This is a genomic window from Cupriavidus sp. Met-2 (genome assembly GCF_049843575.1).
Lineage (GTDB): Bacteria > Pseudomonadota > Gammaproteobacteria > Burkholderiales > Burkholderiaceae > Cupriavidus > Cupriavidus metallidurans.
This window is the reverse complement of sequence record NZ_JBBHZL010000010.1, coordinates 226,734-274,401: the sequence shown is the minus strand read 5'-3', so window position 1 is coordinate 274,401 and position 47,668 is coordinate 226,734. Positions and strand designations below refer to the sequence as shown.

General features: G+C 64.3%; 40 protein-coding genes (1 of these 40 running past the window's edge). 32 read left to right on the top strand and 8 right to left on the bottom strand.

What is annotated here, in order from left to right:
* Positions 1 to 216: 216 nt before the first annotated feature.
* Positions 217 to 1,137, top strand: coding sequence for a DUF3047 domain-containing protein (locus WD006_RS21495; RefSeq protein ID WP_011517644.1), 921 nt, complete (start codon positions 217 to 219; stop codon positions 1,135 to 1,137).
* Between the two features lie 6 nt (positions 1,138 to 1,143).
* Here the strand turns inward: WD006_RS21495 and WD006_RS21490 are convergent, their stop codons facing one another.
* Both WD006_RS21490 and WD006_RS21485 read right to left on the bottom strand, forming a co-directional pair.
* Complete coding sequence (locus WD006_RS21490; RefSeq protein WP_011517643.1) at positions 1,144 to 2,169, bottom strand: DUF2891 domain-containing protein; 1,026 nt, start codon at positions 2,167 to 2,169, stop codon at positions 1,144 to 1,146.
* 40 nt (positions 2,170 to 2,209) lie between these two features.
* Positions 2,210 to 3,403, bottom strand: coding sequence for a M20 aminoacylase family protein (locus tag WD006_RS21485; RefSeq protein ID WP_011517642.1), 1,194 nt, complete (start codon positions 3,401 to 3,403; stop codon positions 2,210 to 2,212).
* 409 nt (positions 3,404 to 3,812) lie between these two features.
* Here WD006_RS21485 and WD006_RS21480 point away from each other — a divergent pair, with 409 nt between their 5' ends.
* The 5 genes from WD006_RS21480 to WD006_RS21460 all read left to right on the top strand — a co-directional run bounded on the left by WD006_RS21480 (position 3,813) and on the right by WD006_RS21460 (position 9,561).
* Positions 3,813 to 5,420 carry an ABC transporter substrate-binding protein gene (locus WD006_RS21480; protein ID WP_011517641.1) on the top strand — a complete coding sequence of 536 codons (1,608 nt, stop codon included), beginning with the start codon at positions 3,813 to 3,815 and terminating at the stop codon, positions 5,418 to 5,420.
* Between the two features lie 154 nt (positions 5,421 to 5,574).
* Positions 5,575 to 6,552: an ABC transporter permease gene (locus tag WD006_RS21475; RefSeq protein ID WP_017513675.1), complete on the top strand. Its 978-nt coding sequence runs from the start codon at positions 5,575 to 5,577 to the stop codon at positions 6,550 to 6,552.
* Positions 6,553 to 6,555: 3 nt separating this feature from the next.
* Entirely contained in the window at positions 6,556 to 7,485 is a 930-nt protein-coding gene (locus WD006_RS21470; RefSeq protein WP_011517639.1) for an ABC transporter permease, read from the top strand.
* Positions 7,486 to 7,501: 16 nt separating this feature from the next.
* Entirely contained in the window at positions 7,502 to 8,500 is a 999-nt protein-coding gene (locus WD006_RS21465; protein WP_011517638.1) for an ABC transporter ATP-binding protein, read from the top strand.
* Positions 8,497 to 9,561 (top strand): ABC transporter ATP-binding protein, encoded by a 1,065-nt coding sequence (locus WD006_RS21460; RefSeq protein WP_011517637.1) that lies wholly within the window; start codon positions 8,497 to 8,499, stop codon positions 9,559 to 9,561. The genes WD006_RS21465 and WD006_RS21460 overlap by 4 nt, the downstream gene beginning before the upstream one ends.
* Positions 9,562 to 9,619: 58 nt before the next feature.
* On the opposite strand, the gene WD006_RS21455 is transcribed toward WD006_RS21460, so the two are convergent.
* Positions 9,620 to 10,816, bottom strand: a complete 1,197-nt coding sequence (locus WD006_RS21455; RefSeq protein ID WP_011517636.1) for an ABC transporter substrate-binding protein — start codon at positions 10,814 to 10,816, stop codon at positions 9,620 to 9,622.
* A gap of 320 nt (positions 10,817 to 11,136) precedes the next feature.
* Between WD006_RS21455 and WD006_RS21450 the strand changes: the two genes are divergently transcribed.
* The 4 genes from WD006_RS21450 to WD006_RS21435 all read left to right on the top strand — a co-directional run bounded on the left by WD006_RS21450 (position 11,137) and on the right by WD006_RS21435 (position 16,991).
* Positions 11,137 to 13,242, top strand: a complete 2,106-nt coding sequence (locus tag WD006_RS21450; RefSeq protein ID WP_011517633.1) for a molybdopterin-containing oxidoreductase family protein — start codon at positions 11,137 to 11,139, stop codon at positions 13,240 to 13,242.
* Positions 13,239 to 14,396: an aminopeptidase gene (locus tag WD006_RS21445; protein ID WP_029307151.1), complete on the top strand. Its 1,158-nt coding sequence runs from the start codon at positions 13,239 to 13,241 to the stop codon at positions 14,394 to 14,396. The genes WD006_RS21450 and WD006_RS21445 overlap by 4 nt, the downstream gene beginning before the upstream one ends.
* 65 nt (positions 14,397 to 14,461) lie before the next feature.
* Positions 14,462 to 15,127 carry a TetR/AcrR family transcriptional regulator gene (locus WD006_RS21440; protein ID WP_186401023.1) on the top strand — a complete coding sequence of 222 codons (666 nt, stop codon included), beginning with the start codon at positions 14,462 to 14,464 and terminating at the stop codon, positions 15,125 to 15,127.
* A 181-nt stretch (positions 15,128 to 15,308) separates the two neighbouring features.
* On the top strand, positions 15,309 to 16,991 hold the full coding sequence (locus tag WD006_RS21435) for a long-chain fatty acid--CoA ligase (protein WP_029307152.1): 1,683 nt from the start codon (positions 15,309 to 15,311) through the stop codon (positions 16,989 to 16,991).
* A 16-nt stretch (positions 16,992 to 17,007) separates the two neighbouring features.
* On the opposite strand, the gene WD006_RS21430 is transcribed toward WD006_RS21435, so the two are convergent.
* The 4 genes from WD006_RS21430 to WD006_RS21415 form a co-directional block, all read right to left on the bottom strand.
* Entirely contained in the window at positions 17,008 to 17,469 is a 462-nt protein-coding gene (locus tag WD006_RS21430; RefSeq protein ID WP_011517629.1) for a hypothetical protein, read from the bottom strand.
* On the bottom strand, positions 17,466 to 17,972 hold the full coding sequence (locus tag WD006_RS21425) for a MarR family winged helix-turn-helix transcriptional regulator (protein WP_011517628.1): 507 nt from the start codon (positions 17,970 to 17,972) through the stop codon (positions 17,466 to 17,468). Before WD006_RS21425 ends, WD006_RS21430 begins: the two co-directional genes overlap by 4 nt.
* Positions 17,973 to 18,039: 67 nt before the next feature.
* Positions 18,040 to 19,041 (bottom strand): tripartite tricarboxylate transporter substrate binding protein, encoded by a 1,002-nt coding sequence (locus WD006_RS21420; protein ID WP_011517627.1) that lies wholly within the window; start codon positions 19,039 to 19,041, stop codon positions 18,040 to 18,042.
* 171 nt (positions 19,042 to 19,212) lie between these two features.
* A complete protein-coding gene (locus tag WD006_RS21415; RefSeq protein ID WP_029307153.1) occupies positions 19,213 to 20,400 on the bottom strand; it encodes a porin in 1,188 nt (395 codons plus the stop codon).
* Positions 20,401 to 20,750: 350 nt separating this feature from the next.
* Here WD006_RS21415 and coq7 point away from each other — a divergent pair, with 350 nt between their 5' ends.
* The 18 genes from coq7 to lpxC all read left to right on the top strand — a co-directional run bounded on the left by coq7 (position 20,751) and on the right by lpxC (position 41,344).
* The gene (coq7, locus tag WD006_RS21410; protein WP_008650278.1) at positions 20,751 to 21,374 is read left to right on the top strand and encodes a 2-polyprenyl-3-methyl-6-methoxy-1,4-benzoquinone monooxygenase; all 624 of its coding nucleotides are present in this window, start codon (positions 20,751 to 20,753) and stop codon (positions 21,372 to 21,374) included.
* Between the two features lie 498 nt (positions 21,375 to 21,872).
* Complete coding sequence (gene mraZ, locus WD006_RS21405; protein WP_008650293.1) at positions 21,873 to 22,301, top strand: division/cell wall cluster transcriptional repressor MraZ; 429 nt, start codon at positions 21,873 to 21,875, stop codon at positions 22,299 to 22,301.
* Between the two features lie 7 nt (positions 22,302 to 22,308).
* Positions 22,309 to 23,286, top strand: a complete 978-nt coding sequence (rsmH, locus tag WD006_RS21400) for a 16S rRNA (cytosine(1402)-N(4))-methyltransferase RsmH (protein WP_011517625.1) — start codon at positions 22,309 to 22,311, stop codon at positions 23,284 to 23,286.
* Entirely contained in the window at positions 23,283 to 23,600 is a 318-nt protein-coding gene (gene ftsL / locus WD006_RS21395; RefSeq protein ID WP_008650296.1) for a cell division protein FtsL, read from the top strand. Before rsmH ends, ftsL begins: the two co-directional genes overlap by 4 nt.
* Positions 23,597 to 25,414 carry a peptidoglycan D,D-transpeptidase FtsI family protein gene (locus tag WD006_RS21390; protein WP_011517624.1) on the top strand — a complete coding sequence of 606 codons (1,818 nt, stop codon included), beginning with the start codon at positions 23,597 to 23,599 and terminating at the stop codon, positions 25,412 to 25,414. Before ftsL ends, WD006_RS21390 begins: the two co-directional genes overlap by 4 nt.
* Positions 25,411 to 26,958, top strand: a complete 1,548-nt coding sequence (locus WD006_RS21385; RefSeq protein ID WP_011517623.1) for a UDP-N-acetylmuramoyl-L-alanyl-D-glutamate--2,6-diaminopimelate ligase — start codon at positions 25,411 to 25,413, stop codon at positions 26,956 to 26,958. Before WD006_RS21390 ends, WD006_RS21385 begins: the two co-directional genes overlap by 4 nt.
* Positions 26,955 to 28,355, top strand: a complete 1,401-nt coding sequence (locus WD006_RS21380) for a UDP-N-acetylmuramoyl-tripeptide--D-alanyl-D-alanine ligase (protein ID WP_011517622.1) — start codon at positions 26,955 to 26,957, stop codon at positions 28,353 to 28,355. Before WD006_RS21385 ends, WD006_RS21380 begins: the two co-directional genes overlap by 4 nt.
* Before the next feature lie 15 nt (positions 28,356 to 28,370).
* Positions 28,371 to 29,540, top strand: coding sequence for a phospho-N-acetylmuramoyl-pentapeptide-transferase (gene mraY, locus WD006_RS21375; protein WP_008650301.1), 1,170 nt, complete (start codon positions 28,371 to 28,373; stop codon positions 29,538 to 29,540).
* Between the two features lie 50 nt (positions 29,541 to 29,590).
* Complete coding sequence (murD, locus tag WD006_RS21370) at positions 29,591 to 31,105, top strand: UDP-N-acetylmuramoyl-L-alanine--D-glutamate ligase (RefSeq protein ID WP_011517621.1); 1,515 nt, start codon at positions 29,591 to 29,593, stop codon at positions 31,103 to 31,105.
* Entirely contained in the window at positions 31,102 to 32,343 is a 1,242-nt protein-coding gene (gene ftsW / locus WD006_RS21365) for a putative lipid II flippase FtsW (protein ID WP_008650307.1), read from the top strand. The genes murD and ftsW overlap by 4 nt, the downstream gene beginning before the upstream one ends.
* Entirely contained in the window at positions 32,340 to 33,410 is a 1,071-nt protein-coding gene (gene murG, locus WD006_RS21360; protein WP_011517620.1) for an undecaprenyldiphospho-muramoylpentapeptide beta-N-acetylglucosaminyltransferase, read from the top strand. Before ftsW ends, murG begins: the two co-directional genes overlap by 4 nt.
* A gap of 10 nt (positions 33,411 to 33,420) precedes the next feature.
* A complete protein-coding gene (gene murC, locus WD006_RS21355) occupies positions 33,421 to 34,836 on the top strand; it encodes a UDP-N-acetylmuramate--L-alanine ligase (RefSeq protein WP_011517619.1) in 1,416 nt (471 codons plus the stop codon).
* Positions 34,833 to 35,816, top strand: coding sequence for a D-alanine--D-alanine ligase (locus WD006_RS21350; protein WP_011517618.1), 984 nt, complete (start codon positions 34,833 to 34,835; stop codon positions 35,814 to 35,816). The genes murC and WD006_RS21350 overlap by 4 nt, the downstream gene beginning before the upstream one ends.
* A gap of 30 nt (positions 35,817 to 35,846) precedes the next feature.
* Complete coding sequence (locus WD006_RS21345) at positions 35,847 to 36,749, top strand: cell division protein FtsQ/DivIB (protein ID WP_011517617.1); 903 nt, start codon at positions 35,847 to 35,849, stop codon at positions 36,747 to 36,749.
* Complete coding sequence (gene ftsA / locus WD006_RS21340; protein ID WP_008650315.1) at positions 36,746 to 37,978, top strand: cell division protein FtsA; 1,233 nt, start codon at positions 36,746 to 36,748, stop codon at positions 37,976 to 37,978. Before WD006_RS21345 ends, ftsA begins: the two co-directional genes overlap by 4 nt.
* Positions 37,979 to 38,165: 187 nt before the next feature.
* Positions 38,166 to 39,356, top strand: a complete 1,191-nt coding sequence (gene ftsZ / locus WD006_RS21335) for a cell division protein FtsZ (RefSeq protein WP_008650317.1) — start codon at positions 38,166 to 38,168, stop codon at positions 39,354 to 39,356.
* 410 nt (positions 39,357 to 39,766) lie between these two features.
* A complete protein-coding gene (locus WD006_RS21330; protein WP_011517616.1) occupies positions 39,767 to 40,273 on the top strand; it encodes a peroxiredoxin in 507 nt (168 codons plus the stop codon).
* 153 nt (positions 40,274 to 40,426) lie between these two features.
* Entirely contained in the window at positions 40,427 to 41,344 is a 918-nt protein-coding gene (gene lpxC, locus WD006_RS21325; protein WP_008650320.1) for a UDP-3-O-acyl-N-acetylglucosamine deacetylase, read from the top strand.
* Between the two features lie 147 nt (positions 41,345 to 41,491).
* Here lpxC and WD006_RS21320 read toward each other — a convergent pair whose 3' ends face one another.
* Positions 41,492 to 41,995 (bottom strand): DciA family protein, encoded by a 504-nt coding sequence (locus WD006_RS21320; protein WP_029307155.1) that lies wholly within the window; start codon positions 41,993 to 41,995, stop codon positions 41,492 to 41,494.
* 108 nt (positions 41,996 to 42,103) lie between these two features.
* On the opposite strand from WD006_RS21320, the gene WD006_RS21315 reads away from it, so the two are divergent.
* From WD006_RS21315 to WD006_RS21300, 4 genes are all read left to right on the top strand, one after another.
* On the top strand, positions 42,104 to 43,036 hold the full coding sequence (locus WD006_RS21315) for a M23 family metallopeptidase (RefSeq protein ID WP_011517614.1): 933 nt from the start codon (positions 42,104 to 42,106) through the stop codon (positions 43,034 to 43,036).
* A gap of 247 nt (positions 43,037 to 43,283) precedes the next feature.
* Positions 43,284 to 46,076: a preprotein translocase subunit SecA gene (gene secA, locus WD006_RS21310; protein ID WP_011517613.1), complete on the top strand. Its 2,793-nt coding sequence runs from the start codon at positions 43,284 to 43,286 to the stop codon at positions 46,074 to 46,076.
* Positions 46,077 to 46,206: 130 nt separating this feature from the next.
* The gene (argJ, locus tag WD006_RS21305) at positions 46,207 to 47,433 is read left to right on the top strand and encodes a bifunctional glutamate N-acetyltransferase/amino-acid acetyltransferase ArgJ (protein ID WP_011517611.1); all 1,227 of its coding nucleotides are present in this window, start codon (positions 46,207 to 46,209) and stop codon (positions 47,431 to 47,433) included.
* A gap of 26 nt (positions 47,434 to 47,459) precedes the next feature.
* On the top strand, positions 47,460 to 47,668 hold the beginning of the coding sequence (locus WD006_RS21300; RefSeq protein WP_008650326.1) for an ATP-binding protein. Its footprint extends 703 nt past the window's final position; only the first 209 of its 912 coding nucleotides appear in the window; the start codon lies at positions 47,460 to 47,462; its stop codon lies beyond the right edge, outside the window.

Below are 47,668 nucleotides of genomic sequence, written 5' to 3'. Positions count from 1 at the left end.
GGCCGGCGCGGTTTTGTTACGCGCATGTCTTTACCCGTCGTATTCAGGGTACCGGAGGATTCCTCCGGCAAAACGCATCTGATATGTTTCTCCCCATGCGTTAGCAATCTGCTGACGCGAAGTAGTCCGCAACAGTAAAGCCGCGATCGACAGTGCCCATGTTTCACAAATTGGGCTCCTGAAGCGCCGGCAAGCAATACGGGTACAGGGGGTTACATGGCCAAGAAGTTTGGGCCAGCGCTCACGATGATCGTGGGTGCATTGATGCTGACAGGCTGCGCATCAACATCAAGACAGACAATCGATCCATCGAAACTGGCTGCCGTCTCTGACGGCAATTGCAAGGCGTTCGCCGCAAAAAGCCGTCCGATGGATGCAAATTCAGGCGTAGTTCCGGATTCGCTCGAATTGGCAAATCTTGCCAGCGAGAGTGCTGCAGATGCCGAAGGCGGGGCTGACGTCGATTCCGAGCCTACGCCGCCGCCGGCGCTCTCCCAACTTCCACCGTTCTCGGCCTCCAATATGGCCAGCCCGATGCCCGTCGGGTGGCGTCCCTGGAAGATCAACCGCAACAAGACACCAACACGCTATGCGCTGACGGAAGTCGATCACCGTCTGGTGCTTCATGCAGAGGCTGACAGTTCCGCATCGGGGCTCTACGTGCCGCTGGTCGAGCGTGAGGCCGGCGCCTTGCGCTGGATGTGGAAAACGCGCGACGTCATCCGCACCGCCGATAATGGCGTCAGCCATCGGGAAGATTCGCCGCTGCGCATCTTCGTCGCCTTCGATGGCGATCGCTCCACGCTGCCGCTTCGTGATCAGTTGATGTACGAAATGGCTCGTATCACCACCGGTCGGGAAATGCCGTACGCCACGCTGATGTATATCTGGGGCGGGCGGCTGCCGCCAGGTGCGGTCGTGAATAATCCCCACACCGATCGCGTACGCATGATCATCGTCGACTCAGGTACGCGCCATACCGGCGAGTGGCGCTGCCATGAACGGGATCTGCGCGCAGATTATCGCAAGGCCTTCGGCGCCGATCCGGGGAAGGTGATCGCCGTCGGTCTCATGACCGACACCGACAATACCAAGACCAGCGCGGAGTCTTGGTATGGCGATATCACCATCGAATAACCAAAGTCAGCCGACAGCCGAATCCGTAAGGGCCAGAAGGGCGAACGTAGCCAGCCAATGGGTGGCTACGTAATGCCCTTCGACGGCTTGGGGCAGCGATGCCTCGAGATGATCCGACCATGCGCGAATCGCAAGGGGCTGGAGCACCGGCGGCAGGCCGGGGCCCAGCACCCGCCAACACCAGGCACGGGACAGATTCAGGCCATCGAGGTGGGACATCTTCGGATCGGTCCGATCCGCGACGGTCACTGGCGTGAGCCACATCGCGAGTTCGGCCTCTCCAGGCGAGAACATCTCCCACCAGTCTCCGAACGAGCAGTCGTCCAGAACGTGGCGCATCAGCACGGCCTCGACCAACCCCCCCGATAGAAACTCGTCGCCACCGGGTTCATAGCGTGCCGGATAACGCTGGTCATGTCCAAACCAGCGATGCGCCTGTCGCACGATCGCCTTGCGTAATGCAAGATGTTGATCGGACTTGGCATAGAACAGCGCCATGATGAGTGCAAATGCGCTATTGAGATGCGTGCCGGTGCGAACGGGAAAGTCGGCGATGTCGATGTAGTCGATGAGCCGCTGCGCGAGATGATCGGCCAGTGGCGCGCAGGCGGTGGCCCAACGGGCTGCCTGAGCATCGCGCGCACCAAGCGTGCGCAATTCGGCCTGCAGTCTCAGGAACCAGCCCCAACCGTAAGGCCGTTCAAACGTTCGCGATGCCGGCCGTTCGAAATACGCCAGCTCAGCCGCAATTGCTTCAGGGAGCAACTGCCTGTCCAGGGCCGCACGGATCCGATCGGCGACTGGCAGCGCAGGCCGCAGCGACAGCACGCGCACGAGCAGCCAGTGCATGTGCACCGATGAGTGCCAATCGTAGCTCCCGTAAAACACAGGGTGCATGACGACTGGCGCCGACAGATCGTCGGCGCCCACCATCAGATGGTCGACCTTATAGGGATATTGACGCGCGATGTTCTCAAGCGCCACGTGGGCAAACTGCTCCGCCGTGGCGTCATCCAGGTGCGTGTGCGTCATCGTGCGTCCGTTGTGTCTATACGGAAGGAAAAGCCGGGAATCAGGCCGGCGCCAGCCACTTCTCCACCAGCTTCACGAAGAACGACGAGCCGATTGGCAGCAGTTCATCGTTGAAGTCATAGCTCGGGTTGTGCAACATGCACGGGCCCATGCCGTGGCCAGCTTCGCGGTGCGATCCTTCGCCATTGCCGATAAACAGGTAGCAGCCGGGCTTTGCCTGCAGCATGAACGAGAAATCCTCGGCGCCCATGGTCGGCTCGACGCTGCCATCGACATTCGATGCGCCCACCAGCTCGGTGGCCACCCCCACGGCGAACTCGGCTTCGGCTGCACTGTTGATGGTCGGCGGATAGTTGCGGCTGAATTCGAACTCTATCGTGCAATCGAACGCCTGTGCCACGGCCCGCGCGACTTCCTCCATGCGGCGCTCGATCAGGTCAAGCACCGGGATCGTGAACGTTCTCACGGTGCCGCCGATCCATGCCGAGTCCGGCACGATATTGGTGGCGTCGCCTGCGTGGAACTGCGTGACGGAGATCACCGCAGCGTCGATCGGGCGCTTGTTGCGCGTGATGATGCCCTGCAGCGCGGACACGATCTGCGCGCCCGTGAACACCGGGTCGCAGCCGTTGTTCGGCATGGCCGCGTGCGCGCCCTTACCACGCACCGTGATCTTGAATTCGTTGCTCGATGCCATCAGCGGGCCCGCTGTGGTGCCGAACGTGCCTACTGGCATGCCGGGCCAGTTGTGCATGCCGAATACGGCATCACACGGGAAGCGGTCGAACAGTCCGTCCTTGATCATCTCGCGCGCGCCGCCGCCGCCTTCCTCGGCGGGCTGGAAAATCACGTGAACCGTGCCGTCGAAGTTGCGATGTTCAGCCAGGTGGCGGGCCGCGCCCAGCAGCATCGCGGTATGGCCGTCGTGGCCGCACGCGTGCATCTTGCCTTCGTGTTGGGAGCGATGGCCGAACGTGTTGGCCTCCTGCAGCGGCAGCGCATCCATGTCCGCGCGCAGGCCGATGGTGCGGCCGCTATTGCCGTTGCGAATCACGCCGACCAGGCCCGTCGTGCCCAGTCCGCGATGGACTTCGATCCCCCAGGACTCGAGGCTCTTTGCCACCAGATCGGACGTGCGCTGCTCCTGGAAGCAGAGTTCGGGATGGGCGTGGATGTCGCGTCGGAGGGTTCGGATTTCGGCTTGCGCCTGCAGGATTTCGGGGATGAGCTTCATGATGCCAGTCCAGGCGGATGGGGCGATTGGATACCCCCGATCATACGATGCCTGTACACAAAGCGCCAAAACGCGGCGGCGCCGCGGCTTGTCATGGGTCGCCTGATTCCAGCGTGATCCCTGTCTGATCTCACATGGTGCCGGCCACCAGCCATTGCCGACGCATCTGTTATGCCCCGATCGTGGCGCGGCGCAGCATTGCGGGGCAGCGCGTCCAACCGGGTGGGTTTCCCCGCATGGCGGACCCATTGCAGTGCTGGAACAGTTCATGCTTGAAGTGCCTGGCCGGCCGCGTGGCATCTTGCCTTGCAGAATCGTCGCACCAAAATGCGGCCTTCCTCACGGGCAATCGACCGACGTGGCTGATCCTAACCGTCATTTCAAGACTTCCCCCTGGGAGAATCGCGCGATGTCCCTTCGTCACATCAGGAAGGCCATCGGCAAGACGATCAACACCGTCCTGCTGACCAGCGCCCTCGGCCTCGGTTTGGCCGCGCCAGTTCACGCCGTGGATCTGAAGATCGCCATGAGTTCGCCACCGACCTCGATGGATCCACATTTCTACAACCTTTTCTCGAACATCAACGTGTCGGAGCACGTGTTCGAGACCCTGATCAAGCTTGATCCGGACAGCCGCGTCATTCCTGGACTTGCCGAGTCGTGGAAGCTCGTCAACAACCTGACCTGGGAATTCAAGATCCGCAAGGGCGTCAAGTGGCATGACGGCACGGAGCTGACCACCGAGGACATCGCCTGGTCACTGGACCGGCCTGCCACGATCCTCAACAGCCCGGGCAAGTTCGATGTGTACACCAAGGCGATCATCAACAAGAAGATCATCGACAAGTACACGATCCAGCTGACCACCAACCAGCCGTATCCGTTGATGCTCAACGACCTGACGGCGGTGTTCATGGTGCAGAAGAAGGCCACGCAGGGCCTGTCTTCCGACGACTTCGCGCAGGGCAAGGGCATGATCGGCACCGGGCCGTTCAAGTTCGTCAGCTACGCGCGCGACGATCGCGTCGAGCTGGTCAGGAACCCCGACTACTGGGGGCCGAAGCCGGCCTGGGATAAGGTGACGCTGCGCTTCATCCCGAACCCGGCCACGCGTCTGGCGGCGCTGCTGTCGGGCGATGTGCAGGCGATCGAGAACGTGCCGACGCCGGACCTGCCCAAAGTCCGCAACGATCCCAAGCTTTCGTTCTTCTCGAAGATCTCGCATCGCGTGATCTATCTGTACTTCGACGCCAAACGGGACAAGTCACCGTTCGTGACCACGAAGGACGGCCAGGCGATGGACAAGAATCCGCTCAAGGACCCGCGCGTGCGTCTTGCCATCAGCACGGCCATCAATCGCCAGGGCATCAAGGATCGTCTGATGGAGGGGCTGGCGGAGCCAACCAATAACCTCGTGCCGCCGACGATGTTCGGCTACAACCCGGCGCTGAAGACGATCAAGTACGACCCCGAGGCGGCGAAGAAGATGCTAGCCGAGGCGGGCTACCCCAATGGCTTCGGGTTGACGTTGCATACGCCGAACAACCGGTATGTCAACGACGAGAAGATCGCGCAGACCATCGCGCAGAACCTGACGCGCATTGGCATCAACACCAAGGTGGAAGGGATGCCGATGGCCACCTACTCGGCGAAGGGGATCAAGCACGAATGGTCGTTCGGCCTGCTGGGCTGGGGCGCCCAGACCGGTGAGGTCAGCTCGCCGCTGCGCGCGCTGCTAGCCTGCGAGGACTCCAAGAAGGGCTTCGGTACCACCAACTGGGGCGAGTACTGCAATCCGAAGATGGATGTGGTGCTGGAGAAGGCACTGGCCACCGTGGATGACAATGAGCGCTCGAAGCTTCTGCAGGAAGCCACGGCTATCGCCATCCTTGATGGTGGCATCATTCCGATCCATCACCAGGTGACCACGTGGGCCACGCAGAAGGGCATCGTGTACATCCCCCGTACCGACGAACGGACATACGCGCACAACTTCAAGCCGGCCGGCGCGCAATGATTCTGCCTGCACGCGGGCCTTTGATGGCTCCGGTATGATCGCGGCCCCGACTGCGTCCATGCAGCCGGGGCAATCCGCCCACGCCTTCCCCCGTGGGCCGCGAACACGCTGACGCGCCGCATGCGGTCGCCAGCGAAAGGATAGTGGTAAGAACATGCTGGTCTTCATCATCCGGCGGCTGATGCAGAGCGTGGTTGTGCTCCTCGTCATGTCGCTGCTCGTGTTTCTTGGCGTCTTCGCGATCGGGAATCCGGTCGATATCCTGATCAGTCCGCAGGCGGACCAGGAAGACATCAAACGTACGATCGCCGCGCTCGGTCTCGACAAGCCGCTTTGGGAGCAATACTGGATCTTCCTGCAGAACGCGCTGCACGGTAACCTCGGCACCTCGTTCGCGCACGGCACGCCTGCGCTCAAGCTGATCTTCGAGCGGATGCCCGCCACGCTGGAGCTGGCCGTGTGCGCGATCCTGCTGGCGATCGTGCTCGGCATTCCGCTGGGCTTGTGGGCCGGGCTCCGGCCGAATGGCATCGCCGGCAAGTCGATCATGACCGTGTCGATCCTCGGCTTTTCCCTGCCCACGTTCTGGGTGGGCCTGATGCTGATCATGGTCTTCGCGGTACAGCTTGGTTGGCTGCCATCCAACGGCCGGGGAGAAACGGTGCGCGTGCTGGGTGTGCCGCTGAGCTTTCTGACCGTGGACGGTATCCGCCACCTGATCCTGCCGGCCGTCACGCTGTCGCTGCTGAATATCGCGATGGTGATCCGCCTGACACGCGCCGGCACGCAGGAGGCGATGCTGCAGGACTACGTGAAGTTCGCGCGCGCCAAGGGCCTGTCGAACACCCGCATCGTCGGGGTGCACGTGCTGAAGAACATCATGATTCCGATCGTGACCGTGATCGCGCTGCAGTTCGGGTCGATCATCGCCTTCGCGATCGTCACGGAGTCCATTTTTGCCTGGCCCGGCATGGGCAAGCTCATCATCGACTCGATCCAGTTGCTGGACCGCCCGGTGATCGTTGCCTACCTGATGGTGATCGTGACGTTGTTCATCCTGATCAACCTGCTGGTCGACATCATCTACAGCATGCTCGATCCGCGCGTGCGGATTGCCGACAACAAGGGCTGAGCCATGAGTACTTCGACCGTACCGCAAAACGCGGCCAAGGCGGCCGGTACCGCCAAAGAGCAGACGCCGTTCCGCCGCTTCGCCAGGCAGTTCATGGAAAGCAAGCTCGCGATGATGGGGCTGGTCATCCTTGGGCTGATCATCCTGATCGCGATATTCGCGCCGTGGCTCGCGCCACAGAATCCCTATGACCTCGCGACCCTGGACGTGCTCGACGCCCGCCTGGCCCCCGGCGAGCAGGCGGGCAGTGGCATGACGTTCCTGCTGGGCTCCGACGAACAGGGCCGCGACATGCTTTCCGCGGTGATGTACGGCCTGCGCATCAGCGTGGGCGTCGGGGTGGTCAGCACCGTGATCGCGTTGCTGCTGGGCGCCACGCTCGGCCTGCTGGCGGGCTTCATCGGCGGCCGCACCGAGGCTTTCATCATGCGCGTGGCCGACCTGCAGCTTTCGTTTCCGCCGATCCTGCTGGCGCTGATCCTGCTGGCGTTCCTGCGTCCCGGCATCGGCAACATCGTCATCGCGCTGGTGGCCGTGCAGTGGGCCTACTACGCGCGCACCACGCGTAGCGCGGCGCTGGTCGAGCGGCGCAAGGAATATATCGAGGCGGCCACCTGCCTGGGCCTGCCGCCGGGGCGCATCATGTTCCGCCACCTGCTGCCGAACTGCCTGCCGCCGCTGATCGTCATCGCCGCGCTGCAAGTGGCGTCGGCCATCACGCTGGAAGCCACGCTGTCGTTCCTGGGGCTCGGTGTGCCGGTTACCGAGCCGTCGCTTGGGATGCTGATTGCCAATGGCCAGCAGTACATGCTGTCCGGCAAGTACTGGATCAGCTTCTTCCCGGGCATCGCCCTCGTGATCACGATCGTGGCGATGAACCTCGTGGCCGACCAGTTGCGCGATGTGCTCAATCCGCGCCTGCAAACGCAATAACGGACCAGGAGCCGACATGACGCAACCAACCCTGGTCGTCGAACATCTGAAAACGCAGTTCTTTACCCGAGCCGGCGTGGCGCGCGCCGTGGACGACGTGTCGTTCACGGTTGGCCGTGGCGAGATCATGGGCCTGGTCGGTGAATCGGGCTCGGGCAAGTCGATGACCGGCTATTCGATCATGGGGCTGATCGATCCGCCGGGCAAAGTGGTGGAAGGCCGCATCGCGCTGACCAGCCGGGACGGCGTGACTCGCGACCTGCGCGCGCTGACGCCCGCGCAGCAACGCGACGTGCGCGGCAACCGGATCGCGATGATCTTTCAGGACCCGATGATGACGCTGAACCCGGTCCTGCGCATCGACACCCAGATGATCGAAGCCGTGCGCGCGCACGACGATGTCAGCAAGGCCGCCGCGCGTGAGCGCGCGCGCAATGCGCTGGCACGCGTCGGCATCCCGTCGCCAGACGAGCGGCTGCAGGCCTATCCGCATCAGTTTTCCGGCGGCATGCGCCAGCGCGTGGCGATTGCGATCGCCCTGCTCAACAAGCCCGACCTGATCATCGCCGATGAGCCGACGACCGCGCTCGACGTCACGATCCAGGGGCAGATCCTGTATGAAATGCAGACGCTGTGCCGCGAATCCGGCACCGCGCTAATCTGGATCACTCATGACCTTTCCGTTGTGGCGGGGCTGGCCGACAAGGTCTGCGTGATGTACGCGGGCAAGATCGTTGAATCGGGCGACGTGCGGCAGGTGCTAGAAGCTCCCCGGCATCCTTATACCCATGGGCTGATCGACTCGGCGCCGTCGCGCAATCCGCGTGGTGTGCCGCTGCGGCAGATTCCGGGCATGACGCCATCGCTGCTGAATCTTCCGAGCGGCTGCGCGTTTCGCGAGCGCTGCCCCTATGCCACGGAGATCTGTGCCACCGAGCCGCCGCTTGAACTGTCGCCAGATGGGAGGCAGTTGCGCTGCTTCCATCCGGTACACGCCCAGCAGGAGGCCGCATGAGCGCGAATGTGATGGATACCCCGGGCGCATTGGCCTCCGGCGTGGCGGCGGAGACGGCCATGCCGCCGGCACCGCTGCTGGAACTGCGAGGCGTCTCCAAGCGCTTCGTCAAGTCGCTCGACATCGCGGCGAAAGTCGCCAATGTATTCGGCGCGAAGCAGCGCGTGGAGATCGTTCATGCGGTGGATCGTGTCGACCTCTCTATCCGCGCTGGCGAGGTTGTTGGTCTCGTGGGGGAATCGGGCTGCGGCAAGTCCACGCTGGGCCGCATGGCCGTGGGCCTGCACACGCTGACTGAAGGGGAGCGATTCTGGCGCGGTACGGATCTCGACCGGCTGCCGCCAGACCGGAAACGCGAGAAGCAGCTTGCGATCCAGATGATCTTCCAGGACCCGTACGCGTCGCTGAATCCTCGGATGCGCGTGCTCGACATCGTCGGCGAGGCGCCTGTCGTTCACGGCATGGTGGAGAAGGGCGCGCAGAAGGCGTATGTGGAAGACATGCTCGTGCGCGTGGGGATGGATCCGACCGTGCTGCGCCGCTTCCCGCATCAGTTCTCGGGCGGTCAGCGCGCGCGGATCGGCATTGCGCGCGCGTTGGCGGTCAAGCCGGAATTCCTGGTCTGCGATGAATCGGTGGCGGCGCTCGACGTATCGATCCAGGCCCAGGTGCTGAACCTGTTCATGCGCCTGCGCGAAGAACTGAACCTCACGTACCTGTTTATCAGCCATGATCTGGGCGTGGTCAAGCACATTAGCGACCGCGTGGTGATCATGTATCTGGGACGTGTGGTGGAGTCCGCGCCGACCGAGGAGGTGTTCGCCGCGCCGAATCATCCCTATACGCAGGCGTTGCTGGCCGAGGCGCCGAAGCTTGAGGTCGGCAAGAAGACTTACGTGGCGATCCGGGGCGAGATTCCGTCGCCGCTGAATCCGCCCACCGGCTGCCACTTTCATCCGCGCTGCCCGCATGCGATGCCACGTTGCAAGACCGAGCAGCCGGTACTGAAGGAGATCGCGCCGCTGAGGTTTTCAGCTTGCCATCTGAACGATCAGACCTGACTGGGTGAGTGTTTTCTCCCCTCTCACGCAGTGCGGGAGAGGGGAGCAAGAAACGCCGTCAGCGAATCACCACGCCCCGCGAGTTGATGATCGTCATCTCGACGAACTTCGAGCCCACATGGCTCTCGGGTGAGAACTGGACGATATAGCCGCCGAGGTCGACGTTACGCATGGTTTCCAGCGCCGTCACCAGGCGCTCGCGCGTCAGGTCCTTGCCCGCGCGCCGCAGGCCCTCGACGAACGACTTGGCGGCGATGAAGCCCTCGATGCTGGCGTAGTCGAAATCGTTCTGCTTGCCAGCCGCCTGCAGCAGCCGCAGGTACTCGCGCACCACCGGCAGCGTGGCATTGCCGGGGTGCGGCATTACCTGCGAGATGATCACGCCGCTGCCCTGCGGCCCCACTTCCTTGGCCAGCGCCTGGGTGCCGACGAACGACACGTTGTAGAACTGCCCACTGTAGCCGCGTCGCAGCGCTTCCTTCACGAAGGCGCCGACCGTGCGGTAGGCGCTGATCAGCACCACCGCGTCCGGCTTGGCCTTCATCGCCGTCTGCATGGCATCGCCGATTTCCACCGTGTTCCGGATCACGCTTTCCTGGGCCACCAGTTGCACGCCGCTGTCGGCCGGCAGGGCCTTGATGGCGTGCTCGACGCCGGAGAGGCCGGCACGGCCGTAAGCGTCGTCATTAAACACCACGACGATGCGCTTGAGGCCGGTGGTACGGATCTGGCGCACGATCGCGGCGGTTTCTTCCTCATAGCCTGCGCGCACATGGAATACGTAGCGGCTCTGCGGGTCGCGCAGCGACTGCGCCCCCGTGAACGGCGCGAAGAACGGGATGCGTGCCTGGTTGACCAGCGGCATCACGGCCTGGCTGGTCGGCGTGCCCACGTAGCCGAACAGGGCGAAGACCCGGTCTTCCTCGATCAGCTTCTTCGTATTCTTGACGGCCTCTTCCGGCTCGTACATGTCGTCGAGCGCCTTGAGCTCGATCTTGCGGCCGAACACGCCGCCCTGCTTGTTGATGTAGTCGAAGTAGAGGCGGGCGCCGGCGTTCATCTGCTTGCCGAGCACGGCCGTGGGGCCGGATAGCGCGGCCGACTGGCCCAGCAGGATGCTGTCGGCTGTGACCCCCGTTTCGCCAGCCGTGGTGTTGGCGGCAAAGGCGGCGCCAGTCACGCCGCAGCTACCGATGGCGCATGCCATCAGCAGGCCGGCAAATGTCCGGCGATTGACCCTAGATTGCAAAACCATGTGAATCCCCGTCAAAAAATCCGTCAACCATTCTTGTTACTGCTGTGTTGCTTCTCGGATCCGCGTCCCCTCGCGATCTGGCGTCGCTGCGGGTTCTTTCCGACCCAGGGGGCGGAACGCGCCGGCACATCATAATCGAATACAATCGGAGCCAAACAATTTCTCCCGGTTGGGAATGTTCGGACGAGGCCGTTGCGCCACAGTCACATGGCGAAACATGGAAGAGGCGAAGTTCGATTCGCCCTGACGCTGGCCCGTTCGCCGTACTTCATTGCCCACACCGGGCGCCCCACTGAAGTTATCTGCCTGCCGATACCGCCATGGCCACCCGCATCGTCCGCGCCGCCTGCCCCCACGATTGCCCCGATACCTGTGCACTGCTCGTCACCGTCGAAGACGGCCGGGCGATCAAGGTCGCCGGAGACCCCGAGCATCCGGGCACCCAGGGTGTGCTCTGCACCAAGGTTTCGCGCTATACCGAACGCACCTATCACCCGGACCGGCTGTTGACCCCGCTGCGGCGAGTGGGCAAGAAGGGCGAGGGCAGGTTCGAGCCAATTTCGTGGGACGAGGCGCTCGACGAAATTGCCGAGCGGCTGTCATCGATCGCCGCCCGGAATCCCGAGGCGATCGTTCCCTACAGCTACGCCGGCACGATGGGCCTGGTACAGGGCGAGAGCATGGCCGCGCGCTTCTTCCACAAGCTCGGCGCCTCGCTGCTCGATCGCACGATCTGCGCCAGTGCGGGCGCCACGGCCCTGCGCCATACCTACGGCGCTAGCGTCGGCATGGACATGGAGCAGGTGGTCGACGCGAAGCTGATCATTATCTGGGGCAGCAATCCGATTACGTCGAACCTGCATTTCTGGACGCGCGCCCAGGAAGCCAAGCGCCGTGGCGCGACGCTGGTGGCGATCGACCCGTACCGCTCGCTGACGGCGGAGAAATGCCATCGTCATATCGCGCCGATGCCGGGCACCGACGCCGCGCTGGCGCTGGCGATGATGCACGTGCTGATTCGCGACGACCTGATCGACCACGACTACGTCGCCCGCAATACCGTTGGCTTCGACGCGCTGCGCGAACGGGCGATGCAGTTTTCGCCGGAAACGGCGGCGCGGATCTGCGGGATTCCGGTCGATGACATCGAGTGGCTCGCCGGGCTGTACGGCAAACTCGCCGTGCGCGAGCGCCAGCCGGTGGCGATCCGCCTGAATTACGGGATGCAGCGCGTGCACGGTGGCGGCCAGGCAGTGCGTGCCGTGGCGTGCCTGCCTTCGCTGGTCGGTGCATGGCGCGAGGCCGCAGGCGGCCTGCTGTTGTCGACGTCGGGCTTCTTCCCGGTCGACAACGCGGCGCTGCAACGACCCGACCTGCTGCCTGGCTGGCCGAACTTGCCGCGCACGATCAACATGAGCACGATCGGCGACGCGCTGCTGGACGACGGCACCACCGGCAACGGCCCGAAGATCGAAGCCGTGGTGGTCTACAACAGCAACCCCGTGGCAGTGGCGCCGGAATCGGGGAAGGTGGCAGCCGGGTTTGGACGCGACGACCTGTTCACGGTTGTACTGGAACACTTCCGGACCGATACGGCCGATTACGCCGATATCGTGCTGCCGGCCACGACGCAGCTCGAGCACATTGATGTGCACAAGGCCTACGGCCACACTTACTTCCTGGCGAACAACCAGGCGGTGGAGCCGCTCGGGCAGGCGCTGCCGAACACCGAGATCTTCCGCCGGCTGGCCGCGCGCATGGGATTCACGGAGTCCTGCTTTGCCGACAGCGACGAGGCGATCGCATCGCAGGCCGTCCTGCGTGAAGACAAGCGCGCGGCGGGTATTAGCTGGGATTCCCTCAAGGCCCGGGGCTGGCAGAAACTGAATATCGCCAAAGCGCCGTTCGCCGAAGGCGGCTTCCCGTCGGCATCGGGCAAGTGCGAGTTCTATTCGGAGACAATGGCGCGAGAGGGGCTTGATCCCGTTCCCGCCTACGTGCCGCCTTACGAAGCGCCTTCCTCGGCCCCCGAACTGTTCGCGCGTTACCCGCTGGCGATGATCTCGCCGCCGGCACGTAACTTCCTCAACAGCACGTTCGTCAATGTCGACAGCCTGCGCGCCACCGAAGGCGAGCCGCATCTCGACATCCATCCGCTCGACGCCGCGGCGCGTGGCATTGCCAATGGTGTGCAGGTCCGCGCCTTCAACGATCGCGGCAGCATGCTGGCGCGCGCCCGCGTGACCGACCGCGCCCGGCAGGGCCTGGTCGTCGGCCTGTCGATCTGGTGGAAGAAGCTCGCGCCGGATGGCAAGAACGCCAACGAACTGACCAGCCAGCGATTGACGGACCTGGGGCGCGCGCCGGTGTTCTACGATTGCCTGGTCGAAGTGGAGCCGGTGCCCGCGGAGGCGCTGGCATCATGATCCGCTGGCCGGCCCGCCGGCGCCTGGCGAGTGCCCTGGCGGTGCTCGGCGCGGCGTTGCTGGTGGCCGGCTGCGACACACTCGGCTATTACTATCAGTCGATCGGCGGCCATCTTGGCGTGATGGCGCAGGCACAACCGATCGACGATGCCATTGCCACGGCCAATGGCGCCCACGATGCGCGCCTGGCCCAGCGTCTGACGCTGGCCCGCGAGATCCGTGACTACGCCTCGCGCGAGTTGAAGCTGCCTGACAACGGCAGCTATCGCCGCTACGCCAACCTGCATCGTCCCTATGTGGTGTGGAGCGTGTTCGCCACGCCCGAGCTGTCGATGGATCTGCGCAAGTGGTGCTTTCCGATCGTCGGTTGCATCACCTATCGGGGCTACTACGACCAGAAAGCTGCCGACCACTACGCGCTGGGGTTGCGCCGTGACGGGCTGGAGGCCTATGTGACCGGCATCCCCGCGTATTCCACGCTTGGCTACTTCGACGACCCGCTGCTCAACACCTTCGTCTACCTGCCCGAAGGCGAACTGGCGCGGCTGATCTTCCACGAACTGGCGCATCAGGTGGTTTACGTGCGCAACGACACGGCGTTCAACGAGTCGTTTGCCACGGCGGTGGAGACGGCCGGCGTCGAGCGCTGGCTCGCGCAGGAAGGATCGCCCGAGGTGCGCGCCAGCTATCAGATCTACGACAAGCGGCGGCGCCAGTTCCGCACCATGCTGTTGGGCGCGCGCGACCAACTGGTCGAGCTTTACCATTCGCCGCTCGACGACGACGCCAAGCGGCAAGGCAAAGCGCGTATCTTTGACGAACTGCGCCAGACGTATGCGAACCTCAAGAAGGACGAGTGGGGCGGCTACAGCGGCTACGACCGATGGTTCGAGCAGCCGCTGACCAATGCCCATCTGGCCGCTGTCGCCACGTATCAGCAATGGGTGCCGGCTTTTACCGCGTTGCTGGCGCAATGCGATGGTGACTGGGACCGCTTCTACGCAGCCGCGCGCAAGATCGGCGATCTCCCGCCGGCAGAGCGCGACGCGGCCTTGCGCAAGCTGGCGCCGCCCGCCACCGAGGTGAAGCCACTGACCGCCTTGCGTGCGACGGACGCCGGCAGTCAGACATCCGCTACCAGTCAGGGGCAGTAGCCACCGAGGTCAATCGCGGGAGTTTCCCAATGGTGGTGCGCGCGGGCCGTGCGAGAATGGCCGTCATGCCTCGCGCCCTCAAAAGAACCGGCCATACGCCTCGTGCCGCCGAAGCCACCACGCTGGCAGAAAGCGGCCCTGCACGCGCGCACGTTGCCGAACGACAGGAAGCGCGTCGTCGCCAGATTCTCGACGCGGCGGGCCAGCTCTTCTACACGAAGGGCTACCCAGGCATGACGATGAACGATCTGTGCCGGGCGCTCGGCGTGACCAAGCCCGCCGTCTATTACTACTTCGCTGACAAGTACGAGATCTTCGACATCCTGTGTCGCGAGTCGGCACAGACCTGTCTGACGGTGATCCGCGAGACCGCCGACCCGGCACTGCCGGTTCGCGAGCGGCTGAGCGCCTGCCTGCTGGAAATGGCGCGACGCTGCGTCCGCTGCCATGTGGCCGCCGCCCTGAGCTTTCGCGACAACCAGTACCTGAGGCCGGACACGGTGGAATGGCTCAACACCATGGCGCGTGATTTCTATCGCGACCTGTACGCGCTTCTGGAAGAAGGACGTGAGGCGGGCGTGTTCGAGTTCGGCGATGCGCGCGTGACCGCGCATTCCATGGGCGGCGTGATTGGATTCATGTACACGTGGCACGAGCCGGGACGCATGGACCCGGAGACGCTGGCGCAGGAGTTGGCCAGGAACATGATGAAACTGGTCCTGCCGAATTGATCGCAGTCAAAGCCAGCTGAGGCCGTCAGGGTATTCCCTTGGTCACCTTAATGGGTGACGCATAATCCATGATTTCACGGTCGTATTCGTGGAGGACTTCGTCTAACGTGTTGTCTCGATAGCATCGCGCGTTTAGCATTGCGAAAAAATCGAACGACCATTCAGAAATTCAGGAGACGGTATGGAAAAGCTGTGGCTGAAAAACTATCCGGCAGGCGTGCCAGCAGAGATCGACGCCAGCCAGTTCCGTTCACTGGCCCAGTTGCTCGAGGAATCGTTCCGTACCTATGCCGATCGCCGGGCATTCATCTGCATGGACCATGCGATAACCTACGGCGAACTCGATCAGCTTTCCCACGCCTTTGCCGCGTGGCTGCAGTCGCGGGGCCTGCGCCCCGGCGCGCGCGTTGCGATCATGATGCCGAACGTGCTGCAGTATCCGGTGGTGCTGGCGGCTGTGTTGCGTGCCGGCTACGTGGTGGTCAACGTCAATCCGCTCTACACGCCGCGTGAACTCGAGCACCAGCTCAAGGACAGCGGCGCCGAGGCGATCGTTATCCTCGAGAACTTTGCATCGACACTGCAGGCCGTGCTGTCAGCCACACCGGTCAAGCACGTCGTGGTGGCCAGCATGGGCGATCTGCTCGGTACGGTGAAGGGCGCAATCGTCAATTTCGTGGTCCGTAACGTCAAGAAGATGGTGCCGGCCTGGGAACTGCCCCACTGCGTGCGCTTCAAGGACGTGCTGGCCGAAGGCCGGAAGATGACGCTGAAGCCGGTCAATACCGGTCCGGATGACGTGGCGTTCCTGCAGTACACGGGCGGGACCACCGGCGTGTCGAAGGGCGCCACGCTGCTGCATCGGAACATCGTGGCCAACGTGCTGCAGTCCGAAGCGTGGATGCAGCCGGCGCTGGCCAAGGGTGCGCCTATCGACCAGGTGGTCACCATCACCGCGCTGCCGCTGTACCACATCTTCGCGCTGACCGTCTGCTGCCTGCTGGGTATGCGCAGCGGTGGCCTGAGCATCCTGATCCCGAATCCGCGCGATATCCCGGGCTTCATCAAGGAACTGCAGAAGTACAAGTTCCACATGTTCCCGGCCGTGAACACGCTCTACAACGCGCTGCTGAATCATCCAGACTTCGCCAAGATCGATTTCTCGGGCCTGCGCGTGGCCAATGGCGGCGGCATGGCCGTGCAGGAAGCCGTGGCCAAGAACTGGCTGGCGAAGACGGGCTGCCCGATCATCGAAGGTTACGGCCTGTCCGAAACCTCGCCGTCGGCCACCTGCAATCCGACCGATACCGATGCGTTCTCCGGCACGATTGGTCTGCCGTTGCCGTCGACCGACGTGTCGATCCGCGACGACGACGGCAACGAACTGCCTCTCGGCCAGCCGGGCGAAATCTGCCTGCGCGGGCCGCAGGTGATGGCCGGCTACTGGAATCGCCCCGACGAGACCGCCAAGGTCATGACCGCGGACGGCTTCTTCAAGACGGGCGACATCGGCGTGATGGACGAGCGCGGCTATACCAAGATCGTCGATCGCAAGAAGGACATGATCCTGGTGTCGGGCTTCAATGTGTATCCGAACGAAGTGGAAGGCGTGGTCGCGGAATGCCCGGGCGTGCTGGAGGTCGCCGCCGTGGGCGTGCCGGACCAGCATTCGGGCGAGGTGGTGAAGCTGTTCGTGGTCAAGAAGGACCCGGCGTTGTCCGAGGCCGACGTGATCGCGTTCTGCAAGGATCGCCTGACCGGCTACAAGCGCCCCAAGTACGTCGAGTTCCGTACCGAACTGCCGAAGACCAACGTCGGCAAGATCCTGCGCCGCGAACTGCGCGACAGCCGCAAGGCAGCCTGACGCAGGATCTGGCGCCTCAACACTCGTTTGACGGCGCCATCTGCGGTTGTGTCGACCCATCCGGATAGATCAGCCGCACACACGCGCCGGGCTCCAGTCCCGGCGCCGCCGGCGCGTTCACCTGCGCCACGGTGCCATCGGCCGCCCTTATCTTGTACTGGTAGAGGTCCATCTGCTGAGGTGGCGGCCGGTTGAACAGGCGCGTCAGATCCATCGAGAATCCCACGCCTACGCCGCCACCGCCACCACCGCCGCCAACACCGGCGGCTCCCACACCGACGCCATAGCCGCTGTCGTTCGGGTTCGCGACGTCGATTCGCGTCAGGAACGTCTTTTCGGTGACGCGTCCGAGCTTGACCGTCGCGTTCACCGGGGTGATCTGCGGGCCCGAAGGCGCCGAGGAGGCACACGCCGCCATGACGCATGCCGTGGACAAGATTCCTATGAGTTGCAGCGGACGAGACAGTAACTGGGTCATGACGTGGGCAGGCTGGTTTTGAGGCGTCCGAGCAGCCGGAACAGCGCGCGGCGATCGGTTTCGGCCAGGCCGGAGAACAATTGCTCGATCCACCCCTCGTGCGCGCGCGCCATGCTGGAGAAGGCTGCCCGGCCGGCGGGTGTCAGGCGGATCAGATAGGCGCGGCGATCGGTGGGCAGCGCCTCGCGCGTGACCAGGCCTTCCTGCTGCAACTGGTCGGTGATGCCGGTGACGTTGCCGCCGGTCACCATCATGCGGCGCGACAACTCGCCCATCTTGAGGCCTTCAGGATGCCGATCGAGCTGCGACATCAGATCGAAGCGGGGCAGAGTGACCGCGAAATCCTGACGCAGCCGCGAACGGATGTCGCCCTCGATCAGGTTCGTGCAGGTCAACAGGCGCAGCCAGAGTCGCAGCGCCTCATGCTCCGAGTCGCCGGCGCTGGTCTCCAGATCGACCGGCGCCGGCTCGTCGGTATTGCTGGCGGAGGAAGGATTGGGCATCGTGGTTAGGGCAGGCAAAAACTTGATATTTCAAGTATATGCCTTGCCCGGCCACGATCGGTTGTCGTCAGTCGACCTTTGCGCCGGAATCCTTGACCACCTTGGCCCATTTGATGTGTTCTGCGCGGATGAGCGCGGCGAACTGGTCGGGTGTGTTGCCGATCGGATCGGCGCCCTGGGCCATCATCCGTTCGCGCACGGCGGGGGTGCTCAGGCTCTTGGCGACTTCCTGCTGGATGCGATGGATGATCTCCGGCGACGTGCCAGCCGGTGCCAGCAGCCCGAACCACGAACTGGCCTCATAGTTCGGCAGGTTCGCCGCGGCCGCCACGGTGGGCACGCCGGGCAGCGCCGGCGACGGCTTGGCGCTGGTCACGGCCAGCGCCTTGAGCTTGCCGGCCTTGATCAGCGCCATGGAGGAAGGCAGGTTGTCGAACATCACCTGCATCGTCCCGCCCGTCATGTCGGTCAGCGCGGGGCCGCTGCCACGGTACGGGAAGTGGACCATGTAGGTCTTGGTCTGGGTCTTGAACAGTTCGCCGGCCAGGTGGATCGACGTGCCGTTGCCGCTCGACGCCATGTTCAGCTTGCCCGGATTGGCCCGTGCGTAGGCAATGAGATCGTTGACGGTATTGATCTTGTTCTGCTGCGCGAAGGCGGGATTCACCTCCAGCACATTGGGGACCGAAGCCACCTCGGTGATCGGCGCGAAGTCCTTGATCGGGTCGTACGGCAGCTTGCCGTACAGCGACTGGTTGATGCCGTGCGTCCCTACGGTGCCCATCAGCAGCGTGTAGCCATCTGGCGCCGACTTCGCGACGATATCCGAGCCGATATTGCCGCCAGCGCCGGGTTTGTTGTCGACCACCACGTTCCAGCCGGGCAGCTTCGACAATTCGGCAGAGACCGCGCGCGCCAAGATGTCAGTGGTGCCACCGGCCGGGAATGGCACGACCAGGCGGATTGGCTTGGTGGGATAAGCGTCGGCGGCGTGGGCCGATGCGGCCGCCAGCGGGCTCAGGGCAATCGAAAGCAGCAGCGCGACAGCGCGCCGGCGTGGGTGTGACATGGCAAAGTCTCCGTATAAGGGCCGGCCAAGGGCCGGTTGTCCCAGTATCGGAGCCATTCTAGTCTGGTGTTCGCCACCTGGCGGATGGGGTGAAGCCCTTATGCGTGTCTCGCTTGTGGCAAGAAAAAAGGCGCCCGTGGGCGCCTTGAAAGGAACGATGAATCGGTTCGATCAGAACTTGTGGCGAATACCCAGGGCCACGCCGACCTGGCTGTTGGCGCCTTGCTGCAGGAAGTAGCCGTTGGCGAAGCTGACCGCCGACGTGTCGAAGTTCAGGCCCGAGTTCTTCGCGTAGGCCATCGTCAGGTAGACGTCGGTGCGCTTCGAGAAGTTGTAGTCGGCCACGAAGCTGATCTGCCACGGGTTGGCGGGATTGTTCGACGGCAGGGCGGCTTGGCCAACCCCGGCAGGGGCGCGCAGCTGCGTCACGTCGTCGTAGAAGTAGGCAAGCGTCAGACCCAGCGGAGCGCTTACCTGATAGTTCAAGCCGATCCAGTAGTAGTTGTCGCGGATCAGTTCGTTGCCGCTGCTGTCCGTGGTACGGCCATAGCGGTAACCAGCCATCAGCTTGGCCGGGCCATACGTGTAGCTACCGGCTGCGCCGATCTTGCGCGACCGGCCAGGCGAGCCAATGTTGACCGCCGGACGCCATTCGTCATAGGCAACCGTCAGGCCAAGGGGGCCGCTCATGTACAGCACGCCAGCGCCACCGCCTGCGTTGTTGTTGAAGTTGCCCGGCACTTCGCCAGCGCCGCCGCCGGCCAGCGGGGTCGTGCCGATCGCGCCGACGCCCGTGCCGAAGCTCCAGTGCGCCTCGGCGGTGACCGGGCCGATCACGGCGGTGTACTTGGCCGTGTTGTCCGAGCGGAAGTTCGTACCCAGCTGGGCCACCACCGGTTCATACAGCGTCGCGTAGCCGGTCGGCGAGAAGTTCGCGAACATGTCGAACATCGTGGTGTACTGGCGACCGAAGGTCACACGACCCAGCGTATCGCTTTGCAGACCCAGGAATGCCTGACGACCGAAGAGGCGGCCGCCTTGTTGCGACTTGCCATCGTCAAGGCCAAAGCCGCTTTCCAGCACGAACAGTGCCTTCAGGCCGCCGCCCAGATCTTCGGTGCCACGCAGACCCCAACGCGAGCCGGACAGGCCGCCGCCGCCAGACAGACCAACACGGCTGCCGCCGCCCGGTGCCGATTGAGGAACGCCGCTGGCGTTGGGGGCGCCCAGGCCCGGTGCCAGGTGGTTCGTGTATTCAATCGGCAAGTCCACGACACCATAAAGGGTCACGCTCGATTGCGCATTTGCAGCTGTGGCAAACGCGCTCATCGCGGCAAGCGCGAGAAGCGACTTTTTCATGCTGGGTGATCTCCACTTAAGAATTATTAGATAAAGCTCGGAAGGGACCTCCATAAGTCAGCCCTCTATACCCTTCCGCACTTGACTTCCTTGGAAGCTGCCGATCACTCTAACAAAAGAGCACTTCTTTTGACCCTGTGGTAAACGTCTTGTCTGGTTTTCACAACTCAGGGTTTTTAAGTACCTGTAAGCGACAGATGCCAGCACAGACGCGGCGTTGCGGGCGATGTTGCGGGCCTCGCGAGGGTCGCGCGGGTACAATGGGGGAATTCCCGAAGGCGCGTTTGGTGCGACCTACCTCTTCAGTGGGGCGAAGGTTCGATATGCGCGCAGACCATCCCTAGACAGACATGGATACGTTGATCCGAGAATTCGATGTCGCGTTGCGCGCGATTGCCGGTGCGACCCGCGCGGAGCGCGCCAACCCTGCAGACAGGCTGGCTCCGGAAACGGAGCAGATGAACCCCGAGGAGCGTCGCCACGTATCCGGCCTCATGCGCATCAACCATGTTGGAGAGGTTTGCGCCCAGGCCCTCTACCAGGCGCAGAAGCTGACCGCGCGAACGCCGGCCGTGCGCGCGCAGATGGATGCTGCCGCTAAAGAGGAAGAGGATCATCTGGCCTGGTGCGCGGACCGCCTGCGTGAACTGGGCTCGCGTCCGAGCCTGCTGAATCCCGTCTGGTATGCCGGCGCGTTCGCGATCGGCGTTTTGGCGGGACGCGCCGGCGACAAGGTCAGCCTTGGCTTCGTGGCCGAGACCGAGCGTCAGGTCGAGCATCATCTGACCAGCCACCTCGACCGCTTGCCCACCACGGACAGCCGCTCGCGCGCAATCCTTGAACAGATGCGCGACGACGAGGTCCGCCACGGCGATGCCGCGAGGAACGCAGGGGGTATCCCACTGCCGGGACCAGTTCGCGCATTGATGCAAGTCGCATCGCGCGTCATGACCACCACCGCCTATCGCATCTGATCGATAAGGATCGGCGCGTCTCGAAGCGCTTCCTCGCGATCCATTTCGCGATGGATCGTGGACCTGCCTGTGGTGGTTGTGGAAAAGTCCCCTGAGCCCTTGCCTGACAGGGGCTGACAGCAAAACGTTGTATCCTTCCCGACGGCGTGAAACCGATGGCGTTTCGCGCTGTCGGCAGTATTCCCTCCGGTAGTTCTCAGGTGGTTTCTCTGCTTTCCTCCCCAAGTTCTTCATTTCATTAAGGAATCACCTTTGCGGTGCGTGAGGTTGACGCGCTAAGTCTTTGTTCTGATTAAAAAAAGCTTGTTTCTTGCCCCATAGCGAGCCTTGACCCGCCAAAACGCTTCCTCTAAAGTGGGAAATAGTGTGAGGAAGTGTATTTTTGTGTGAAAAACCGGGTTGGCTCTGCGATGATTTATCTCAGACCGAACTGGTAGCGGAAGGGATGAATCGACCTGCCGGACGGCTCAGATGCCGACGGCTACCAGGGGGGCGAGCTTGTTTCAGGGAGCATCGGCGCTTTCGCTTGATGCCAAGGGCCGGATGTCCATTCCGGCCAGGCACCGCGAAGCGCTGCAAACACAGGCCGAGGGCCGGGTTACGCTGACCAAGCACCCGGACGGATGCCTGTTGCTCTTTCCCCGCCCTGAGTGGGAGGTTTTCCGAGGCCGCATCGCGGCGCTGCCGATGGATGCCCATTGGTGGAAGCGGATTTTCCTCGGTAACGCCGCCGACGTGGATATGGACGGCGCAGGCCGCGTGCTGATAGCACCGGAATTGCGCAGTGCCGCCATGCTCGACAAGGAAGTGATGCTGCTCGGCATGGGCAGCCACTTCGAAGTTTGGGATGCCGCGACCTACGCCGCCAAGGAACAGGCAGCGATGGCGCAAGGCATGCCGGAAGCATTGAAGAATTTCTCCTTCTGAAGAGGTCATGAGCCCTACCGAATCGCCGGGGACCACCACCCTGCGCCATCGCACCGTGTTGCTGGACGAGGCCGTCGATGCGCTCGTCTGGCGGCCCGACGGCGCCTATGTGGACGGCACCTTCGGCAGAGGAGGGCACAGCCGGGCAGTACTGGCCCGGCTGGGGCCGGCCGGCACCCTGGTCGCCTTCGACAAGGATCCGGCAGCAATCGCAGAAGCGGGCACCATCAAGGATGCCCGCTTCTCCATTGAGCACGCGAGCTTTGCGGAAATGGGCGATCGGCTGGCCGGCCGTGGCCCGGTGGCTGGCGTGCTGCTCGACCTGGGAATCAGCTCGCCCCAGATCGACGAGGCAGCGAGGGGGTTTTCCTTTCGTTTCGAGGGCCCGCTGGACATGCGCATGGACACCACGCGCGGCATTACCGCCGCCGAGTGGCTTGCACAAGCGGACGAGCAGGACATTGCAAGGGTGATACGAGACTATGGGGAAGAACGGTTTGCTCTACAGATTGCAAAGGCGATTGTTGCTCGCCGGCGCGAATCCGGCGATGGCGGAGCACTCGCCACTACTTCAGACCTTGCCGCGCTCGTGGCGAAAGCCGTCAAAACACGCGAGAAGGGCCAGGACCCTGCGACCCGCACCTTTCAAGCTTTACGGATTTACATCAATCAAGAGCTTGAGGACCTCGAAAGAGGTCTGAAGGCGGCGTACGAACTGCTTCAGGTCGGGGGTCGCCTCGTGGTGATCAGCTTTCACTCGCTCGAGGACCGTATCGTCAAACGGTTCATGCAGGCGCACGCCCGCCCCGAGCGGGATGCCGATCCGGCCCTGCGCCGCGCACCGTTGCGCGCGGCTGACCTGCCGCAGCCGACGATGAAACTGCTGGGCCGATTCAAGCCGGGCGCCGAAGAGGTGGCCGGCAACCCGCGCGCCCGTTCCGCGGTGATGCGCGTGGCCGAAAAACTCGGAGAGCAGTCGGCATGAACCGCCTGACCTTCTTCCTCCTTGCCGCCCTGTTGTTCTGCGCGCTGTCGCTGGTCAGCGCGCAGCATCAGGCACGCACGCTGTTCGTGGCACTCGAACGCGCGCAGTCGGAGGAGAAGCAGCTCGATATCGACTGGTCGCGTCTGCAGTACCAGCAAAGCTCGCTCAGCAAGAGCGCGCGCATTGCCGAGGCCGCGCGCACGCAGCTCAAGATGTCGCCGGCGGTGGCCGGTCGTACCCAGTATCTGCAAGGCGTGGTGCTGCCATCGACGCCGCCGGATGCCGAACAACCCGCAGAGGGGGCAGCCAAATGAGCATGGCCCGGCCAACCATGAACCGCGCCCGCGCCGGCAACAAGTCGCGCGGCGAGGCAGCCCGTCCGCGCACCGGCCAGTTCTCCGCCAGCCCGGTGCTGGGTCTGCGCCTGCCGATGTGGCGCTCGAAGTTCGTGGTGTTCCTGATGTTCGCCGCGTTCCTGGCGCTGGCCGCGCGCGCGATGTGGATTCAGGGCCCGGGCAACCAGTTCTACGAGATGGAGGGCAAGAAGCGCTTCCAGCGCACGCTGGAGCTGCCCGCCACGCGCGGCAAGATTCTGGATCGCAACGGCCTGGTGCTGGCCACCAGCCTGCCGGTCAAGGCGATCTGGGCCGTGCCCGAGGACGTGCCGAACGATCTCGATCCGCAGCGCATGCGCCAATTGGCCAAGCTGCTGGACATGTCCGAAAAGGAACTGCGCGCCAAGTTCAACGAGGACAAGAGCTTCGTCTACCTGAAGCGCCAGGTGCTGCCCGATGCGGCCGACAAGATCGCCGCGCTCAAGATCGATGGCGTTCACCAGACTCGCGAATACAAGCGCTTCTATCCCGAAGGCGAGGCGATGGCGCATATCGTCGGCTTCACCAACGTCGAGGACAAGGGGCAGGAAGGTGTGGAACTGGCGCGTGAAAGCGTGCTGGCAGGCCGTCCCGGCGCGCGTCAGGTGATCAAGGATCGCCTGGGCCGCGTGGTGGAAGACGTCGGCATCCTGAAGACCCCGCGCGACGGCGAGGACATGCAGCTGTCGATCGACGCCAAGATCCAGTACCTGGCCTACAACGAGGTCAAGGCCGTGGTCGAGCGTAGCAAGGCAAAGGCCGCCAGCGCCGTGGTGCTCGATGCGCAGACCGGCGAGGTGCTGGCGCTGGCCAACTGGCCGACCTACAACCCGAACGACCGCAGCCGCCTGTCGGGCGAGCAGCTTCGCAACCGCGTGCTGACCGATACCTTCGAGCCCGGCTCGATGATGAAGCCGATTTCGATCGGGCTGGCGCTGCAGCTTGGCCGCGTGACGCCGTCGACGACCATCGTGACGACCGGCAAGTTCAACTTCGAAGGCGCGACGATCTCCGATACCCACAACTACGGCACGCTCACGGTGGGCGGTGTGATCCAGAAGTCGAGCAACATCGGCACGACGAAGATCGCGATGATGATGAAGCCGCAGGAGATGTGGGACATGTTTACCAGCGTCGGCCTGGGCCAGGCGCCGAAGATCGGCTTCCCGGGTGCCGTGGCGGGTCGCGTGCGGCCGTGGAAGAGCTGGCGGCCGATCGAGCAGGCGACGATGTCCTATGGCTATGGCCTCTCGGTGTCGCTGTTCCAGATCGCGCACGCCTATACGATCTTCGCGCACGATGGCGAGCTGATTCCCGTGTCGATCTTCAAGACCAACGGCCCGACAGACGGCGAACGCATCCTGTCGCCCCAGGTTGCCCGCCAGGTGCGCGGCATGCTCGAAACCGTGACAGCGCCCGGCGGTACCGCGCCCGAGGCCCAGGTGATGGGCTACCGCGTCGGCGGCAAGACCGGCACTGCATACAAGCACGTAGGCCGCGGCTACGACCGCAGCAAGTACCGCGCCTCGTTCATCGGCCTGGCCCCGATGTCGAACCCGCGCGTGATCGTGGCCGTCAGCGTGGACGAGCCGACCTCCGGCAGCCACTACGGTGGCGCGGTCGCCGGCCCGGTCTTCTCGGCCATCACCGGCGGCGCTCTGCGCGCGCTGAATGTCCAGCCCGACTCGCCGATCCGGCAGTTGATGGTCACCGACAAGGTGCCTGAGAGCGAACCATGGAGCGCGACCCAATGACGCGCCAGCCGCTGCTTCCGCTCGAAGTCTCCGCCCAGGCCAGCAACGCGCTGGCCTGGCTGCGTACGCACGCCCCGGAAAACGCGCAGTTGACCGGCGATACGCGCCGCCTGCAACCGGGCGACGTGTTCTTCGCCTATGTGCTGGGCAACGAGCGTCTGGCTACCGATGGTCGTCCGCATATCGACAAGGCGATCGCTGCCGGCGCGTCGGCCATTGTCTACGAGGCTGACAACTTCGCATGGCCCCATGACGATCGCGTGCCGCATCTGGCAGTGTCTCACCTGCACGAACTGGCAGGCCCCATCGCGGCTGGCTGGTACGGCATCGCTGCGTGCAATCTGACGATCGCCGGCGTCACGGGCACCAACGGCAAGACCTCGTGCTCGCAATGGCTGGCACGCCTGCTGCAGATGGCAGGCACGCGATGCGCGACGATCGGCACCCTCGGCTCGGGCTTCCCCGATGCGCTCAAGCTCACCGGCTTCACCACGCCGGACGCCGTGCAGTTGCAGGCCAGCCTGGCCGAACTGCACGACGCCGGCGCGCGCGCCGTGGCGATGGAAGTTTCCTCGCATGGGCTGGAGCAGGGCCGCGTGGCCGGCACCGGGTTTGCCGTTGCCGTGCTGACCAACCTGACCCAGGACCACCTCGACTACCACGGCACGATGGCCGAGTACGAGGCAGCCAAGGCGCGCCTGTTTGCGTGGGACGGCCTCAAGGCGGCGGTGATCAATCGCGACGATGGCATGGGCCAGCGCCTGCTAGCCAGCAACGCGGTGGCCGTGAGTGCCCCGCAAGTCATTGAATACGGCATCGACGGCAAGGCCGGCGCTTCGGTGGCACGCGGCCAGTGGCTGCGCGCGACTGGCGTGCGGGCCACTGGCGCCGGCACGGCGTTCCACGTCGACGGCAGTTTCGGCACCGCGGACGTGACCACGCCGATGATCGGAGCATTCAACGTCAGCAATCTGCTGGCCGTGCTCGGCGCCGCGCTAGCGCAGGGCGTGACCTGGGATGCCGCCATCGATGCGCTGCGCCGCCTGACGCCGGTCGATGGCCGCATGGAATTGTTCGGCGGCCACGATGCCCCGCTGGCCGTGGTCGACTACGCCCATACGCCCGATGCGCTGGTCCAGACGCTGACCGCGCTGCGGCCCGTGGCCCAGGCGCGTCAGGGCAAGCTATGGTGCGTGTTCGGCTGCGGCGGGGATCGCGACGCCACCAAGCGCCCGCTGATGGGCGGTGTGGCCGAGCGCCTGGCCGATGAAGTGGTGCTGACCAGTGACAACCCGCGCAGCGAAGATCCGCGCGAGATCCTTGAAGCGATCGCCGACGGCATGAGCGACCGTGCCCGCGCCGCGCTGATCGAGGACCGCGCCGCCGCCATTCTCTACGCCATCAAACATGCCGCCCCGGCCGACGTGGTGCTCGTGGCCGGCAAGGGCCACGAAGCCACGCAGGAGATCCAGGGTCGCAAGCGCCCGTTCTCTGACCGCGAGCACGTGCGTCTGACCCTGGGCGCGCGGGGGGTGTCGGCATGAACCGCCAACCGATGACGACTTTGCAGCAAGCCGCTGGCTGGATTGCCGGCGCAAGTATTTCCGGAGATGCTACGTGCTCGTTTTCGCGCGTGCATACCGACAGCCGTACCGTCGAGCCCGGCGACCTGTTCGTCGCGCTCAAGGGTGAGCGTTTCGACGCCCACGATTTTCTGGCCGATGTGGTCGCGCGCGGCGCCGCCGCGGTGATGGTGAGCCGCAAGGTCGACGTCGACGTGCCGGCGCTGATCGTGCCCGACACGCGCACCGGCCTCGGCCAGTTGGCCACGGGTTGGCGCCGCACGTTCACGCCGCCGACGGTGGCCGTGACCGGCAGCAATGGCAAGACCACGGTCAAGGAAATGATCGCGGCGATCTTTGCCGCGGCCGTGGGTGAAGGCGATCGTCTGGCAACGGGTGGCAACCTGAACAACGACATCGGCCTGCCACTGACCGTGCTGCGCCTGCGCGCGCATCACAAGCTGGCCGTGCTCGAGCTGGGCATGAATCACCCGGGTGAGACGATCTACCTGGCCGGCATCGCCCAGCCGACCGTGGCGGTGGTCACCAACGCCCAGCGCGAGCACCAGGAGTTCATGGTCAGCGTGGAGGCCGTGGCGCATGAACACGCCAGCGCCATCGCCGCGCTGCCCGCCGATGGCGTGGCCGTGTTTCCGGTCGATGCCGAAAGCGGTGGCGCCTATGCGGCCATCTGGCGCCAGGCCGCTGGCACACGGAAGGTGCTGTCGTTTGGGACCGATGCTTCGGCCGACGTACGGGCTACGGTGTCGCTGGAGAATGGCGTGCAGGTGCTGGATGTGACCGCGCCGGACCGGCGCTTCACGCTGCGCCTGCATGTGCTGGGTGTGCACAACGTGCGCAACGCGCTGGCGGCTACGGCGTGCGCGCTGGCCGCAGGCGTCGATGTGGCGGCAATCCAGGCGGGCATCGCCGGCTTCACCGCCGTGAAGGGCCGCCTGCAGGTGAAGCACACCCCGGCGGGCACCGTCGTTATCGACGACACGTACAACGCCAACCCGGATTCGATGCGTGCTGCAATCGACGTGCTGGCCGGATTCGCGACCCCGCGCCTGCTGGTGCTGGGCGATATGGGCGAGGTAGGGGATCAGGGTCCGATGTTCCACACCGAGATCGGTGCGTACGCGCGCGAGCGCGGCATCGACGCGCTCTGGGCAACAGGCGAACTCGCACCGCACGCGGTGCAGGCATATGGCGGTGGCGCACGGTATTTCGCTCGCGCGGAAGACCTGGCGCAGGCGCTGGAGGCAGACAAGGAGGGCACGGTGGCCAATGCAGCGGCCGTGCTGGTGAAGGGATCGCGCTTCATGCGCATGGAACGGATGGTCGATGCGCTTGTCGCATCACCTTCCGCTCATTAACGAAACAGACCAACGATGTTATTGACACTGGCCCAGTGGCTGCAGAACGACTACAGCTTCCTGCGGGTCGTCAACTATCTGACTTTCCGCGCGGTGATGGCCAACGTCACCGCGCTGGTGATCGGCCTGGGTTTCGGGCCGTGGGTGATTCGCCGCCTTACCGAACTGAAGATCGGTCAGGCCGTGCGCACGATCGGCCCCCAGACGCACCTGGTGAAGGCCGGCACGCCGACCATGGGTGGCGTGCTGGTGCTGATCTCGATCGCGATCTCGACGTTGCTCTGGTGTGACTGGGGCAACCGCTTCATCTGGGTTGTGCTGCTCGTGACGCTGGGCTATGGCGCGATTGGCTGGGTCGATGACTACCGCAAGGTGGTCTATCGCGATCCGCGCGGCATGTCGAGCCGCGAGAAATTCTTCTGGCAGACGCTGATCGGTCTGGTTGCCGCCGTGTATCTGGCGTTCTCGGTGTCCGAGGCCAGCAACGTGCGCATCTGGAGTCTGTTCCTGAGCTGGATCGAGGGCGGCATGTTCGCCGACGTGCCGTACAAGATGAACCTGATCGTGCCCTTCTTCAAGGAAGTGAGCTACCCGCTCGGCGTGACCGGTTTCATCGTGCTGACCTATCTGGTGATCGTTGGCTCGAGCAACGCGGTGAACCTGACCGACGGTCTGGACGGCCTCGTGATCATGCCCGTGGTGCTGGTGGGCGGCGGCCTTGGCGTGTTTGCCTATGTGATGGGCAATGCGGTCTACAGCAAGTACCTGCTGTTCCCGCACATTCCCGGCGCGGGCGAGCTGCTGATCTTCTGCTCGGCGATGGCCGGCGCGGGACTGGCGTTCCTCTGGTTCAACGCCCACCCGGCACGCGTGTTCATGGGCGACGTTGGCGCGCTGGCGCTGGGCGGGGCGCTGGGCACGGTAGCGGTGATCGTGCGCCAGGAGATCGTGCTGTTCGTGATGGGCGGGATCTTCGTGGTGGAAACGCTGTCAGTGATGCTCCAGGTGTCGTGGTTCAAGTTCACGAAGCGTCGCTACGGCGAAGGCCGCCGGCTGTTCCGCATGGCGCCGCTGCATCACCACTTCGAACTGGGCGGCTGGAAGGAAACACAAGTGACGGTGCGCTTCTGGATCATCACGATGCTGCTGGTGCTGATCGGGTTGTCGTCGCTGAAGCTGCGCTGAACCCGGGCTGAAATTTTTAATCTACGGACTCTACAAGGCAGGAAAACGAAGTGTTTGGCGTGTTGCAGAAACCTCATGTGCTGGTACTTGGCCTCGGTGAATCGGGGCTGGCCATGGCACGCTGGTGCGGCCTGAATGGCTGCCGCGTGCGCGTGGCCGACACACGCGAGGCGCCCGCCAACCTTGTCTTCCTGCAGGCGGAACTGACCACGGCCCAGTTCATGGGCGGGCAGTTCACCGAGAACCTGCTCGACGATATCGGTCTGGTGGCGATCAGCCCCGGGCTGTCCCCGCTCGAACCCAATACCAGGGCGCTGCTCGAGGCGGCGCAGGCACGCAGTATTCCTGTCTGGGGCGAGATCGAACTGTTCGCCCAGGCGATTGGCTACCTGGAGGCCACGTCGGGCTACGCCCCGCGCGTGCTGGCCATCACCGGTACCAACGGCAAGACCACGACCACCGCGCTGACTGGCCGGCTGATCGAGCGCGCAGGCAAGACCGTGGGCGTGGCAGGCAATATCAGCCCGTCTGCGCTGGACAAGCTGTCGGCCTGCATCGCCAGCGCCACGTTGCCCGATGTCTGGGTGCTCGAACTGTCCAGCTTCCAGCTCGAATACACGTTCTCGCTGGCGCCGCACGCGGCCACGGTGCTCAATGTCACGCAGGACCACCTCGACTGGCACGGCAGCATGGAAGCGTATGCCGCCGCCAAGGCGCGCATCTTCGGCCCGGCCGAGAAGGGCTGCCTGCAGGTGCTCAACCGGCAGGACCCGCTGACGATGAACATGGCCCGCCGCGGCACCACGCTGGTCACGTTCGGCACTGACCTGCCCGAGACGCCGGGCAGCTACGGCGTGCTGCGCGAAGGCGGGATGCCATGGCTCGTGCTGGCCGAGCCCGACACCGAAGCCGATGCCGAGCAGAAGCCGCGCCGCCGCAAGAAGGACGATGTCGCCGCCGACGCCGTCGTGCCGGTACGCCACAAGCGCCTGATGCCGGCCGACGCGCTGCACATCCGCGGCATGCACAACGCCACCAACGCGATGGCCGCGCTGGCGCTGTGCCGCGCGATCGACCTGCCGCTCAACGCGCTGCTGCACGGCCTGCGCGAGTATCGTGGCGAGCCGCACCGCGTGGAATGGGTGGCAACGATCGATGAAGTCGAATACTTCGACGACAGCAAGGGGACGAACGTCGGCGCCACCGTGGCTGCACTGAGCGGGCTGGATAAGCACGTGGTGCTGATCGCCGGTGGCGAGGGCAAGGGCCAGGATTTCTCGCCGCTGGTCGCGCCGGTGGCGCAATACGCGCGCGCCGTGGTGCTGATCGGCAAGGATGCGGGCGCGCTGCGCGAGGCGCTGGGGGCTACCGGCAAACCGCTGATCGACGCCGGCTCGCTGGAAGAAGCGGTAGAGAAATCCGCCAGCCTCGCGGAAGCGGGCGACGTGGTGCTGCTGTCGCCGGCTTGCGCCAGCCTCGACATGTTCCGTAACTACGTGCATCGCGCCCAGGTGTTCCGCGGCGCGGTGGAAGAACTGGCTTTGTCCCGGGGGATCATGCCATGAGCGACTCGCAGGTCAAGCGCAGCGGATTCATCGGCGCCACCATCGGCAATGCCTGGGGTGGCCTGCGTGATGCGGTGTCCGGCGTCAAGCCGACACGCTCCCGCATGATGGAGTACGACCAGCCCCTGCTGTGGGTAGCGATCGTACTGCTGACGTTCGGCCTGGTGATGGTCTACTCGGCATCGATCGCGCTGCCGGACTCGCCGCGCTACGCCAACTACCGCGAGGCCCATTTCCTGGTGCGCCATGCGTTCAGCCTGGTGATCGGACTCTCCACGGCGCTGGTGGCGTTCCAGATTCCGGTGAAGGTCTGGGACCGCTACGCGCCGAAGCTGTTCATCGTCGCGCTGATCCTGCTGGTGATCGTGCTGGTGCCGTTCGTCGGCAAGGGCGTGAACGGCGCGCGGCGCTGGATTCCGCTTGGCCTGATGAATTTCCAGCCGTCCGAACTGATGAAGCTGGCCGTGGTGCTGTACGCGGCCAACTACACGGTGCGCAAGCAGGAGTGGATGCAGACCGTCTCGAAGGGCTTCCTCCCGATGGGGGTGGCCGTGGTCGTGGTGGGGATGCTGCTACTGCTCGAACCCGATATGGGCGCGTTCCTGGTGATCGCGGCCGTGGCGATGGGCATCCTGTTTCTGGGTGGCATCAACGGCAAGCTGTTCGCCGGCCTGGTCGGCGTGGCCGTGGGTGCGTTCGCGCTGCTGATTACGGCATCGCCATGGCGTCGCGAGCGGATCTTTGCGTACCTGAACCCGTGGGAAGAAAGTAACGCGCTCGGCAAGGCTTATCAGCTCACACACTCGCTGATCGCCTTCGGCCGTGGCGAATGGACCGGCGTGGGCCTGGGCGGCAGCATCGAGAAGTTGCACTACCTGCCGGAAGCCCACACTGACTTCATCCTGGCGGTGATCGGCGAGGAATTCGGCTTCATCGGTGTGCTGGTGATGATCGTGCTGTTCTACTGGATGGTCCGCCGCTGCTTCGACATCGGCCGTACGGCGCTGCAGCTCGACCGTACCTTCGCCGGTCTGGTGGCCAAGGGCATGGGCATCTGGATCGGCTGGCAAACGTTCATCAACATGGGCGTGAACCTGGGCCTGCTGCCGACCAAGGGCCTGACGCTGCCACTGGTCAGCTATGGCGGCTCGGGCATCCTGATGAACTGTGTGGCGTTGGCGATTGTCCTGCGCATTGACTACGAGAACAGGGTGTTGATGCGCGGAGGGAAGGTATGACCGCACGCACGCTGCTCGTGATGGCTGGCGGCACCGGGGGCCACGTGTTCCCGGGGCTGGCGGTCGCGCGTGCGTTGCGTGACGAGGGCTGGCGCGTGGTCTGGCTCGGCAATCGTACGGGCATGGAAGCGACGCTGGTGCCGAAGCACGACATTCCGATGGAGTACATCCAGTTCGGTGGACTGCGTGGCAAGGGCCTGCTGACCAAGCTCCTGCTGCCGCTGAACCTGCTGCGCGCGTTCTGGCAGAGCATCGGCGCGCTGCGTCGGGTGAAGCCGGACGTGGTGCTCGGCATGGGCGGCTATATCACCTTCCCGGCAGGGATGATGGCGTCGCTGCTCGGGCGCCCGCTGGTGCTGCACGAACAGAATTCGATCGCTGGCCTGGCGAACAAGGTGTTGGCGAAGGTCGCGGACCGCGTGCTCTGCGCGTTCCCGGACGCGTTGCCGAATAGCGAATGGACCGGCAATCCGGTGCGTGCCGAACTGGCGCAGATTCCGGCGCCGGAGTCACGCTACGACCATCGCGCCGGCCCGCTGCACGTGCTTGTGGTGGGTGGCAGCCTTGGCGCGGCCGCGCTCAACGACGTGGTGCCGAAGGCAATCGCGCTGCTGCCCGAGGGGCAGCGCCCGGTCGTCAAGCATCAGGCCGGCGCGAAACAGATCGATACGCTGCGCGCGAACTACGCAGCAGCAGGAGTGGCCGGCGATACCGTGCCATTCATCGACGACATGGCGGCGGCCTACGCCGACGCCGATCTGGTCATCTGCCGCGCAGGCGCGATGACGGTTTCCGAAGTGGCGGCCGCCGGTGTGGCAGCGCTGTTCGTGCCGTTTCCGCATGCGGTGGACGATCACCAGACCACCAATGCGACGTTCCTGTCGAAGCAGGGCGCTGCGTTGCTGGTGCAACAGAACGAACTGACCGCGGAAGGTCTGGCGAAGACGCTCGCCGGCCTGTCGCGGACGCAATTGAAAGACATGGCGCGCGCTGCGCGTGGCCTGGCCAAACCGGAGGCAACCCGGCGCGTCGCCGAGATCTGCAGCCAGTTGGCGGGTAAATCGTGAAACGAATTCAATGAAGCATATTGTCAAGAACATCCACTTCGTAGGCATTGGCGGGGCCGGCATGAGCGGCATCGCCGAGGTCCTGCTGAATCTGGGCTACAAGGTCTCGGGTTCCGACGTGGGCAGCAATGCCGCCACGCGGCGCCTGGCTTCGCTCGGCGCGCGCGTGGCTCATGGCCACGACGCGGAAAACGTGACGGGCGCCAATGCCGTGGTGGTATCCACCGCGGTGACCAACGACAACCCCGAAGTGCTGGCAGCCCGCGCCAGGCGTATCCCGGTGGTGCCGCGCGCGGTGATGCTGGCCGAGCTGATGCGCCTGAAGCAGGGCGTGGCTATCGCCGGCACCCATGGCAAGACCACCACGACCAGCCTGGTGGCATCGGTGCTGGCCGAAGGCGGGCTAGATCCGACGTTCGTGATCGGTGGCCGCCTGAATTCAGCCGGCGCTAACGCGCGGCTCGGCACGGGCGATTTCATCGTCGCGGAAGCCGACGAGTCCGACGCGTCGTTCCTGAACCTGTTTCCGGTGATGGAAGTCATCACCAATATCGACGCCGACCACATGGACACCTACGGGCATGATTTTGCCCGGCTCAAGCAGGCGTTCGTGGAGTTTACCCAGCGCCTGCCGTTCTACGGCATTGCCGTGCTGTGTGTCGATGACCCGAACGTGCGCGAGATCCTGCCGTTCGTGTCCAAGCCGGTGGTGCGCTACGGTTTTGCCGAGGACGCGCAGATTCGTGCGGTCAATGCGCGCGCCGTTGATGGACAGATGCACTTCACCGTGCTGCGCCAGCTCAATGGCCACGCCGAGCCGCCGCTCGACATCGTGCTGAACCTGCCGGGGATTCACAACGTCCAGAACGCGCTGGCCGCCATCGCGATTGCCACCGAACTCGAAGTGCCGGACGCGTCGATCGTCAAGGCGCTGCGCGAGTTTCACGGCGTGGGCCGCCGCTTCCAGCGCTACGGCGAGGTGGCGACGCCCGACGGTTCGGGCACGTTCACGCTGGTCGACGATTACGGCCATCACCCGGTGGAGATGGCCGCGACGCTGGCTGCCGCGCGCGGCGCGTTCCCGGACCGCCGCCTGGTGCTGGCATTCCAGCCCCATCGCTTCACACGCACGCGCGACTGTTTCGAGGACTTCGTCAAGGTGCTGGGCACCGTCGACGCGCTGCTGCTGGCGGAGGTGTACGCCGCCGGCGAATCGCCGATCGTCGCGGCCGATGGCCGCGCGCTGACGCGCGCGCTGCGCGTTGCAAACAAGGTAGAACCCGTTTTTGTCGAGCAGATCGAGGACATGCCCCAGGCCATCCTGAATGCCGTACGGCCCGGCGATGTGGTCGTAACCATGGGCGCTGGCTCGATCGGCGCAGTGCCGGGCCAGTTGGTGTCGCATCAACAAGGGGGGCAGCAATGAGCTTCGTCGCCCATCCCAATATCGATCCGAAGTCGCTGGGCAAGGTTGGCGTGCTGCTGGGTGGCAAGTCCGCCGAGCGCGAGATCTCGCTGCTGTCCGGTAACGGTGTGCTGGCCGCGCTGAAGTCGCGCGGCGTCGATGCGCATCCGTTCGATCCGGGCCTGCAGCCGATCAGCGAACTGGCTGCCGCAGGTTTCGACCGCGTTTTTATCGCGCTGCACGGTCGCTACGGCGAAGACGGCACGATGCAGGGCCTGCTCGAGCAGCTTGGCATCCCCTATACCGGCAGCGGCGTGCTGGCGTCGGCGCTGGCCATGGACAAGCAGGCTACCAAACGCCTGTGGATGACGCACGGCCTGGCTACGCCGCGCTTCGCGATGCTCTACGCGAATACCGATTTCGATGCCGTGGTTGCCGATCTTGGCCTGCCGCTGATCGTCAAGCCGGCCCGTGAAGGGTCGTCGATCGGCCTGACCAAGGTGATCGCCGCGGACCAGATGCGCGCTGCATTCGAGAAGGCCGCAGGGCTCGATGCCGACGTGATCGCCGAGACTTTCATCGATGGCGCGGAGCTGACTTGCCCGATCGTGGGCGAGGGTCCGACGGCCGAAGCGCTCCCAGTTATCAAGATTGTCGCGCCGGAGTCGAACTACGACTATCAAAATAAGTATTTTACTGACGATACCCAATACCTGTGCCCCTCGACATTGCCCGACGCGCTGGAGCGCGAAGTGCGCGCGCTGGCCGTGGAGGCCTTCCGGGTGCTGGGGTGTCGCGGCTGGGCCCGCGCGGACGTGATGCTGACGCGCGACGGCAAGCCTTATCTGCTTGAAATGAATACGTCCCCCGGCATGACCGGCCATTCGCTCGTGCCGATGGCGGCGCGTGCGAATGGCATCAGCTATGAGGACTTCGTCATGCAGGTACTGGCGGCAGCCACGCTGGACCTGCATCCGAATGAACACTGGAAACCCGAATAACCGCAGTACCGACCGCCTGAACGACGACACATGTGGCATAACGCGCGCCTGCTCAACCTGTTCGCCTCAGCGCTATACGCGCTGGTGGCGCTCATGGCGCTCGGGGCTGGGCTGCTGTGGCTGGCCCAGCGGCCGGTGTTCGCCATTACGCATGTCGAGCTGACGTCGATGGATGGCGCGCCGTTGCGCCACGTGAACGCGCCGAGCGTGCGCGCGAACGCGCTGGGCAAGCTGGCCGGCAACTTCTTCACACTCGACCTGAACACGGCGCGACAGGCGTTCGAGTCGGTGCCCTGGGTGCGCCACGCGAGCGTGCGGCGCGAGTGGCCGAATGGCTTGGCGATCCAGGTGGAAGAGCACGAACCCCTCGGTACCTGGGGTGGTCCGGATAGTGGCAGGCTGATCAATACCTATGGCGAGGTATTCGTGGCCAACACCGCCGAGGCCGAAGAGGATGCCCAGCTGCTGGCGCTTGACGGACCGCCGGACAGCGAGGAAGACGTGGTCGAGAAGCTGGAGATCATGCGCGAGTGGTTCAAGCCGATGAAGCTCGAACCGCTGGCCGTGGCGCTGTCGGGGCGTTATGCATGGCGTGCCAAATTGTCTAACGGCATGGTCGTCGAATTCGGCCGCGAGCAGAACGACGAGGATCGCACGGCCATGGAGGCGCGGGTCAAGCGCTTCGTGGCGTCGTGGCCGCAGGTCACGGAGCAGATGGGCAAGCAGATCGAGTATGCCGATCTGCGCTATCCCAACGGGTTCGCGATCCGGGCGGCCAGCGTGCGCTTCCTGACCGATGCGCAGGCAGCGGCGGCGGCCAAGGCGGCGACCAAGGCAGCCAGCGGCGCGGCAACCCCCCAGGCGGCTTCGGCCGGCAACACCAACAACAATCCGACGCGACTCAAGAGTAAGAACGCGGAGAAAACTCGATGAGCAAGGAATACAAGGACCTACTGGTCGGTCTCGACATCGGCACCTCGAAGGTGGCGGCCGTGGTGGCGGAACTGCGCCCCGATGGCAGCTATGAGGTGATCGGGATGGGCCAGTCCGAGTCCAAGGGTTTGAAGAAGGGGGTCGTGGTCAACATCGAGGCTACCGTGCAGTCGATCCAGCGCGCGCTGGAAGAAGCCGAGCTGATGGCTGACTGCAAGATCGCCGAGGTGTTCACCGGCATCGCCGGCAGCCATATCCGCAGCTTCAACTCGAGCGGCATGGTGGCGATCAAGGACAAGGAAGTCACGCAGACGGATGTGGCCCGCGTGATCGAGACCGCCAAGGCGGTCAACATCCCGACCGACCAGCAGATCCTGCACATCCTGACCCAGGAATTCATCATCGACGGTCAGGAGGATGTACGCGAGCCCATCGGCATGAGCGGTATCCGGCTCGAAGTGAAGGTGCATATCGTGACGGGCGCGGTTAGCGCGGCCCAGAACATCGTCAAGTGCGTGCGCCGCTGCGGCCTGGAAGTGCACGACCTGATCCTGCAGCCGCTGGCCTCGAGCCTTGCGGTGCTGACCGAGGACGAGAAGGAACTCGGCGTGGTGCTGGTGGATATCGGCGGCGGCACGACGGACATCGCCATCTTCAGCGAAGGCGCGATCCGGCACACGGCCGTGATCCCGATCGCCGGGGACCAGATCACCAACGACATCGCCATGGCGCTGCGCACGCCGACGCCCGATGCCGAGGACATCAAGATGCAGTACGGCATCGCCAAGCAGGCGATTGCCGACCCGGAAGACATGATCGAGGTGCCTGGCGTGGGCGACCGCGGCACGCGCACGCTGAGCCGCCAGGCGCTGGCCGCTGTGATCGAGCCGCGTATCGAGGAACTCTATTCGCTGGTGCACCAGGTGGTGCGCGAGTCGGGCTACGAGGAACTGCTGTCGTCGGGCGTGGTGATCACCGGTGGCACGGCCATGATGCCGGGCATGGTGGAACTGGGCGAAGACATCTTCCTGAAGCCCGTGCGCGTGGGCGTGCCCGAGTATCGCGGCAACCTGCATGAAGTCGTAAAGAGCCCGCGTTACTCCACGGTGATGGGCCTGCTGCAGGAAGGATGCGTTCAGCGTATGCGCGGCCGCAAGGTGGCGGTGCAGAGCGGCTCCGTGAAACAGGTCTGGGGACGCATGAAGGAATGGTTTGTCGGCAACTTCTGATGAATTTGCCGGTCAGGTTTTCTTTGACGTGATACGCGCCTGGCGTCAGCGCGATGGCGGAAATGCACGTTGAGCAGTTTTTCGCAGTTTTACTGGTTAGTTGTTCTTGATAGTTTCTTGTTCAGGAACCAAGGGTTGCGGCGGGGAGGCTGCAGCGTTTGGGGACTGATTTTTCTCGGAGGCAGTGATGGACTTTGACATGATCGAAACGGAGATTCAGGACGGCACCATCATCAAGGTGGTGGGCGTGGGCGGCGCGGGCGGCAATGCCGTGCAGCACATGATCAGCCGTGGCGTGCAGGGTGTGGAATTCATTTGCATGAATACCGATGCCCAGGCGCTGAAGCGCTCCACCGCATCGCGCGTGCTGCAACTGGGCAACACCGGCCTTGGTGCCGGTGCCAAGCCGGAAGTTGGCCGTAACTGCGCGGAGCAGGCGCGTGACCAGATCGCCGACGCCCTGCGCGGCGCGCACATGGTCTTCATCACTGCCGGCATGGGCGGCGGCACCGGTACCGGTGCCGCGCCGATCGTGGCGCAGGTGGCCAAAGAAATGGGCATCCTGACCGTGGGCGTGGTCAGCAAGCCGTTCGACTTCGAAGGCGCGCGCCGTGCCAAGGTGGCCGAACACGGTTCGGGCGAACTCGAGTCGTCGGTGGACTCGCTGATCGTGGTGCTCAACGAGAAGCTGTTCGAAGTGATGGGCGACGACGCCGAGATGGACAAGTGCTTCCAGTGCGCCGATGACGTGCTGCATAACGCTGTCGCTGGCATCGCCGAAATCATCAATGTCGACGGTCTCGTGAACGTCGACTTTGAAGACGTGAAGACGGTGATGGGCGAGCAGGGCAAGGCCATGATGGGTACGGCTACCGTCTCCGGCGTGGATCGCGCCCGCCTGGCCGCCGAGCAGGCTGTGGCCAGTCCGCTGCTCGAAGGCGTGGACCTGTCCGGCGCGCGTGGCGTGCTGGTCAACATCACGGCCAGCCGCTCGTTGAAGCTGTCGGAAACCAAGGAAGTCATGAACACGATCCGCAGCTACGCCGCGGAGGACGCGACCGTGATCTTCGGTACGGTGTACGACGATTCGATGAGCGACGCGCTGCGCGTGACCGTGGTGGCCACTGGCCTGGGCCGTTCTGCCAAGAAGCAGCAGCCGATGACGCTGCTGAAGACCGGCACGGACAACATCCCGGTGCAGATGATGGCAGGCCTGACCGCTGCCCCGGCGCATGCATCGCCGGACTACAGCGGCCTGGATACGCCGGCCGTGTGGCGCAGCTCGCGCGAGTCGGCGTCCGCCCATGTGGCGGCGCTGCAAGAGAAGGGCGTGGATACGTACGACATCCCGGCCTTCCTGCGCAAGCAGGCTGACTGAGTTGGGCTCCGGCAGGGCCGTGGCGTCGGCCGCGTGCCTGGCGGGTTGTCGCTGGTCCGTTCCGCATCGCCCGAGCGCTCCCTTTCCGCTCGGTGATTGCCTGGACTGACGCCATCCGTCAGTGCGCCGGCACGCGTCGCGCCCGCGCCGAAAGCAGTCCGTCCGCATCCCGTTGCCGGGCAGGCAGGCCATCGGCCGCCTCCCCGGACTGGTTTCCCGCCTCCCAGCGGCGGGATGTGCCCCCGTCCGCGCGGCGCGTCCACAAGACGCGCCGCGCGGCGTTTGAGCAGCAAGCCGACTGCCCTGCACTTGACATAGCTGAAGCCAGGATTCGCCAATGCGACGCTTGGTTGCAACGGCATCCGCCCCTATGATGCAGGCAGGGTTTCTACCGAGAGGAGGAATCTCCGATGATCGCCATTGGGCAACGCGTCCCTGACGCCACGCTGTACGAATTTTTCGAAACCGAATCCGAAGGCTGCGTGCTCGGGCCGAATGCGTTTTCGGTGGCCGAACTGGTCAAGGGCCGCAAGATCGTGGTCTTCGGCCTGCCCGGCGCCTTTACTCCGACTTGCTCCGCGAAGCATGTGCCCAGCTATCTCAAGGAGTACGATGCGTTGCGTGCCGCCGGTGTCGACGAAATCTGGTGCCACTCGGTCAACGACGCCTTTGTGATGGGTGCCTGGGGACGCGAGCAGAAGGCCACAGGCAAGGTCCGGATGATGGGTGACGGCGCCGCGCAATGGGCCAGGGCCCTGGGGCTGGATCAGGACCTGAGCCAGCGCGGCTTGGGTGTGCGCGCCAAACGCTATGCGATGGTCGTCGATGACGGTGTGGTGACCCACCTGTTCATCGAGGAGCCGGGCGAGTTCAAGGTCAGCAGTGCCGAATGGGTGCTGCAGGCGTTGCGCGCTTGACACGGTAGTTCGGGCGTGAATGCTTTATACGTATCATTTCGGACGTTGTCTAACACCCCGAAACAAAGTGGTGCAGCGCAATAGACCGAGTAATGGTAGTATCGCGTTATCAAGTTTTACGCCCAATAGCTTTTAATAATAGTTGAGGCCGTCATGCTCAAACAGCGCACTATCAAATCCCTGGTGAAGACGGTTGGTATCGGTTTGCACTCGGGCCGCAAAGTGACGCTGACCCTGCGCCCGGCTCCGGCCGATACCGGCATCGTCTTTACCCGCGTCGACCTGCCCGAGGCCGTGGAAATCCACGCGGCGGCTTCTGCCATTGGTGATACCCGCCTGGCATCGGTGCTCCAGAAGGACGGCGCGCGCGTTTCGACCGTTGAACACCTGATGTCGGCCTGCGCCGGCCTGGGTGTCGACAATCTTTATGTCGACGTCGACGCCGAGGAAATTCCGATCATGGACGGCAGCGCGGCATCGTTCGTGTTCCTGCTGCAATCGGCGGGCATGGAAGAGCAGCCTGCGGCCAAGCGTTTCATCCGCGTGAAGAAAGCCGTGGAAGTCCGCGATGGTGACAAGCTGGCTCGCCTGGAGCCGTTCTTCGGCTTCAAGCTTGCCTTCACGATCGACTTCCGTCATCCCGCTGTCGACAAGACGGGTCAGACGTTCACGATCGACTTTGCCGACACCAGCTACGTCCGTGAAATCGCCCGTGCCCGCACTTTCGGTTTTGCCCATGAAGTTGAGGCACTGCGCGAGATGGGCCTGGCCCGTGGTGGCAGCCTCGACAACGCGATCGTGCTCGACGAGCACCGCATGTTGAACAACGAGGAACTGCGCTATGGCGACGAGTTCGTCCGCCACAAGATCCTCGACGCGATCGGCGACCTGTACGTGATCGGCCATCCGCTGATTGCTTCATATGTTGCGCACAAATCTGGCCATGGCATGAACAATCAGTTGCTGCGCGCGCTGCTGGCGGACCAGGAAGCCTACGAATTTGTGACCTTCGACAAGGTCGAGGAAGCGCCCGTCGCGTTCCTGCCACAGGCTCAGCCGGCATTCGCCTGACGACTGACTGGCATCAAGCTTCGATCGGAAACCCCGCGCCTCGTAAGGGCACGGGGTTTTTTGTTGTCTGCGGGATGGTGCCGGGCCGCGCATCTGGCCGCTCCCAACTACTAATAAGGGGGCTGAGCGGGCGTAGCGAGGATCGAATCAGCGATGCCGGGCCAGCAAGGCCTCCACCGCATCCTTCAGCGGTGACGCCTCCAGGTTGTGCGCCAGCACGTCCATGCTATGCAATCCGGCCGGCGACAGATTGGCCGTTCGCGGCTTGCGTTCGACCGGACCAGTGTCCCAATCGCCACGCCCGACCTCCGGTTGTACCCGTACACGGATTGCGGTAACCTGCGATCCCCGTTGCTGCAGCCGGGAAAGCAGGGTCGGCACCACTTGCCGGACCCGCGCGGCCGCCGCGCCATGCGCGGCAAGCAACAACAGTGTGCGCTCCATTTGCGGTCCCCGGTCGTCAGTCTTGACGCCGGCCACGGCGATGCCGGCCCGCATGCCTTGCGGCAGGAGTGACAGGACTTCCGCTTCCAGAGACGCCAGTTGCCGCGCGGTCTGCATCAGCGCCGAAACCGGCCCGGCCTTGGCCAGCCAGTCATTGAGTGGCTTGGCCGCAGGGGTCTGGTGAGCGTGGTGGGTGAACATGCGCATGCGCGCATTCTAGCGCGCAATCCTTGCCCGTCCGAGAGCCGGGATGCCTTTGCCCGCGTGCGCACGGGGCCGCAAGAGCGGCCCCGTCTTTTGGGGTGGGGTTAGGTCATGCAAATCATCGTGCTACATCCGCGCGAGCAGCGGATGCTTCGTTTCCATCTCACGCGCCTGCGCGTCGCGCTGCTCATGCTGGCGCTCTGCTCGCTCGTTGCCGCCGCCGCCTCAGGCGTTATCTGGCTCCTCGCGCGCTCCCAAGCGTCGCCCGAGGTCTCGCGACAAGCGCGCGAGAATGCCTTTCTACGGCAGAACCTGGCGGTGCTTGCCGCAAGCGTGGGCGATCTGCAGGCGCAGATGGTCCGTCTCGATGCCCTTGGTGAGCGGGTTTCGGGTCTGGCCGGCATTGCCCCCCAGGATTTCGACTTTCGCCATCGCCCAGCCCGTGGGGGCCCGGCCGCGCCGGCGCAGTCGCCCGAACTGACCCTGCCCGAGCTGCGCGCCGAGCTGGCCCGCCTGGGCGAGCAGGCCGAGCACCGCGTCGACTACTTCGATGTGATCGAGACCGCGTTGATGGACCGTCAGATGAGAGAACGACGCATCCCCCGGGTGCTTCCCGTGGCAACCGGGTACGACGGATCCAGCTTCGGTACGCGGATCGATCCTTTCACCGGTCGCCGCTCCCAGCATGAAGGCGTGGACTTCGTGGCACCCACCGGCACGCCGATCCTGGCGGCCGCAGGTGGCGTGGTGGTGGCAGCGGAATGGCACAACGAGTACGGCAACATGATTGATATCGATCACGATAACGGACTCAAGACCCGGTATGCTCACGCGTCGAAGTCGCTGGTTCGGGCTGGCGATATCGTCCGCCCTGGCCAGATGATTGCCCGGGTCGGCAGCACGGGGCGCTCGACCGGCGCACACCTGCACTTCGAGGTCCATGTGAACGGTTTGCCACGTAATCCGAATGGCTTTTTGAACGCGGCCGTACCGGCGCCCTTGGCCGAGGCGCTCTCCCCAACCAACCGGACCGCCATCCGCTGATCGTCGAACCCTGGGCACGCAGCGGAACATTGAAGTCGGTGAGGTTGTCCCAACCTCACCAGCAGCCTGTCCCGGACGGGCGGCCCCGGTTATCGCCCGGGCCTGTTGCGCCCATGCAGATTCTGGCCTGGCAGCGGTCCGGTCAGGACATCGGCACATGATAAACTCGGCGTTTTGCGCCAATCCACCCATTCCTCGCGCGTGGCTGCCCGGTTCGCCGCTGGTCGCTCGCAGGTGAAAGCACTCGATGATCACGGGCCTTCTCAAGAAAGTCTTCGGCAGCCGCAACGAACGGCTGATTAAACAATATCGCCGCACGGTCGAGCAGATCAATGCGCTCGAGCCGAAGTTCGAGAAGCTCTCGGACGACGAGTTGCGTGGCATGACCGAGACATTCCGCCAGCGCCATGCCGGCGGCGAGTCGCTCGAGGCACTGCTGCCTGAGGCTTTCGCCGTCTGCCGCGAAGCCAGCAAGCGGATCATGAAGATGCGTCACTTCGACGTGCAGATGATCGGCGGCATGGTGCTGAACGACAACAAGATTGCCGAAATGCGCACCGGTGAAGGCAAGACGCTGACCGCCACGCTGGCCGTGTATCTCAATGCGCTGACCGGCAAGGGCGTGCACGTGGTGACGGTCAACGACTACCTGGCGCAGCGTGACGCCGAGTGGATGGGGCGGCTGTACAACTTCCTGGGCCTGTCGGTGGGCGTGAACCTGTCGCAGATGCCACACGATCAGAAGCAGATCGCGTACAACGCGGACATCACGTACGGCACCAACAACGAGTTTGGCTTCGACTATCTGCGCGACAACATGGTCTATGACCCGTCGCAGCGCGTGCAGCGTCCGTTGCATTACGCGATCGTCGACGAAGTGGACTCGATCCTGATCGACGAGGCGCGCACGCCGCTGATCATCTCGGGCCAGGCCGAGAACCAGACCGATCTCTACCAGCGCATGAACGGCATTCCGAAGCTGCTCGAGCGCCAGATCGGCGAGGAGAAGGCCGACGGTACCGGCGTCGAGAAGCCTGGCGACTACTACGTGGACGAGAAGGGCCATCAGGTCTATCTGACCGAGGCCGGCCACGAGAAGGCCGAGCAGATCCTGTCCCAGCTCGGGCTGATCAGCGAGGGCGAATCGCTCTACGCGCCCCAGAACATTACGCTGATGCACCACCTGTACGCCGCCCTGCGCGCGCACAGCCTGTTCCATCGCGACCAGCACTATGTGGTGCAGAACGACGAGGTCATCATCGTCGACGAATTCACGGGCCGCCTGATGACGGGCCGCCGCTGGTCCGATGGCCTGCACCAGGCCGTGGAAGCCAAGGAAGGCGTGACCGTCCAGCAGGAAAACCAGACGCTGGCCACCATCACGTTCCAGAACTACTTCCGCATGTACGAGAAGCTGGCCGGCATGACCGGCACGGCCGACACGGAAGCCTACGAGTTCCAGGAGATCTACGGCCTCGAAGTCGTGGTGATCCCGACCAACCGTCAGGCCCAGCGCAAGGACCTGCAGGACCAGATCTACAAGACGTCGAAGGAACGCTACGACGCCGTGGTGCGCGATATCCGCGACTGCTACGACCGAGGCCAGCCGGTGCTGGTGGGCACGACGTCGATCGAAACGTCCGAGTATCTGTCGGACCTGCTGAACAAGGAAAAGCTGCCGCACCAGGTGCTGAACGCCAAGCAGCACGCGCGCGAAGCCGAGATCGTGGCGCAGGCCGGCCGACCCAAGATGGTCACGATCGCCACCAACATGGCCGGTCGCGGTACCGACATCGTGCTGGGCGGCAACGTCGAGAAGCAGGCCGGTTTTATCGAAGCCGATGCCAACCTGTCCGATGCCGAGAAGGCCGAGCGCATCGCCAAGCTCAAGGATGAGTGGCAATCGCTGCACGACCAGGTCAAGGCGGCTGGCGGCCTGCATATCGTCGGCACCGAGCGACACGAGTCGCGCCGGATCGACAACCAGCTTCGCGGCCGCGCCGGCCGTCAGGGCGACCCGGGCTCGTCGCGCTTCTATCTGTCGCTTGACGACCAGCTCCTGCGTATCTTCGCCGGCGACCGCGTGCGCGCGATCATGGAACGTCTGAAGATGCCTGAAGGCGAGCCGATCGAAGCCGGTATCGTCACGCGCTCGATCGAATCCGCGCAGCGCAAGGTCGAGGGCCGCAACTTCGACATCCGCAAGCAACTGCTGCAGTACGACGACGTTGCGAACGACCAGCGCAAGGAAATCTACAAGCTCCGTAACGACGTACTCGAATCGCAGGACGTCGGCGACATGGTGGCGAACCTGCGCGAGAGCGTGCTGGTGGAGGTGTTCCGCGAATACGTGCCCGCCGAGAGCATGGAAGAGCAGTGGGACATTGCTGGCCTGGAACAGCGCCTGCGTGACGACTGGGGTCTGGAGCTGCCGCTGGCGAAGACCATCGAAGGCGCGCAGAGCATCGAGGATGAAGAGCTGCTGGACATGATCCTGAAGGCAGCGCGCGAGCACTACGACGCCAAGGTGGCGCAAGTGGGCCGCGAGTCGTTCGCCGGCTTCGAGCGCTCGGTCATGCTGCAAAGTATCGACACGCACTGGCGCGAGCACCTGGCCGCGCTGGATCACCTGCGTCAGGGCATCCACCTGCGCGGCTATGCGCAAAAGGATCCGAAGCAGGAGTACAAGCGCGAATCGTTCGAACTGTTCGCGCGCCTGCTGGACGTGATCAAGAGCGAAGTCACGCGCGTGGTATTCAACGTGCATATCCAGTCGCCCGAGGAACTCGAACAGGCTTCGGAGCAGATCGAGGAAGGCTTGGCGCACCTCGAGAACGTGCAATACAAGCATGACGAGTTCGCCGAGGGTGCCGAGCCTGTGGAGCAGGCAGAGCCGGCACGCAGCAACACGGCCGCCGCGGCGCTGGCCGCGATGGGCGGCGAAGCGGCGCTGGCCGGCATGCCCAAGGTTGGCCGCAACGACCCGTGCCCGTGCGGTTCGGGCAAGAAGTTCAAGCAGTGCCACGGCAAGCTGAGCTAAAGCCAGTCCGTCGCGGTCGGTGATCGGCGCGCGCGGCGCGCATCACCAAACCATCCAGCACATGCCCGCTTGAACCCTGCGTCAAGCGGGCATGTTCGTCAGGTGCATCAGAGAATTTGAGGAAATCACCATGCCAGTGAACCTGCCCCTGCCCCAGGCAGAAAACTTGAAATCCGTCGCCGGCGTCGAGCTCGGCTGGGCCGAAGCCGGTATCCGCAAGGCCAATCGCAAGGACGTGCTCGTGGTCCGCGTGGCCGAAGGCAGCACGGTGGCAGGCGTGTTCACGCAAAACCGGTTCTGCGCGGCGCCCGTGCAGGTTTGCCGTGAGCATCTCGCCGCGGGCGCTGGCATTCGTGCCATCGTGGTGAACACTGGCAATGCCAACGCCGGCACCGGGGAACCGGGTCTGGCCGCCGCGCGCGCCACGTGCGATGCGCTGGCCAAGGCGCTGGCCATCCAGTCGAAACAGGTGCTGCCGTTCTCAACCGGCGTGATTCTGGAACAGCTTCCGGTCGACCGCCTGACCGCGGCACTGCCGACCGCTATCGCCAACGCACGTGCCGATAACTGGCTGGCTGCCGCGGAATCGATCATGACCACCGACACGCAGCCGAAGGCAGCCTCGCGCACGGTGCAGATCGACGGCAAGACCGTGACGCTCTCCGGCATCAGCAAGGGCGCCGGCATGATCCGCCCGAACATGGCGACGATGCTCGGCTTTATCGCCACCGATGCCGCCGTGGCGCAGCCGGTGCTGCAGAAGCTGGTGTCGCACGCCGCCGATCACTCGTTCAACAGCATCACGATCGACGGCGATACGTCGACCAACGACTCGTTCGTGCTGATCGCCTCAGGCAAGGCCGGCGTGACGATCGATCGTGCCGAGGGTGCCGCGTTCGAGGCGCTGCGTGATGCCGTGACGGCGCTGGCTCAGGAACTCGCGCAGGCGATCGTGCGCGATGGCGAAGGCGCCACCAAGCTGATGACGATCCGTGTGGAAGGGGGCAAGAATGTGGCCGAGTGCCGCCAGATCGCCTACGCCGTGGCCCATTCGCCGCTGGTGAAAACGGCGTTCTATGCCTCGGACCCCAACCTCGGCCGTATCCTCGCCGCTATCGGCTACGCCGGCGTCAACGACCTCGACGTCGATCGCGTGAACCTGTGGCTCGATGACGTGTGGGTCGCGCGTGACGGCGGCCGCAACCCCGAGTATCGCGAGGAAGACGGCCAGCGCGTGATGAAGCAGGCGGAGATCACGGTGCGCATCGCGCTGGGCCGCGGCGACGCCGAAGCGACCGTGTGGACCTGCGACCTGTCGCATGACTACGTGTCGATCAACGCCGACTATCGTTCGTAAGTTCGTAATTCTGGAAGACTCGCCCCATGTCTGACCTCGCTGCCCGCCTCGATGGCTTCCTTGCCCGACTTGAACAATGGCTGCCGCCGGAACTGACCGACGCGGACTGGAAGGAGGCGGTAGCGTTCCGCTGGCGCAAGCGCCAGAGCCTGTTCGGCAACATCGGCTATCTGCAGGCGATCCGGCAATTGCCGCCGATCCATCTGGGCGATCTGAAGAACATCGATCGCCAGAA

Coding starts and splice junctions, on each gene's coding strand:
- WD006_RS21495 (WP_011517644.1), top strand. CDS start 217: ATGGCCAAGAAGTTTGGGCCAGCGCTCACGATGATCGTGGGTGCATTG.
- WD006_RS21490 (WP_011517643.1), bottom strand. CDS start 2,169: ATGACGCACACGCACCTGGATGACGCCACGGCGGAGCAGTTTGCCCAC.
- WD006_RS21485 (WP_011517642.1), bottom strand. CDS start 3,403: ATGAAGCTCATCCCCGAAATCCTGCAGGCGCAAGCCGAAATCCGAACC.
- WD006_RS21480 (WP_011517641.1), top strand. CDS start 3,813: ATGTCCCTTCGTCACATCAGGAAGGCCATCGGCAAGACGATCAACACC.
- WD006_RS21475 (WP_017513675.1), top strand. CDS start 5,575: ATGCTGGTCTTCATCATCCGGCGGCTGATGCAGAGCGTGGTTGTGCTC.
- WD006_RS21470 (WP_011517639.1), top strand. CDS start 6,556: ATGAGTACTTCGACCGTACCGCAAAACGCGGCCAAGGCGGCCGGTACC.
- WD006_RS21465 (WP_011517638.1), top strand. CDS start 7,502: ATGACGCAACCAACCCTGGTCGTCGAACATCTGAAAACGCAGTTCTTT.
- WD006_RS21460 (WP_011517637.1), top strand. CDS start 8,497: ATGAGCGCGAATGTGATGGATACCCCGGGCGCATTGGCCTCCGGCGTG.
- WD006_RS21455 (WP_011517636.1), bottom strand. CDS start 10,816: ATGGTTTTGCAATCTAGGGTCAATCGCCGGACATTTGCCGGCCTGCTG.
- WD006_RS21450 (WP_011517633.1), top strand. CDS start 11,137: ATGGCCACCCGCATCGTCCGCGCCGCCTGCCCCCACGATTGCCCCGAT.
- WD006_RS21445 (WP_029307151.1), top strand. CDS start 13,239: ATGATCCGCTGGCCGGCCCGCCGGCGCCTGGCGAGTGCCCTGGCGGTG.
- WD006_RS21440 (WP_186401023.1), top strand. CDS start 14,462: ATGCCTCGCGCCCTCAAAAGAACCGGCCATACGCCTCGTGCCGCCGAA.
- WD006_RS21435 (WP_029307152.1), top strand. CDS start 15,309: ATGGAAAAGCTGTGGCTGAAAAACTATCCGGCAGGCGTGCCAGCAGAG.
- WD006_RS21430 (WP_011517629.1), bottom strand. CDS start 17,469: ATGACCCAGTTACTGTCTCGTCCGCTGCAACTCATAGGAATCTTGTCC.
- WD006_RS21425 (WP_011517628.1), bottom strand. CDS start 17,972: ATGCCCAATCCTTCCTCCGCCAGCAATACCGACGAGCCGGCGCCGGTC.
- WD006_RS21420 (WP_011517627.1), bottom strand. CDS start 19,041: ATGTCACACCCACGCCGGCGCGCTGTCGCGCTGCTGCTTTCGATTGCC.
- WD006_RS21415 (WP_029307153.1), bottom strand. CDS start 20,400: ATGAAAAAGTCGCTTCTCGCGCTTGCCGCGATGAGCGCGTTTGCCACA.
- coq7 (WP_008650278.1), top strand. CDS start 20,751: ATGGATACGTTGATCCGAGAATTCGATGTCGCGTTGCGCGCGATTGCC.
- rsmH (WP_011517625.1), top strand. CDS start 22,309: ATGAGCCCTACCGAATCGCCGGGGACCACCACCCTGCGCCATCGCACC.
- ftsL (WP_008650296.1), top strand. CDS start 23,283: ATGAACCGCCTGACCTTCTTCCTCCTTGCCGCCCTGTTGTTCTGCGCG.
- WD006_RS21390 (WP_011517624.1), top strand. CDS start 23,597: ATGAGCATGGCCCGGCCAACCATGAACCGCGCCCGCGCCGGCAACAAG.
- WD006_RS21385 (WP_011517623.1), top strand. CDS start 25,411: ATGACGCGCCAGCCGCTGCTTCCGCTCGAAGTCTCCGCCCAGGCCAGC.
- WD006_RS21380 (WP_011517622.1), top strand. CDS start 26,955: ATGAACCGCCAACCGATGACGACTTTGCAGCAAGCCGCTGGCTGGATT.
- mraY (WP_008650301.1), top strand. CDS start 28,371: ATGTTATTGACACTGGCCCAGTGGCTGCAGAACGACTACAGCTTCCTG.
- ftsW (WP_008650307.1), top strand. CDS start 31,102: ATGAGCGACTCGCAGGTCAAGCGCAGCGGATTCATCGGCGCCACCATC.
- murG (WP_011517620.1), top strand. CDS start 32,340: ATGACCGCACGCACGCTGCTCGTGATGGCTGGCGGCACCGGGGGCCAC.
- murC (WP_011517619.1), top strand. CDS start 33,421: ATGAAGCATATTGTCAAGAACATCCACTTCGTAGGCATTGGCGGGGCC.
- WD006_RS21350 (WP_011517618.1), top strand. CDS start 34,833: ATGAGCTTCGTCGCCCATCCCAATATCGATCCGAAGTCGCTGGGCAAG.
- WD006_RS21345 (WP_011517617.1), top strand. CDS start 35,847: ATGTGGCATAACGCGCGCCTGCTCAACCTGTTCGCCTCAGCGCTATAC.
- ftsA (WP_008650315.1), top strand. CDS start 36,746: ATGAGCAAGGAATACAAGGACCTACTGGTCGGTCTCGACATCGGCACC.
- ftsZ (WP_008650317.1), top strand. CDS start 38,166: ATGGACTTTGACATGATCGAAACGGAGATTCAGGACGGCACCATCATC.
- WD006_RS21330 (WP_011517616.1), top strand. CDS start 39,767: ATGATCGCCATTGGGCAACGCGTCCCTGACGCCACGCTGTACGAATTT.
- lpxC (WP_008650320.1), top strand. CDS start 40,427: ATGCTCAAACAGCGCACTATCAAATCCCTGGTGAAGACGGTTGGTATC.
- WD006_RS21320 (WP_029307155.1), bottom strand. CDS start 41,995: ATGCGCATGTTCACCCACCACGCTCACCAGACCCCTGCGGCCAAGCCA.
- WD006_RS21315 (WP_011517614.1), top strand. CDS start 42,104: ATGCAAATCATCGTGCTACATCCGCGCGAGCAGCGGATGCTTCGTTTC.
- secA (WP_011517613.1), top strand. CDS start 43,284: ATGATCACGGGCCTTCTCAAGAAAGTCTTCGGCAGCCGCAACGAACGG.
- argJ (WP_011517611.1), top strand. CDS start 46,207: ATGCCAGTGAACCTGCCCCTGCCCCAGGCAGAAAACTTGAAATCCGTC.